The following is a 55,719-nucleotide window of genomic DNA, read 5'->3' as shown; positions in this document are numbered from 1 at the left end:
ATCGACGTGCTGGCCATGGACAAGGGACCGGGCATCGCCGACCTGGGCTACAGCCTGATCGACGGCGTCTCGACCGCCGGCACCGCAGGCACCGGCCTGGGGGCGCTGCGCCGCCTCTCCGACGAATTCGACGTCTACTCGGAACATGGCAAGGGCGCGGTTTTCTTCATGCGCCTGTGGCGCGACGTGCCGCCGCCGGAACACTGCGGGCTCGATGTCGGCGCGCTGTGGGTGCCGATGGCGGGCGAGGAGGACTGCGGCGACGGCTGGGCGGTCAGCTGCGGACGCCATGGCGCCAGCTTGCTGGCGGCGGACGGACTGGGGCATGGTCCGGAAGCAGCCAAGGCCGCCAACGCCGCGATCGGCGCGCTGGAAGCGCGTCCCGGCATCGAGGCGGGTGAGCTGATGCACGCCGCCAACGACGCCTTGCGCATCACGCGCGGGGCGGCGCTCGCCACCGCGCGCATCGATTACCGGAGCGACGAGCTGCGCTTCGCCGGCGTGGGCAACATCGCCGGCATCGTGACGGACGGCGTGCGCCGCGCCCTGGTCTCGCACAACGGCATCGTCGGCCACAACATGCGCAAGGTGCAGGAATTCACCCTGCCGTTCCCGGTCGGGGCCCTGTGCATCCTGCATTCGGACGGCATCCAGACCCAGTGGGACCTGGGCCGCTATCCGGGACTGGAAGGGCGCAGCCCGGCCCTGATCGCGGCGGTCCTGATGCGCGACTACATCCGCCGCCGCGACGACGCACTGGTGCTGGTCGTCAGGCGCCATGGCGCGCACCGCGGGATGGACCGATGAACGTCCAGCGCATCCTCAGCGTCGGCCTGGACAGCGACCAGGATGTGGTCCTGGTGCGCCAGCGCGCGCGCCAGATCTCGGCGCTGCTGGGCTTTTCGCAGCAGGACCAGGTGCGCGTCGCCACCGCCGTGTCGGAAGTGGCGCGCGGCGCCTGCCACCACGGCTCGGGCGGGCGCGCCCAGTTCCAGCTGCGCGACATGGCCGGCCGCCAGCACCTCGAAGTGCTGGTCAGCGCCGGCAACGGGCCGCCGGCCGCCGTCCTGCCGCCCGATGCCGAGGCCAATCCGCAGTCGCTGCACGAACTCGCCATCATCACCGCGCACCGCCTGATGGATGCCTGCGAGGTCGACCCCGGCGTGAAGGGCGCCACCACCGTCACGGTGCGCAAGGTGCTGCCGCCGCAAGAGCGCGTCACGCCCGCGCGCCTGGCCGAGATCGGCGCGCGCCTGGCCGACAGCCCGGTGTCCAACACTCTGCACGAACTGCAGCTGCAGAACCAGGAACTGCTGTCCACCCTGTCCGAGCTGCGCGAGCGCCAGGAAGACCTGCTCTCGCTCACGCGCGAGCTGGAAGACACCAACCGCGGCATCGTGGCGCTGTACGCCGAGATCGAGGACAAGGCCGAGCGCCTGCGCCGCGCCGACGAAATGAAGTCGCGCTTCCTGTCCAACACCAGCCACGAGCTGCGCACGCCGCTTTCCTCGATCCGCGCGCTGGCCCAGCTGCTGCTGGACCGCATGGATGGGGACCTCACCGTGGAACAGGAGCGCCAGGTGAAGTTCATCGCGAAGGCCGCCGGCGACCTGTCGGAATTGGTCAACGACCTGCTCGACCTGGCCAAGATCGAGGCCGGGCGGGTGCAGCTGGCGATCGAGCCGGTGGTGGTCGAGAACCTGTTCCGCACGCTGAAGGGCATGATGCGCCCGCTGGTGGACGAGGGCCGCGTGGAACTGATCTTCGAACCCTCCGGCATCGAAGAGCCTTTCTTCTCGGACGAAGGCAAGATCCAGCAGATCCTGCGCAACTTCATCTCGAACGCGCTCAAGTTCACCGAGCACGGCTCGGTGCTGGTGTTCGCGAGCTTCGACCAGGAAGCGGATAGCATTTCCTTCGGGGTGGCCGACACCGGCATCGGCATCAGCCCGGACAATTTGCAGTTGATTTTTGAAGAGTTCAGCCAGATCGAGCACCCGCTGCAGCGGCGCAGCAAGGGGACCGGGCTTGGACTGCCGTTGTGCCGCAAGCTCGCCGAGCTGCTCGGCGGCAGGGTCGACGTCGCCAGTACACCGGGCGTCGGCTCGACATTCACGCTCACCTTGCCGCGCCGGCCGCCGCAGCCGCCGGCGGAGAACGACGGAAACGAACCATGAACGCCAATTCGACCCTGATCCTCAACGTCGACGACAACGACGGCGCCCGCTACGCCAAGACCCGCATCCTGCAAAGCGCGGGGTTCGAGGTCACCGAGGCGGCCAACGGCACCGACGCGCTCGACATCGTCAAGCGCCGCGCGCCCGCCCTGGTGCTGCTCGACGTCAAGCTCCCCGATATCAACGGCATCGAAGTGTGCCGCCGCATCAAGGCCGATTCCGATACCAGCAAGGTGCTGGTGCTGCAGACTTCGGCTGCGCTGACCGGGCGCGCCGACAAGATCCGCGGCCTGGAAGGCGGCGCCGACAACTACCTGGCGGCGCCGATCGAAGCGGACGAACTGATCGCCAACGTCAACGCGCTGCTGCGCATGCGCCAGGCCCAGGTCGACCTGCGCGACAGCGAAGAGCGCTTCCGCCAGCTGACCGACAACATCGACGACGTGTTCTGGATGTTCTCCGTGCCCGGCCGCGAGCTGGTGTACGTGAGCCCGGCCTATGCCGACATCTGGGGCCGCAGCGCCGAGACCCTGGGCGAACAGCCGGGCGGCTGGCTGGACGCCGTCCACCCGGACGACCGCGCCGCCGCCGCGCGCCGCTGGGAAGCGCTGGCCACCGAGCACCACTATGACGAGGAATTCCGCATCACCGTGCCCGACGGCCAGACGCGCTGGGTGCGCGACCGCATGTTCCCGGTGCGGAATGCGCGCGGCCAGGTCTACCGCGTGGCGCGCGTGACCAGCGACATCACGGCGCGCAAGGAAATGGAAGCGCTGCTGCGCGCGGCCGACAGCAACAAGAACCAGTTCCTGGCCACCCTGGCGCACGAGCTTCGCAACCCGCTGAGCCCGATCCGCAACGCGGCCGCGCTGCTGGGCGCGACGGGCGAGATCGCGGGCGAGCGCCAGGCGCGCGCGCGCGAAGTGATCACCCGCCAGGTCGACCACCTGGCGCACCTGGTGGACGACCTGCTTGACGTGGCCCGCATCTCGGAAGGCAAGATCGTGCTGCGCACCGAGGAGGTGGACCTGGGCGGCGTGATCGGCCAGGCGATCGAGACCGCAGCCCCCCTGATTACCGCGCGCGGCCACCACCTGGAGGTCGTCCAGCCGGTCGAACAGGTGTGGGTGTCGGGCGATCCGGTGCGCCTGGCGCAGTCGATCGGCAACCTGCTGCACAACGCCGCCAAGTTCACTCCGCAGGGCGGCGAGATCACGCTCAGCGTGACGCTGGCGGGGGAGTGGGTGCGCATCGCCGTGCGCGACAACGGCATCGGCATCGCCGAGGACAACCTGCCGCGCATCTTCGGCATGTTCGCCCAGGTGGAAGTGCCGCCGGACCGCGCGCCGGAAGGCCTGGGCATCGGCCTGTCGCTGGTTTCGCACCTGATCGAACTGCACGGCGGCCGCCTGTCGGCCGATAGCCCGGGCATTGGCCTGGGCAGCACCTTCACCGTCGAACTCCCGGTGCTGCGCGTGACCCAGTCCGCGCAGCCGGACGGGAATGTCCAATGCACGCACAAGGAGGGCGCGGGTATGCGCGTACTGCTGGTCGACGACAACGTCGACGCCATGGAAATGATGGGCTTCCTGCTCGGCGAAATGGGCTACGAAACCTGCACCACCGCCGACGCCGGCCAGATCGAGGCGCTGGCGCTGCACCACAAGCCGGATGTGATCGTGCTCGATATCGGCCTGCCGGGCGTGGATGGCTACGAGGTGGCGCGCCGCATCAAGCGCAATCCGGCGCTGGCCAACATCCGCCTGGTGGCGCATACGGGTTACGGTTCGCCGGAAGACCGCCGCCGCGCGCAGGAGGCGGGCTTCGATGCCCACTTGGTCAAGCCGGCGGAGCTGGACGACCTCGAGAAGGCGCTGCGCGGCGACTAGGACGGGCTGCCGTATCGCCGGCCAGGCACCAGCAGGTGAGTGCAGGAAGGACGCGATGACGCCAAGCGCGCCGTCCTGGGCGCATCCGCGGGTTTTTTTTTGACAAGGTCCCCCTTCAACGATTCCGAGACAGTCGATGGCGACGCAAGGCGAATACGACTACTTCAAGAATATCGGCGCCGCCGGCATGCGGCACGCCAAGCACAAGCCGTGGTCGGACGAGCAGTGCGGCCTGTACCTGATGGAGCTGGGCGCGATGATGGGGCTGATGCCGCAAGGCGGCCGCCTGCTCGATATGGGCTGCGGCACCGGCTGGACCAGCGTGCTGTTCGCCAAGCGCGGCTACGACGTGGTGGGCGCCGAGCTGGTCCCGGAGGCGGTCGAGGCCGGCCGCCGCCTGCAGCAGGAGAACGGCCTGCGCAACCTGGATTTCGTCGTCGGCGATTACGAGTCGCTCGGGTTCAATGAAGAATTCGATGTCGTCGTGTTCTTCGACTGCCTGCACCACGCCGTCGACGAAGTGGCGGCGCTGCGCAGCGCCTACCGCGCATTGAAGCCGGACGGGATCTGCATCACGTCCGAGCCGGGTCGCGGCCACGAGCGCCGTTCGCGCGCCGTCGTGGAGGAGTACGGCGTGACCGAGCGCGACATGCATCCGGCCAAGATCATCCGGGCCGGCAGGCGGGTGGGATTTCGCGGCTTCAGCGTGCACCCGCACGCCTCGTATCTGTATATCGCCTTGTATCGCAAGGATTTGCGGGGCGCGGTCGGCAAGCTGCTGCGCTTTCCCGGCATGCGCCTTCTGGTCGGCATCGCCACGCTGCTGTTCTCGAAACACCAGGCCGGGATTACGGTGCTGCGCAAGTGAACGGCATTACCGTCACCGCAGGCGGTTTTAGTAAAAAGGTCTAAACTGCGCCGCTGTTCGCCATTTGACGCAACATGGGCTGCGGAATGTGCTTAACTCGCTCCTGAGCGCGCAGGCGTATTTTCAGAGCCACCACCATGAAGACCATCTTATCTCCCCTGGCGACTATGTTCGCATACGCCATGCTGCTTGCCGTGGCATGGACGCCGGCCGCATCGGCGGCGGGCAACCCAGCGGCGCCAATCAACGTGGCCACCTACAACCTGCGCTATGACAATCCCGATGATGGCCCGAACGCCTGGTCCGCCCGCAAGGACATGGTGAAGGCGCTGATCCGCTATCACGAATTCGACATCGTCGGCACGCAGGAAGGACTCGCCGACCAGATCGCCGACCTGGCCCAGATGGACGAATTCGACCATGTTGGCGTCGGCCGCGACGATGGCAAGCGTGCGGGAGAGCATTCGGCGATCTTCTTCCGCAAGAGTCGTTTTGCGCTGCTGGCCAAGGGCGATTTCTGGCTCAGCGAAACGCCCGACCGTCCCTCGTTCGGCTGGGACGCCACATGCTGCCGCCGCCTCGCGTCCTGGGCGCGCCTGCGCGACCGCGTTACCGGCCGCGCGCTGTTCGTGTTCTCGGTCCATTTCGACCATGAGGGCGAAGTGGCCCGCCGCGCCTCCGCCGACCTGGTGTTACGCAAGATCGCCGAGATCGCCCGCGGCGAACCCGCCATTTGCGTGGGCGACTTCAATTCGACGCCAGGAACGGTGCAGATGCAGACCATGGCAAAGGCGATGCGCGATGCGGCCAAGGTCAGCAAGGCGCCGCCGTATGGGCCGGAGGGCACGTTCAACGCCTTCCGCCTGGATGCGGCCATGCTTGACCGGATCGACTATATCTTCGTCGACCGGCATTTCGACGTGCTCAAATATGCGGTGCTGAGCGACTCGCGCGACCGGCGTTATCCATCCGATCATCATCCGGTCGTCGCGCGGGTGATCCTGAAGTAGATGACGGACCGGCGGGGGCAAAGGCGCAGGTATCGCCAATTGCCCCTCGATGGACCAGGCGACGGTACCTCATCCGTTTTACGTGCTTCCACGCGCCTGTGAGGGTAATATCTGCCGCGAATCGACCTTCCCGCCCACCAGGGAGGGCGTTTCGCTTGCCGACCAACTCACGTTTATCCTCATGAATTCATCGTTCCGGCCTTTCGCCCAGCCATCCGGGCGGATTTTTCCAGCCCGCCTCCCTGCATGCCGCTTTGCGCTGGCCGCCGCGCTGCTGTTCGCCGCGGGCCCAGCCCCCGCGTCCATCGTGCCGGAGCTGCCGGACGTCCCGGACATCAAGGCCATCACCGACTACCAGCCCAAGATTCCGCTGCGGGTCTACTCGGCCGACAAGGTCCTGATCGGCGAATTCGGCGTCGAGCGCCGCGAGTTCGTGCCGATCGCGAAGATCCCGCCGCTGATGAAGGCGGCCGTGCTGGCCATCGAGGATGCGCGCTTCTACGACCATGGCGGCATCGACTGGATCCGCGTGCTGGGCGCGGCCAAGGCCAATCTCAGCGGTGGATCCCTGCAGGGCGGGTCGACGATCACGATGCAGGTGGCGCGCAACTTCTTCCTCACGCGCGACAAGACCCTGCCGCGCAAGCTGACCGAGGCGGCGCTGGCCTACAAGATCGAACGCGCGCTGAGCAAGGACCAGATCCTCGAGGTCTACATGAACCAGATCTACCTCGGCCAGCGTTCCTACGGGTTTTCCAGCGCCGCGCGCACCTATTTCGGCAAGCCGCTCGAGCAGCTGTCGCTGGCCGAATTCGCCATGCTGGCCGGCCTGCCGCAGAATCCCTCGCGCCACAATCCGGTCGCCAATCCCGAGCGCGCGCAGCAGCGCCAGCGCCTGGTCCTCAAGCGCATGTTCGAGCTGAAGAACATCACCGAGGCGCAGTACCGCCGCGCGCTGGCCGAGCCGCTGCACGTCAGGCGCGATGGTGCGGGACCGAGCGCCAAGGCGGAATACGTCGCCGAACTGGCGCGCCAGGCGGCCTACGCCCGCTTCGGCCAGGCGGCCTATGAGCGCGGCGTCACGGTCACCACCACCATCGTCGCGGCGGAGCAGGAGGCGGCCTACGACGCCGTGCGCCGCAACGTGCTGGCCTATGACCGGCGCCACGGCTACCGCGGCCCGGAAGCGCGCGTCAAGCTGCCCAAGGACGCCGAGGCGCGCGAGGAAGCGATCGCCGAGGCGCTGCAGAAGCGCCCGGCCATCGACGACCTGCTGCCGGCCGTCGTGACGTCGGCCTCGCCCAAGCGGGTGCGCGCCGTCGCCCAGGGCGGCGAGGACATCGAGATCGCCGGCGCCGGCCTGGGCTTCGCCGCCCCGGCCCTGGCTTCCAGCGCCAAGGCCGCCTTGCGGCTGACACCGGGCGCCGTCATCCGCGTCAGCAAGTCGGGCCAGGGCGGCTGGGCGATCACCCAGGTGCCCGAAGTCGCCTCCGCCTTCGTCGCCCTCGACGCCAACACCGGCGCCTACCGCGCGCTGGTCGGCGGCTTCGACTACCAGCTGCAGAAGTTCAACCACGTGACCCAGGCCTGGCGCCAGCCCGGGTCGAGCATCAAGCCCTTCGTCTACTCGGCGGCGCTGGAGCGCGGCTTCTTCCCCGGCACCCAGATCCTGGACGAGCCGCTCGAGGTGGCGAACGAGGGAGACTGGTCGCCGCGCAACGACGACGGCGTCTTCGAAGGCCCGATTACGGTGCGGCGCGCGCTCACGCATTCGCGCAACGTGCCCACCGTGCGCATGCTGCGCACCCTTGACGTCGACTACACGCGCGACTTCCTGCAGCGCTTCGGCTTCGACCCCGCGCGCCATCCGCGCAACCTGACCATGGCCCTGGGCACCGGTGCGGTGACGCCGCTGCAGATGGCAGGCGCCTATGCCGTCATCGCCAACGGCGGCTACCGCGTCGAGCCCTGGCTGATCGCGAAGATCCAGGACAAGGACGGCAGCGTGGTCGTGGACAATGCCCGCACCCGGGCGGGGCAGGAGCGGGTGCGCGTGCTCGATGCGCGCAACGCCTTCATCACCGACAGCATGCTGCGCGACGTGGCGCGCTTCGGCACCGGCGCCCAGTCCTCGGTGCAGCTCAAGCGCCTTGATCTCGCCGGCAAGACCGGCACCACCAGCAATGCCTTCGACGGCTGGTTCGCCGGCTACAGCGGCAGCGTGGTGGGCGTGGCGTGGATGGGCTACGACGAGCCGCGCTCGCTCGGCGGACGCGAGTTCGGCGCCACGCTGGCGCTGCCGATCTGGGTCGACTACATGCGGGTCGCGCTGGCCAAGACGCCGCCGCGCGCGCCCGTGGTGCCGGAAGGCGTGGTGCGCGCGGGCGAGGACTGGGTCTACGCGGAGTTCGCCGAGCCGCAACCGGCGCCGGAAGGGGCGGCGACGGAGCCAGTGCTGTCCAACTGAACCCGCGGCGCGCTCAGGGCTGGACGGCGCTGTCCAGCCGGGAGCCCACGGCCGCCGCGGCCAGGATGCGGTCCAGCGCCTCGATGTCGATCGGCTTGACGAAATGGTGGTCGAAACCGGCCGCGTAGGCCTTGTGGATGTCCTGGGCCTGGCCATAGCCCGTGAGCGCGACCAGCACCACCCGGCCGCCGGCGGCGCTGCGCAGGCGGCGCGCCAGCTCGTAGCCGTCCATGCCCGGCAAGCCGATATCCAGGATATACACGGCGAAGGCTTCCGCGCCGCCGTGGCCGAGCGCGGCCTGGGCGTCGCCGGCGATGGCCACGCTGTGGCCCTTGGCTTCGAGCAGGTTGGCCAGCGCGCGCGCCGCATCCAGGTTGTCGTCGACGATCATCAGGCGTACCGGCGCCGGCGGCGCCGTGGCCGCTACGGCGGCATTGCCGGCCTGGCCGGGCCCTTGCGCGAGCAAGGGCAGGAACAGCGTGAAACGGGCCCCTTGCCCCAGACCTTCGCTATGGGCCTCCACGCGGCCTCCGTGCAGGGCCATGATGCTGCGCACCAGCGCCAGTCCCAAGCCCAGGCCGCCCTGCGAGCGTTCGGAGCTGCGCGAGGCCTGCCTGAACAGGTCGAACACATGGGGAAGCAGCTCGGCGTCGATGCCCATGCCGTTGTCCGCGACCTCGATCACCGCCTCGGATCCCAGCGTATCCACAGTGAGCGTGATGGCGCCGCCGGAAGGCGTGTATTTCGCGGCATTGTTCAGCAGGTTGCTCAATACCTGGATGAGGCGCACGCGGTCGCCGCGCACCCGCGCCTGCGGGCAGCGCACCTGTACCTCGAGCCGGTGGCCGCGGGCCTGGATCAGGGGCTGCGCCTGTTCGACGGCGCTGCCGGCGATGGCGCCGATCTTGACCTCGTCCTGCTCGATGGACACCAGTCCCCGGGTGACGCGCGAGACGTCGAGCAGGTCGTTGATCAGGGACTTCAGGTGGTCCACCTGGCGCACGATGACGTCGCCGGCGCGCCGCACGGCACGCTCGTTGTTGATCTGCAGCCCCAGGGTCTGCGCGGCGGCGGAGATGGGCGCGAGCGGATTGCGCAGTTCGTGCGCCAGCATCGCCAGGAATTCGTCCTTGGCGTGGTTCTGGTTCTCCGCCTCGCGCCGCGCATCGCGTTCGCTGGCGAGCAGGGTTTCGCGCTCGCGCTCGAGGGCTTGCCGCGCTTCGTTCTCGCGCGCCAGCTTGACGCCGGCGTCGTGCAGGGCGGTCTGCAGCAGGTCGGCTTCCAGCACGCCTGAGCGCACCGGCGCGGGGATGCCGCCGACTTCGAGGGTCTTCGCCGCCGCCAGGGTCAGCTGGTAGGAACCGGTGATGCGGCGGGCGAACACGACGATGCCGGCGCCGGCGCAGCCGAGGGCGATCAGGAGGACCACGGCCGCGAACCAGGTCGCGTTACGCGCCGGGCTGTTGATCTCGTCGCGCGGCGCCGCGATCGCGACCGTCCACGCGGCGCGCGAGGTGTGCGTGAAGCTGTTGTAGGCCATGAAGCCGTCGCGCGTGCGGTTGATGATCCGTCCGCTGAACTGGCGCTGCGCCGCCTGGAACAGCTCCGGCCGGACAGGAGTGCCGACGAACTGGTGCTCGCGCACGTTGCGGGCGATGGAAATGCCGTCCGCGCCGAACACGCCGATCACCCAGGTGTCGGGCAGGTCCTTGTGCCGCAGCAGGGCGGTGATGTGCGTGTTGTTAAAGGTATAGGCGAGCAAATAGGTGCGGCCGCTCGGGGTTTTCACCGGAAGCTGGACCGATACCACCTTCGATTTCCCGGCGCGCCCAGGGCGCAGATTCGAAACGCTCGGTTCGCCACGAGCGATGGCCTCCAGCACCCAGGGATTCGGCCCCTGGTCGATAGGCTTACCGTAAGAAAGGTGAGTGTGGAGCAGCATGCGGCCCGCGTCGTCGAACAGGACGCCCCACGAATTCTCGGAGGTGATGGTCTTGCGCATCAGCGCGTGGAGCGATGCGTAGTCTTCGCTGGCCATCGCGTCGGTCTGGGCGATCACGCGCAAGGCGCCTTCCGCCTTGGCGAACTCCTTGTCGATCGACAGCGCGACCGAGTTCGCTTTCTCCGCGACGGCCTGCAGGCGCGCTTCCTTCTCGTCTTGCAACAGGAGCGACAAGCCCCACGCGGACAAGGCGAGAAGAGGGAGGAGGACGATCAGGATGATCGCAGTGAGGTAGCTACGCGTCTTCATCGGGGAATCGGGTTGTCTGCCGGCGAGTGAACCCTACACAGAATCTTGCAATTTTAACAGGGACGGCGTGAGAGGCTCACGCCAGCAGCGCGACCGCCTTCACCTGGGCCCAGACATGGGTTCCGGGGACGATGCCGAGCTCGCGCCGCGAGCGTTCGCTGATGCGCGCGAGCAGCGCGATCTCGCCGGTCTGCAGCCGCACCATCACCTGGCCCGCCGGGCCCGCGGGAGCCAGCTCGCGCACTTCGGCCGGCAGGATGTTGGCGATGCTGGTGGCGCGTGGACGCTCGAGCGCCAGGCTGACGTCGCGCGCCTGGATGCGGCAGCGCACCCGGCTGCCGGGCATGGCCTCGCGGCGGGCGGCGTAGAGCATCCCGCCGGGGAAGGACAGGCGCGCCATGCCGTCCTCGTCGTGGCCGGTGAGCACCGCGTCGACCACCACGCCCGCGTCCTCGTCGAAGGCGCCGGCCAGGTCGATGCGGGCCAGCAGTTCGCCCAGCGGGCCGCTGGCGCTCACCCGGCCGGCATCGAGCAGCACCAGGTGGTCGGCCAGGCGCGCCACCTCGTCCGCCGCGTGGCTGACGTAGACGATCGGCAGGGACAGCTCGTCGTGCAGGCGTTCCAGGTAGGGCAGGATTTCCAGCTTGCGCTTGAGGTCGAGCGCGGCCAGGGGTTCGTCCATCAGCAGCAGGCGCGGCGCGGCCAGCAGGGTGCGGGCGATGGCCACGCGCTGGCGCTCGCCGCCGGACAGGCGCGCCGGGTCCTGGCCGAGCAGGGGCAGGATGCCCAGCAGTTCGGCGACGGCGCCCAGCGAAGGCTGGCCTTCCTTGCGCCTGGCGCGCTTCTGTCCGAATTCGAGGTTGCCGCGCACGCTCAGGTGGGGGAACAGACTGGCCTCCTGGAACACATAGCCGACCGCGCGCTGCCAGGTGGGAACGAAGATTCCGCGCGCCTCGTCCTGCCAGATCTCGCCGCCCAGCGCCATATAGCCGCCCGGCGCGCGTTCAAGTCCGGCGATGGCCCGCAGCAGGGTGGTCTTGCCGGAGCCGGAATGGCCGAACAGGGCGCTCACGCCTTGCGCGGGCAGGTCCAGGTCGACGTCGAGCGCAAAGCCGCCGCGGTCGATATGAAAGCGCGCACGGATGCTCATCGGCGTACCCCGCGCATCGACTGCGGATAGAAGGTGTACAGCGCCAGCAGCACGATGAAGCTGAAGGCCAGCATGCCGCCGGCCAGCCAGTGGGCCTGGGCGTATTCCATCGCCTCGACGTGGTCGTAGATCTGGACCGAGACCACGCGCGTCTTGTCGGGGATGTTCCCGCCGATCATGAGCACCACGCCGAATTCGCCGATGGTGTGCGCGAAGCCGAGGATGGCGCCGGTCACGAAGCCGGGGCGGGCCAGCGGCAGGACCACCGACCAGAAGGTGTCCCAGGGCCCGGCGCGCAGGGTGGCCGCCACTTCCAGCGGACGCTCGCCGATGGCCTCGAAGGCGTTCTGCAGCGGCTGCACCACGAAAGGCATCGAATACAGCAGCGAGGCGATCACCAGGCCGGGGAAGGTGAAGGCCAGGGTGCCAAGGCCGAGCAGGGCGCTCAGGCGTCCCAGCGGTCCCTCCGGGCCCATGGCCAGCAGCAGGTAGAAGCCCAGCACGGTGGGCGGCAGCACCAGCGGCAGGGCGACGATCGCGACCACCGCGTTCTTCAGGCGCGAGCGGGTGCGCGCCAGCCACCAGGCCAGCGGGGTGCCGAGCGCCAGCAGCAGGACGGTGACCAGGGAGGCGAGCTTGAGGGTCAGCCAGACGGCGGAAAAGTCAGCGGCGTCCGGCATCAGATCTCGTAGCCGAAAGAGCGGATCAGGGCTTGCGCCTTGTTGGAACGCAGGTAGTCGAGCAGGGCCTTCGCGGCCGGGTTGGCGCCTCCCTTGGCCAGCAGCACGGCGTCCTGGCGGATCGGTGCGTGCAGGTGGGCGGGCACGATCCATCCGGAGCCGGACGTGAATTGGCCGTCGCGCCAGACCTGGGACAGGGCGACGAAGCCGAGTTCCGCATTGCCGGTGCTGGCGAACTGGTAGGCCTGGGCGATGCTCTCGCCCTGCACGATGCGCGGCTGAACTGCCGCGCGCAGTCCCAGCTTGTCGAGCACCGTCATCGCGGCCGCGCCGTAGGGGGCGGTCTTGGGATTGGCGATGGCCAGGTGGCGGTAGTCCGCGCTCTTGAGGATGTCGCCGCTGCTCACCAGGCCCGCCTGCGCAGACCACAGCACCAGGCGGCCGACCGCATAGGTGTAACGGGTGCCTGCCACGGCCTGTCCCTCGGCTTCCAGCCGGGCCGGGGTCTCGTCGTCGGCGGCCAGCAGCACCTCGAAGGGCGCGCCGTTGCGGACCTGGGCGTAGAACTTGCCAGTGGCGCCGAAGGCGAGCAAGGCCTTGTGGCCGGTGTCCTTCTGGAACTGGGCGGCGATGGCCTGCATCGGCGCGGTGAAGTTCGCGGCCACCGCGACCTGGACTTCGCCGGCATGGGCGGAGAGGGCGCAAACGAGACCGGCAAGCAGGCTGGCAAGACGTTTCATGGCAAGGTGAGGGTGACGATCCAGGCGTGAGTGTATAACGGATGGGCGATTCGTGAAGGGGCAAAAAAAAGCCCCGCACATCGTGCGGGGCCGTTCGGTCAGACCAGCTTACTTGTCGGTGACGGTGAACTCGCCGAAGGCCTTGAGCTGTTCGCCCACCGCCTTGGCGTCGCCCACCACGACGATCGACTGGTTCTCCGGCGCGAAGTACTTCTTCGACACCGCATTCACCTGTTCCGGCGTGACCTTCTGGATCAGCGGCACGTACTGGCCCAGGAACTCGGCCGGCAGGCCCACCAGCCAGTTGTTGGCCAGGGTGGTCGCCACGCCGCGCTGCAGCTGGTTGGTCAGCAGGTAGCCGCCCGCCAGGTAGCGCTTGTTCATCTCCATTTCCCTGGCCGGCACTGGCTCGGCGCCGATGCGCTTGTACTCGCTGAAGTACTCGTTCAGCGCCGCCGCGGTCACGTCGTTGCGCACTTCGGCGCCGCCCACGATCGCGCCGCCGGCGCGGTTCATGCGCGCACCGGCCGAGGCGCCATAGGTGTAGCCCTTCTCCTCGCGCAGGTTCATGTTGACGCGGCTCGAGAAGCCTCCGCCCAGGATGGTGCTGGCCAGGCGCAGCGGGATCTGGTCGTCGGCGCTGGCGGCGATGCCCGGGCTGCCCAGGCGCAGCGCCGACTGCACGCTGCCGTCGCGCTGCACCAGGATGCGGGCCGGCTTGGCGGCCACCGGCGCGCTGGCGGTTTCAGGGAGGGCTTCGCCGGAAGCCTTCCAGTCGCCGAAGGCCTTCTGCGCCAGTTTCATCGCTTCGGCTTCGCCGATGCGGCCGGTGATCACCAGCAGCGCGCGGTCCGGACGGAAGCGCTTGGCGTGCTCGGCGCGCAGCATCTCCTGGGTCACGGCGTTGATCGATTCCACGGTCGGGGTGGTGCGGCCGTAGGGATGGTCGCCGTAGACCGCGCGGTTGATGGCGCGCTCGGCGCGGAAGGCCGGCTGGGTCTCGGACACGCGCAGCGCCTGCAGCGCGTTGGCCTTGGCCAGCTGGATCTCGCTTTCCGGGAAGGACGGGGTACGCGCCACTTCGGCCAGCAGCTGCATCATGGCGCCGGCATGCGAGGTGAGGGCGTTAGCCTGGATCACGATGCCGTCCGAGGTCGGGTTGGCGCCGACTTCGCCGCCCATGCCCTGGGCCGCTTCGGCGATGGCGCGCGAGTCGCGCTTGGCGGTGCCTTCGTTGAGCATGCCGGACAGCATGGAGGCGAAGGCCGGGCGGGCCGGATTATCGGCCGCGTAGCCCGCGCCGCGGATGGCCAGCACGTAGTCCACGCGCGGCAGACCCTTGCGCGGCACCACCCAGACGGTCAGGCCGTTGGACAGGGTTTTCTTGGTGATCTTCGGCACCGGGACCGGCTTGTCGGCGCCGTAGGCGGGCATGTCGGCCGGCGCGGTCGCCGGCGCTGCGAATGCGGCCGGGGCGAAGGCGAGCGAAACGGCAAATGCGAGCATCAGTTTCTTCATGATGCGCTCCTTATTTCGAAGCGCCGGCAGGCGCAGGGGTGGTCGGGGCGGCCGGCTGGCCGGCGGCGGCCATCATGGCGGCCGGCTTGCGGTCGATGACGGTGCGGTTGGCCGGCACCAGGTAGGTGCGCACCGCGCGCTGGATGTCGGCGGAGGTCACGCCTTCGATCCAGCCCGGGATCTTGTTGACCACGTTGGCGTCGCCCCACAGGGTCTGCAGCTTGGCCAGGGTGTCGGCGCGGTTGATGAAGCTTTCCAGCTTGTTGTTCCAGTCGGCGATCATGCGGGTCTTGACGCGCTTGAGGGTGGCGTCGTCCACGCCTTTCTCGGCGACCTTGGCGATTTCTTCGTCCATGGCCTTGAGCAGGGCGTCGGCGCTGCTGTTCGGCTTGTACAGCGCGAACACGGTCAGCAGGGTGGGGCCGTCGTATTCCCATGGGCTGGTGAGGCCGAACAGGGTGTCGACGTTGAGCGCGATTTCGCGGCCCTTGACCAGGCCCTGGTAGAACAGCGAGGCGTCGCCGCCGGCCAGCAGTTCGGCCAGCACGGCGATCGCGGCCTGGTCCTTGCTGCCGCGCTCAGGGACTTTCCATGCTGCGGCGATCGCCGGCACCTGGGCCAGGGCGTCGCTCTGCACCACGCGCTTCTCGACGGTGTTCAGCGGCTCGCTAAAGTCGCCCGGCTTCGGAGTGGGACGGGCCGGGATCTTGCCGAAGTATTTCTGCGCCAGCTCGAAGCCCTGCTGCGGGGTGATGTCGCCGGCGATCGCCAGCACCGCGTTGTTCGGGCCGTAGTAGTCGCGGTGGAAGGCGCGCACGTCGTCCAGGTTGGCGTTCTCGAGATCCTGGAAGCTGCCGTAGCCGTCGTGGTTGTTCTCCCACTTCTGGAACGCCTGCTGGCTGATGTCGATCCACATGAAGCCGCCGTAAGGCTGGTTCTTCACGTTGACGCGGATCTCTTCCTTGACCACGTCCTGCTGGTTCTTCAGGGTCTTCTCGTTGAAGTCCAGGGTCTTCATCCGGTCGGCTTCCAGCCACAGGATCGGCTCCAGCGCCGACACCGGCGCGGTTTCGATGTAGTTGGTGAAGTCCGGACGGGTCGAGCCATTGTTGCGGCCGCCGCCTGCGGTGATGGTGGTGTCGAACACGCCCTTCGGCGCATTCGGGGTGCCCTGGAACATCAGGTGTTCGAACAGGTGGGCGAAGCCGGTGCGGTTCTTCGGCTCCAGGCGCATGCCCACGTGGTAGACCACGGAGACGCCGACGGTCGGCGAAGTGCGGTCTTCCGAGACGATGACGGTCAGGCCGTTATCGAGTTTCTTGACGTTGACCGGAAGGGTCCACTGGTCTTTCGGTGCGGCGGCTGCCGACAGCGAAAGGGTGAGCCCGGCCAGCAAAACAGGTAATTGGCGCATGCGCATTGGTGACCTCGAATAGGAACTCTGGGAAGTGAGCTGTTGACGGCCGTTTTGCGGACCATCAGGCTCCGCATCTTAGCGCAATGTCATGTCAACAAGTAATGTTTTTATAGCATATGCATGTGAGATTATTCCGTTCATCCATAGTGCATCGGTCTCCGCCATGCGCGCCCTGTTCCGCGTTTTATGCAGTTCGTCGCAAGCCGCTGCGCAGCGGCCTGGTCCCGCGATATAGTTGCAACATGCTAAGGTATGATGCCGGGCAGGCCACGAGCGGCCCAGGCAAGAACGAGACGAGAAAGGACGCTGGATGAATCACCTGATCAAGCTGGGCGTGGCGCTGGCCAGCCTGTGCGCCACATTCGGGATCGCGCATGCCGCGCCGGAGGTGGTCACGGAAATGCGCCCGGTCGATGCGCGCGTGGTGCGCGTCAAGCTCGACGGCGTGGTCGACATGAAGATCCGCCAGGGCAGCAACGCCACCCTGGTGCTCACCGGCGATCCGCGCCTGCTGGGCAAGACCACCACCTTGCAGAGCGGCGATACGCTCAACATCGACACCGAGACCCGTGGCGTCGGCCTGAACATCGGACGCGGTTCCGGCCTGCGCGCGGAGCTGGTGCTGCCGAGCCTGCGCGAAGTGTCGTCCGAAAGCGTCGGCTCCACCGAGGTGAGCGGGTTCTCCGGCGACGAACTCGAGCTGACGCTCGATGGGGCCGGCTCGATGAATGTATCATCGAACTACCGCGTGGTGACGGCCAACCTGGGCGGTGTCGGCAGCATGCGCGTGCACGGCATCAACAGCGAGAGCATCGACCTGAACCTGCACGGCGCCGGCTTCGTGACCCTGTCGGGCCGCAGCAAGAGCCTCAAGGCCGAGCTCGGTGGACTGGGCGGCCTCGATGCCCAGCAGTGTACGGCCGAGAACGTCACGCTGGACCTGTCCGGCCTGGGCAATGCGACCGTGACCGCCAACCACAACGCCAAGCTGACCCTGTCGGGGATGGGCTCGGTGACGGTGTACGGCAAGCCGCAGAACCGCAAGGTCGAGGTCGAAGGGCTGGGCAAGGTCAGCTGGAAGTAGTAAAAAACAAGAACAAGAAAACAAGAACAAAACAACGGGAGTCCTGAACAAGGACCAAGGATACGCAGAGATCCCGATTCCATGCACGAGACATGAAAAAACACATCGTAGCGTTCGCAGTCGCGTTCGGCCTGCACCTCAGTGCCCAGGCCGGCTTCGCGGAAGGCGCGAGCGCCTATAACGCCCGCAACTACGCGCTGGCGCTGAAGGAGATCAGTCCGCTTGCCAGGGCCGGCAACGCGGACGCCCAGCATTTGCTGGGCCTGATGTATTACATGGGCCGCGGCGTCACGCGCGATTACAAGCAAGCCTTTTCCTGGCATCACAAAGCAGCGCTGCAGGGCAAGGCCGACGCGCAGTACGTGGTGGGGGCGATGTACTACACCGGCAACTCGGTGCCGCAGGACCAGAAGCATGCCGTCACTTGGTTCCGCAGAGCGGCGGAGCAGGGACATGCCGAGGCCCAGCACGCGCTGGGGCTCATGTACCGCTATCACCAGGCCGGGATGCCGCAGGACATGGTGCTGGCCTACATGCTGTGGAACCTGGCGGCGGCCGGCGGCAACCGCAATGCGGTCGACCAGCGCGCGGCGATCTCGCGCCAGATGACCCAGGAACAGATCGAGGAAGCCCAGGCGCTGTCGCGTACCTGGCGGCCGGGGACGCCGCTGCCGACGGCCTCGCGGACGGGAGTCGGGTCCTGAGAATCGCAGCCGGCGGTTCCGGCCGGCATCCTAGCGCCGGTCGGCTTTCGCCCGCTCCAGGTAGGCGCGAAGCTCGTCGAAGGTGACGGCGCCGCGGCGCCTGGTGTCGATGGCGTCGAAATGGCTGGCGACGAAACCGAAGCTTTTCGCCTCTTCGGCAGTCAGGCTGCCATTGCCGTCATGGTCGGCCGCCTTGAACTGCGCCTTCAGCTTGGCCAGCGCCTGCGCGCGCAGCTCGGCGCCCGCCGCCGCCGGTTCGGCCGGCCGGACCCGCAGTGCCGGCGGGACCTGGGCGTCGTTGCCCAGCGGCGCCTGCGCGGCAGCCGCGCCCGCCGCACTCGCAAGCAGGATAAACAGGTGCATGGTCTTCATGGTGCCACCGATACGCTGTTGTAGAAGGCGCGCAAATCGGCCTTCTGGAGGCGGCGCACGCTGTCGTCGAGATAGCTCATGTGCCCGCTGTTGTAGTTGCGAATCTGAATGCTTGCGCCGGCGCCCAGCCGCGCCAGGTCCAGCTCGGTCTGGTAAAACGGCGTCGCAAGATCATGATAGCCGCTCATGGCGATCACTTTCAATGCGGGATTGAGGGTCATGGCCGCGGCCAGGTCCGGTATCGTGTCCGGCAGCGGCTTGCCGTCGTGCGTGAAGCTCCACAGGTTGAGGACATTGTTGGAGCTGAGGTAGGGCGTCGTCGCGGTATAGCGCAGTTCGTCCTTCAGATAGGTGCCGATCGTGCTGACGAAAGCGTTGCCCACCAGGTTGATCGAGGGATCGCCGTTTCCCAGTGCGCTGCCGCCGGGCGCCTTCACCCGGGCGTCGTAGCGTCCGATCACCTGGCCCGGCAGCAGGCGCGCGCGGTAGGCGCCCGGCACCATCGACAGATCCTGGCGCCAGCTTAGCGTCGGCACCCCGGTATAGGCGGCCAGCTGGGTCACGGTGGCGTCGCTCGGCGGCGTGCCGCTGGCGAGGAAGGCGCCGACCTCGCTGCGGTAGGCGCCTGCGGCGAAGTCGCGCACCTGCTGCAGCAACGACGAAAAGTCGGTCGGCAGGCTGCCGTTCTGGTGGTAGGCGGACACCGCCGCATAGCTCGGGAGATAGCCTTCGCAGCTGAGCTGGCCCGGGTCGAAGACGCCGCAGTTGGAGTTGTAGTTCATGGCGGCCGACTGCAGCATCACGCCGGCCACGCGCACGCCGGCGCTTTCGAGCAGGTTGGACAGCACCGCCGTGCGCGGCGCGCCGTAGGATTCGCCGAACAGGTAGACCGGCGACGCTTGCCGGTTGTTGGCGGCGAGGTAGCGGCGCACGAAGTCGCGGAAGGCCGCCGCGTCCTGGTCCACGCCCCAGAACTGGGCGTTGGTGCGCGGCGAGATCGCCTGCGAGTAGCCGGTGCCGATGGCGTCGACGAAGACCAGGTCGGAATGGTCCAGCAGGGTTTCCTGGTTGTCGACAAGCTGAGGTGTAGCAGGGGGAGGCTCGGTGGACGGGAAGCCGGTCGCCAGCCTGCGCGGCCCGAAGGCGCCGAGGTGCAGCCAGATCGAGGCCGAACCCGGGCCGCCGTTGTAGAAGAAGGTGAGCGGGCGCTGCGCCGCCGGCTGGGCGCCGGCGGTGTAGGCGACATAAAAGAAGGATGCTGCCGGCTGTCCGGTGGCGAGGTCGGTGGCTGTCAGGTGCCCGGTGGTGGCGGTGTAGTCGAGCGGGCGGCCGTCGAGAGTGATGCGGGCCGCGACCGTGGCGGCGCGCTCTTCCGCAGCTGTCAGCGACGCCGTTGCCGCGCCAGAGTAGACCACCGGATCGGCGTAGCTGCCGGGCAGCGTCGCGACCGGTGGCGGCTGAGGCGCCGGGGCAGCCGCCGGGGCGCTGTCGCCACCCCCGCCGCACGCGGCCAGGGTGGCCGCGAGCAGGGCGCTGGCCAGGCTAGATAGGGAGCCGGCGCGGCGCGGCGCTTGCGCGGAAGGGGGAGTGGCCATGATCGTCCTCGAGGGAAACTGGCGGGCATGATGTCAATTATGCACCTGATGAGAAAGAACTCAACAGTAATTACAACGATGCAGGTTCGTGTCCGGGTCGATGTTCAAGATGGGCATCCGATCACGTGGAGAAGCTGGCTGCGGCAGTGTATGGATGAAAAGGCAAACATGAAGGTGTTTCTGGACGACGAGCGCGTAACCCCGGAAGGCTGGGTCCGTACCTACTGGCCCGACGAGGTCATTGCCCTGCTCAAGACCGGACAAGTGACCGAGCTGTCGCTCGACCACGATCTGGGTGACGACGAGCGCGGTACGGGCTATACGGTGCTGTTATGGCTGGAGGAGCAGGTAGTCACTGTCGGCATGGCGCCGCCGGCAATCAGCGTGCACTCAGCGAATGCGTCGGCAAGATTGAAAATGGAAGCAGCGATCGCGTCGATCAAGCGGCATGCGAGAGAGTGAAGTGCTCGCGGCGCGGGTCATGTGTCGAGCTGGTGTCAAAACTCAAGCCGACGCATGGCAAGAACCTGTTTGCCGCTTGTCAAGGGGTTGAGCAGCCGCTTCTCCCCGGATGACGTGAAGTGCACCATTAGTGTTGCTGTTAAGGCAAGCCAAGCGGGTTCCCGGCGACGCCCACGCCCCGCGTACCGTACAATTGCGCTTTTTTCAATACGGAGCCGTCCATGCGCGCCATCGAAATCACGCAGCCCGGCAAGCCGGAGGTCCTCCAACTGTGCGAGCGTCCGCTGCCGCAGCTGAAGGAAGGCGAAGTCCTGATCAAAGTGCATGCGGCCGGCATCAACCGGCCCGACGTGCTGCAGCGCCTCGGCCACTATCCGGTGCCGCCCGGCGCCTCCGATCTGCCGGGCCTGGAAGTGGCGGGCGAGATCGTCGACGGCGAACTCGGCGCCAGCGGCTTCAGGAAAGGCGACATGGTCTGTGCCCTGGTGCAGGGCGGCGGCTATGCCGAATTCTGCGCCGCGCCGCTGGAACAGTGCCTGCCGCTGCCGCCCGCCCTCACGCCGCTGGAGGCCGCCACGCTGCCGGAAACATTCTTTACCGTCTGGAGCAATGTGTTCGACCGCGCCCGCCTGGCCGAGGGCGAGACCCTGCTGGTGCAGGGCGGCAGCTCGGGCATCGGCGTGACCGCGATCCAGCTGGCCAGGGCCCTCGGCCACCGCGTGTTCGCCACCGCGGGTTCCGACGACAAGTGCCGCGCCTGCGAGGAGCTCGGCGCCGAACGCGCCATCAATTACAAGACCGAAGATTTCACGGCCGTTGTCAAGGAACTCACGGCTGGGCGCGGTGTCGATGTGATACTGGACATGGTGGCCGGCGACTACGTGGCCCGTGAAATCAATTGCCTGGCCGACGATGGCCGCCTGGTCGTGATCGCGCTGCTGGGCGGCGCCAAGGCCAGCCTGGACATGGGCCAGGTGCTGCGCCGCCGCCTGACCATCACCGGCTCGACCCTGCGTCCGCGCCCGGTGGCCTTCAAGGCCGCCATCGCGCGCCAGCTGCGCGAGCGGGTCTGGCCGCTGTTCGGCGAAGGCAAGCTGAAGCCGGTGATCTACCGCAGCTTCCCGCTGGAGCAGGCTGCCGAAGCGCACGCGCTGATGGAGTCGGGCGCCCACGTCGGCAAGATCGTATTGCAAGTGTTGTAAGCCAACACTTGTATGGGAAGGCGGTGCAGGGCAGGGCAATCAGCTCAGCCATTGTTTGACCGCCACATTTTCGACCGCTAAAATAGCGGGTTATTTGACCGTGGGGTACTATGCGTCCCAAACTCGTTGTAGGCAACTGGAAGATGAACGGCAGCCGCGAAGCCAACACCGCGCTGCTTACCGGTATTCTCGAAGGCCTTGATGGCAAGGCCGCCGCGTGCGCGGTCTGTGTTCCCTCGCCCTATCTGTTCCAGTGCGAACAACTGCTCCAGGGTAGCAAGCTGGCCTGGGGCGCCCAGGATGTCTCGGCCCAGCCGTCCGGCGCCTTCACGGGCGAAGTGGCGGCCTCGATGCTGCTCGATTTCCATTGCCGTTACGTGATCGTCGGCCACTCGGAGCGCCGCGCCTACCACGGCGAGTCGAACGGGCTGGTGGCGCGCAAGGCCCAGGCGGCCCTGGCTGCCGGCCTGACCCCGATCGTCTGCGTCGGCGAAACCCTGGCCGAGCGCGAAGCAGGGCAGACCGCCTCCGTGGTCGGCGCCCAGCTCGACGCCGTGCTGGAACTGCTGGGCAAGGATGCGGTCGCCAGGATCGTCGTCGCCTACGAGCCGGTCTGGGCGATCGGCACCGGCAAGACCGCCACGCCGGAGATGGCGCAGGAAGTGCATGCGCAATTGCGCGCCCAGCTGCGTGCCTGCAACGCCGGCGCGGCCGATAGCGTCGCCATCCTTTACGGCGGCAGCATGAAGCCGGACAATGCAGCCGACCTGATGGCGCAGCCGGACATCGACGGCGGCCTGATCGGCGGCGCGGCCCTGAAGGCGGCGGACTTCCTGGCGATCATCCGCGCAGCCAGCTGAAGAATTTATACACGTAGTTAAACTTTGCCTTGAAATGGAATTGCAATGAACACCTTGTTCAATCTGATTATTGTCGTGCAGGTCATCTCGGCCCTGGCCATCATCGGCCTGGTGCTCGTCCAGCACGGTAAGGGCGCCGACATGGGCGCGGCCTTCGGCTCGGGCGCCTCGGGCAGCCTGTTCGGCGCATCGGGCTCGTCGAACTTCCTGTCGAAGTCGACCGCGGTGGCCGCTGCGGTCTTTTTCGCCTCGACCCTGGCGCTGGCCTATGCCGGCAACAACCGCACCAGCACCGAAGACGAAGGCGTGATGGGCCGCGTGACCGTGCCGTCGACCCAGGCCCCGGCCACCGGCGTGCCGGCCAACGCGGGCGCCAATGTGCCGGCCACCGCTCCGGCTCCGGCTGCTCCGGCTCCGGCCGCGGACGTGCCGACCCTGCCGGCCGCTCCGGCAAACCAGGCTGCCCCGGCGGCTCCGGCTCCGGCAGGCAAGTAATACCCCAAGGGTTGGCGGTGTTGCCGTCAGCCCTGTTGGCAAGACAGCATCGCGCCTTCGTCGTGACCCGGCATTGGCCTGATGAATGAAGAGGTGCCGTGCGCACCTGTTCGCAAATAGCTGTAGAATGCGGCCTCGCAGGCGACCCTGCCCGCGGCGAGCTTCGCGACAATGATGGCCGGTACCGGCCCTCGACAGTGATGGACCCTGGTGCTCCTCCTCCAGAACCTCCTCCTAAAGTTGAGAAATTGCGAAATATCCTTGTAGTAGCGCAATTTGTGCATTGAAAAAAAGTAGTAAGGCAGGGTAAAATACTGGTCTCCAGCCGACGTGGTGAAATTGGTAGACACGCTATCTTGAGGGGGTAGTGGCGCAAGCTGTGCGAGTTCGAGTCTCGCCGTCGGCACCAAGATAAAGAAGAGCCAGCTAGGGCGATGAGCAACCGCTCTCCTGCCTGAGCTGGCTTTTTTGCGAGGATCAGTCGTACGGTCCTGGTGGCAACCCTCATGCCAGGTTCGCGCGACTCGGCGCTGCATCCCCCGCAGTGTGTCTTTAACCGATCGTTCAAATAGGCTTCATCGTGAACCTCGAAAATTATTTCCCCGTTCTTCTCTTTATTCTGATTGGCGTCGGCGTCGGTGTCGCCCCGCAGGTGCTCGGCCGCCTGCTCGGTCCGCACCGCCCGGATGCCGCCAAGCTGTCCCCGTATGAATGCGGCTTCGAAGCCTTCGAAGACGCGCGCATGAAGTTCGACGTCCGGTACTACCTGGTCGCGATCCTGTTTATTTTGTTTGATCTGGAAACGGCATTCTTCTTCCCATGGGGCGTCTCGATGCGCGAACTGGGCTGGACTGGCTTCGTCACGATGATGGTGTTCATCGCCGAATTCGTCGTCGGTTTCTGGTACATCTGGAAGAAAGGTGCCCTTGATTGGGAATAAGCCATGGCAATTGAAGGCGTATTAAACGAAGGTTTCATTACCACCACAGCCGATAAGCTGATCAACTGGGCGCGCACGGGATCGATGTTCCCGATGACGTTCGGTCTGGCATGCTGCGCGGTCGAGATGATGCATGTGGGCGCCGCCCGCTACGATCTCGACCGTTTTGGCATTGTGTTCCGCCCATCGCCGCGCCAGTCGGACGTCATGATCGTCGCCGGCACGCTGTGCAACAAGATGGCTCCCGCACTGCGCAAGGTCTACGACCAGATGGCCGAGCCGCGCTGGGTCATTTCGATGGGCTCCTGCGCCAACGGCGGCGGCTACTACCACTATTCGTACTCGGTGGTGCGCGGCTGCGACCGCATCGTTCCCGTCGACGTCTACGTGCCGGGCTGCCCGCCGACCGCGGAAGCGCTCCTGTACGGCATCATGCAGCTGCAGAACAAGATCAAGCGCACCAATACCATCGCGCGCTAAAAACAGCGATTTACCATGACGACTAAACTCGAAACCCTTGAACTCGCCCTGAAAAATGCACTGGGCGAGGGCGCAGCAATCAGCTCGGCGCTGGGTGAAGTGACCGTGGTGGTCAAGGCCGCCGACTACCTGCAAGCCATGCAGACGCTGCGCGACGACCCGAGCCTGCGCTTCGAAGAACTGATCGACCTGTGCGGCGTCGACTACTCGCAATATGGCGAGGGCACCTGGGACGGCCTGCGCTTCGCGGTCGTGACCCACCTGCTCTCGATCGAGCACAACTGGCGCGTGCGCGTGCGCGTGTTCTGCCCGGACGACGACATGCCGCTGGTCGAATCGGTGACCGGCATCTGGCGTGCGGCGAACTGGTACGAGCGCGAAGCGTTCGACCTGTACGGCATCCTGTTCGACGGCCACGGCGACCTGCGCCGCATCCTGACCGACTATGGCTTCATCGGCCACCCGTTCCGCAAGGACTTCCCGATCTCGGGCTATGTCGAGATGCGCTACGACCCTGAACAGAAACGCGTGATCTACCAACCCGTGACGATCGAGCCGCGCGAGAACATCCCGCGCGTGATCCGCGAAGAAACCTACGGGACGAAATAATGGCTGAGCTTAAGAATTACACCCTGAACTTTGGTCCGCAGCACCCGGCAGCGCACGGCGTGCTGCGCCTGGTGCTGGAACTCGACGGCGAAGTGATCCAGCGCGCCGACCCGCACATCGGCCTGCTGCACCGCGCGACCGAGAAGCTGGCCGAGACCCGCACCTACCTGCAGTCGGTCCCGTACATGGACCGCCTGGACTACGTCTCGATGATGTGCAACGAGCACGGCTACGTGCTGGCAGTGGAAAAGCTGCTGGGCATCGAAGCGCCGGTGCGCGCGCAGTACATCCGCGTGATGTTCGACGAAATCACCCGTATCCTGAACCACCTGATGTGGCTGGGCGCGCACGCGCTGGACATCGGCGCCATGGGTCCCTTCCTGTACGCCTTCCGCGACCGCGAAGACCTGTTCGACGTCTATGAAGCCGTGTCGGGCGCGCGCATGCACGCGGCCTACTACCGCCCGGGCGGCGTCTACCGCGACCTGCCGGACGCCATGCCGCGGCACCGCGAATCGCCGATCCGCTCGAAGAAGGCCATCGACGACCTGAACCGCGACCGCCAGGGCTCGGTGCTGGACTTCATCGACGCGTTCACGAAACGTTTTGATGGCTATGTCGACGAATACGAGACCCTGCTGACCGATAACCGTATCTGGAAGCAGCGTACCGTGGGCATCGGCGTGGTCTCGCCGGAAGACGCGAAAGCCATGGGCTTCACCGGCGCCATGCTGCGCGGCTCGGGCATCGCCTGGGACCTGCGCAAGCAGCAGCCGTACGCGGTCTACGACAAGATGGACTTCGACATCCCGGTCGGCACCAACGGCGACTCCTACGACCGCTACCTGGTGCGTATCGAAGAGATGCGCCAGTCGAACCGCATCATCAAGCAGTGCGTGAAGTGGCTGGCCGTGAATCCGGGCCCGGTCATGATCGACAACAACAAGATCGCGCCGCCGAACCGCATGGACATGAAGTCCAACATGGAATCGCTGATCCACCACTTCAAGCTGTTCACCGAAGGCTTCCACGTGCCGGAAGGCGAGGCCTATGCGGCGGTCGAGCACCCGAAGGGCGAGTTCGGCATCTACATCGTGTCCGACGGCGCCAACAAGCCTTACCGCCTGAAGATCCGTACCCCGGACTATGCCCACCTGCAGAGCCTGGACGAAATGGCGCGCGGCCACATGATCGCGGACGCCGTCACCATCATCGGCACGCAGGACATCGTGTTCGGCAGTATCGACCGATAAGAAGGACGCTAGATTATGTTATCGCAGGAAACCTACAAGAAGATCGATCGCGAGCTGGCCAAGTACCCAGCCGATCAACGCCAGTCGGCCGTGATGGCCTCGCTGGCCCACGCCCAGGTCGAACTGGGCTGGCTGTCGCCGGAAACCATGCAGGAAATCGCCGACTACATCGGCATGCCGGCGATCGCCGTGCAGGAAGTGGCGACCTTCTACAACATGTACAACATCAAGCCGGTCGGCAAGCACAAGATCACCGTGTGCACCAACCTGCCTTGCGCATTGTCGGGCGGCGAACGCGCCGGCCAGCGCCTGAAGGACAAGCTCGGGATCGATTATCGCGACACCACTCTAGATGGCCAGTTCACCCTGATCGAAGGCGAGTGCATGGGCGCGTGCGGCGACGCACCGGTCATGCTGGTGAATAACCATCGCATGTGCTCGTTCATGAGCGACGAGAAGATCGACGCCCTGGTAGAGGAACTCAAGAAATGACCAGCCTGCACGACCGTCACATCAATCCCCTGATCCTGAAGGATCTGAACGGCGACAACTGGCGCCTGGCCGACTACGTCAAGCGCGGCGGCTATTCGGCCCTGCGCCGCATCATCGAAGAGAAGATCGCGCCTGAAGCCATCATCGCCGACCTGAAGACCTCCGGCCTGCGCGGCCGCGGCGGTGCGGGCTTCCCGACCGGCCTGAAGTGGAGCTTCATGCCGCGCCAGTTCCCGGGCCAGAAATACCTCGTCTGCAACACCGACGAAGGCGAACCGGGCACGTTCAAGGACCGCGACATCATCCGCTACAACCCGCACGCGCTGATCGAAGGCATGGCCATCGGCGCCTACGCGATGGGCATCACCGTGGGCTACAACTACATCCACGGCGAGATCTTCCAGGAATACCTGCGCTTCGAGGAAGCGCTGGAAGAGGCGCGCGCCGCCGGCTTCCTGGGCGACAAGATCATGGGTTCGGAATTCTCGTTCCAGCTGCACGCCCACCACGGCTACGGCGCCTACATCTGCGGCGAAGAGACCGCGCTGCTCGAGTCGCTGGAAGGCAAGAAGGGCCAGCCGCGCTTCAAGCCGCCGTTCCCGGCCTCGTTCGGCCTGTACGGCAAGCCGACCACCATCAACAACACCGAGACCTTCGCGGCCGTCCCCTTCATCCTGAACATGGGCGCCGAGAACTACATGGGCCTCGGCAAGCCGAACAACGGCGGCACCAAGATCTTCTCGATCTCGGGCGACGTCGAACGTCCGGGCAACTATGAAGTCCCGCTGGGCACTCCGTTCGCCAAGCTGATGGAGCTGGCCGGCGGCATGCGCGGCGGTAAGAAGATCAAGGCCGTCATCCCGGGCGGTTCCTCGGCTCCCGTGATCCGCGGCGAAGTCATGATGGACACCGACCTCGACTACGATTCGATCGCCAAGGCCGGCTCGATGCTGGGCTCGGGCGCCGTGATCGTCATGGACGAGACCCGCTGCATGGTCAAGTCGCTGCTGCGCCTGTCGTACTTCTACTACGAAGAATCCTGCGGCCAGTGCACCCCGTGCCGTGAAGGCACCGGCTGGATGTACCGCATGGTCCACCGCATCGAGCACGGCAAGGGCCGTCCTGAAGACATGGACCTGCTGAACAACATCGCTTTCAACATCAAGGGCCGCACCATCTGCGCCCTGGGCGATGCAGCAGCGATGCCGGTCGAAGCGATGATCAAGAACTTCCGCGAGGAATTCGAATATCACATCGAGCACAAGCACTGCCTCGTGCCCGCATACCTTTAAACCAGGTCAGGTAACGATCAAATGGTTGAAATTGAATTAGACGGCAAGAAAGTCGAAGTCGCACCAGGTTCCATGGTGATGGACGCCGCAAACAAACTCGGGACCTATATCCCGCACTTCTGCTATCACAAGAAATTGTCGATCGCAGCGAACTGCCGCATGTGCCTGGTCGAAGTGGAGAAGGCGCCGAAGCCGATGCCTGCCTGCGCGACCCCGGTCTCGCCGGGCATGATCGTGCGCACCCACAGCGACAAGGCCGTGCAGGCCCAGAAGTCGGTGATGGAGTTCCTCCTCATTAACCACCCGCTGGATTGCCCGATCTGCGACCAGGGCGGCGAATGCCAGCTGCAGGACCTGGCCGTCGGCTACGGCAAGAGCGGCTCGCGCTACGAAGAAGAGAAGCGCGTGGTGGCCCCGAAAGAGGCCGGCCCGCTGATCTCGATGGAAGAGATGTCGCGCTGCATCCAGTGCACCCGTTGCGTGCGCTTCGGCCAGGAAGTGGCCGGCGTGATGGAATTCGGCATGGTCGGCCGCGGCGAGCACTCGGAGATCACCACCTTCCTCGGCAAGACCGTCGACTCGGAAGTGTCGGGCAACATGATCGACCTGTGCCCGGTCGGCGCGCTGACCAGCAAGCCGTTCCGCTACACCGCGCGTCCGTGGGAACTGCAGCGCCGCCGTTCGGTGTCGCCGCACGATTCGCTGGGCACCAACCTGATCGTCCAGGTCAAGGGCGGCAAGGTCATGCGCGTGCTGCCGCTGGAAAACGAAGCCATCAACGAATGCTGGATCTCGGACAAGGACCGCTTCTCGTACGAGGCGCTGGACAATGCCGACCGCCTGGTCAACCCGATGATCAAGCAGGGCGGCGTGTGGCAGGAAACCGACTGGCAGACCGCGCTGGAATACGTGGCCCACGGCCTGCGTAACATCCGTCACGAGCATGGCGCCGACAGCATCGCCGCCGTCGCCACCGCCAGCTCGACCCTGGAAGAACTTTACCTGCTGAACAAGACCGTGCGCGGCATCGGTTCGGACAACATCGACTTCCGCCTGCGCCAGAGCGACTTCGGCCTCACCGGCCAGGTCACCCCGTGGCTGGGCATGCCGATCGCCGCACTGAGCAAGCTCAAGCGCGCGCTGGTCATCGGTTCGAACCTGCGCAAGGACCACCCGCTGGTCGCCACCCGCCTGCGCGCCGCCACCAAGGCCGGCGCCAAGCTGTCGCTGGTGGGCGCGTCGAACGACGACCTGCTCATGCCGATCGCGAACAAGCTGATCGCCGCGCCGACCGACTGGCTGGCAGCGCTGTCCGAAGTGGTCGTGGCTGTCGCCGCCGCCAAGGGCGTCGCTGCGCCGGCTGGCTTCGACGGCATCGAAGCCGGCAACGCCGCCAAGGGCATCGCCGCTTCGCTGGTCGTCGCTGGCGACGTGGAACTGCCGGGCGCCATCCTGCTGGGCAATGCCGCAGGCAACCACCCGCAAGCTTCCAAGATCCACGCCGCCGCGCAGTGGATCGCCGAAGCAACGGGATGCACCTTCGGCTACCTGGTCGAAGGCGCCAACACCGTGGGCGGCTACCTGGTAGGCGCCACCTCGGGCAAGAACGAAGCCGTGTTCGCTTCGCCGAAGAAGGCCTATGTGCTGCTGAACGCCGAGCCGGAACTGGATGCGGCCAACCCGCAGCAGGCCCTGGCCGCGCTGCAGGGCGCCGAGATGGTCGTGGCGATGTCGCCGTTCAAGCACGGCATGGACTACGCCGACGTGCTGCTGCCGGTCTCGCCGTTCACCGAGACCGCCGGTACTTTTGTGAACTGCGAAGGCCGCGCGCAGAGCTTCAACGGCACCGTGCGTCCGCTGGGCGAAACCCGTCCGGCCTGGAAAGTGCTGCGCGTGCTGGGCAACCTGCTGGGCCTGTCGGGCTTCGACTACGAGACTTCGGAATCGATCCGCGACGAAGCGCTGGGCAAGGGCAACACCGACCTGTCCGCCAAGCTGAGCAACGCCGCCAAGCTGGCGCCGGAAGCAGGCATGTACGCTAGCGCCGGCCAGCTCGAGCGCGTCACCGACGTGCCGGTCTACTTCACCGACGCGCTGGCGCGCCGTTCGGAGCCGCTGCAGCGCACCGTAGCCTCGAACGCGCCGCTGGTCTCGCTGTCGAAAGCCGTCGCCGAACAGCTCGGCGTGAAGGCGGGCGACACCGTCAAGGTGACCCAGGGTTCCGGCAGCGCCGTCCTGGTGGCCGACGTGGATGCGGGCCTGCCGTCGAACGCCGTGCGCGTCGCCGCCGGCCATCGCGCGGTCGCGACCCTCGGCGCCATGTTTGGCGAAATCAAAGTTGAAAAAGCAGGGGAGGGCAAGTAATGGCAACGCCCGGTTATATCGATAGTTTCTATGAATTCGGCGCCGCCAGCCCGATCGCGCCGGTCTGGCCGCTGATCTGGACCGTCCTGAAAATCGTGGTGGTCCTGCTGCCGCTGATGGGCCTGGTCGCCTACCTGACCCTGTGGGAGCGCAAGCTGATCGGCTGGATCCAGATCCGCGTGGGCCCGAACCGCGTGGGTCCGGGCGGCCTGCTGCAGCCGATCGCCGACGCGCTCAAGCTGCTGCTCAAGGAAATCGTCATCCCGACGAAAGCCACCCGCAGCCTGTTCGTGATCGGCCCGATCATGACCATCATGCCGGCCCTGGCCGCCTGGTCGGTCGTGCCTTTCGGCCCGCAAGCGGCGCTGGCGAACGTCAACGCCGGCCTGCTCCTGCTGCTGGCGATTACTTCGATGGAAGTCTACGGCATCATCATCGCCGGCTGGGCCTCGAACTCGAAGTACTCGTTCATGGGCGCGATGCGCGCCTCGGCCCAGATGATCTCCTACGAAATCCCGATGGGCTTCGTGATGGTCGTGGTGCTGATGGTCTCGGGCAGCCTGAACTTCTCGGACATCGTGGCAGGGCAGGGCGTCGGTACCTTCGCGTCCATGGGCCTGACCTTCCTGTCGTGGAACTGGCTGCCGCTGCTGCCGCTGTTCATCATCTACTTCGTCTCCGGCCTGGCCGAGTGCAACCGCCACCCGTTCGACGTGGTGGAAGGCGAATCGGAGATCGTCGCCGGCCACATGGTGGAATATTCGGGCATGTCCTACGCGATGTTCATGCTGGCGGAATACGCCAACATGATTCTGATCGCGACCCTGGCATCGATCATGTTCCTGGGCGGCTGGCAAGCACCGTTCGGCTTCCTGGAATTCGGCCCGGTCGGCGGCTTCTTCTGGCTGTTCGCGAAGATGTTCCTGCTGGTCTCGATGATGATCTGGGTCCGCGGCACCTTCCCGCGTTACCGCTATGACCAGATCATGCGCCTGGGCTGGAAAGTCTTCATTCCGCTGACCCTGATCTGGCTCGTCCTGGTGGCTGCCGTGATGCAGTCCCCGTGGAACATTTGGAAGTAAGGAAGCAGAAATCAAATGAATCGAGTTAAAGAAATCCTCGGCAGCCTGATGCTGTCCGAACTCTTCAAGGGCCTGGCCCTGACCGGCAAGTATGCGCTGTCGCGCAAGATCACGGTCCAGTACCCGGAAGAGAAGACCCCGATGTCGAACCGCTTCCGCGGCCTGCACGCGCTGCGCCGCTATCCCAACGGGGAAGAGCGCTGCATCGCCTGCAAACTGTGCGAGGCGGTCTGCCCGGCCATGGCCATCACGATCGAGTCGGCGCAGCGCGAAGACGGCACCCGCCGCACCACGCGCTACGACATCGACCTGACCAAGTGCATCTTCTGCGGCTTCTGCGAAGAGTCCTGCCCGGTCGATTCGATCGTCGAGACCCACGTGCTGGAGTACCACGGCGAAAAGCGCGGCGATCTCTACTACACCAAAGAGATGCTGCTGGCCGTCGGCGACCGCTACGAAGCCGACATCGCCGCCGCCCGCCAGGCGGACGCGAAATACCGATAAGAAGAGGCTGTCAAAGTCATGGAATTTACAACTGCTTTGTTCTACGTGTTCGCGGCCGTGATGGTGGTGGCCAGCGTGCGCGTCATCACCGCCAAGAACCCGGTCCACGCCGCGCTGTTCCTGGTGCTCGCCTTCTTCAACGCGGCCGGCATCTGGCTGCTGCTGAAGGCCGAGTTCCTCGCCATCGTGCTGGTGCTGGTCTATGTCGGCGCCGTCATGGTGCTGTTCCTGTTCGTCGTCATGATGCTCGACATTAATATCGACCGCATGCGCGAAGGCATCTGGGGCCACCTGCCGCTGGCGGCCAGCATCGGCGCACTGATCGTGCTCGAAATGGGCGCCGTCCTGTACCGTTCGTTCAGCCAGTTCGAGCAGTCCGCTGCCGCTGCCGGCGCCAACATCGGCGGCACCAAGGAGCTGGGCCTCTTGATCTACACCAAGTACATCTACGGCTTCGAAATCGCCGCCGTGGTGCTGCTGGTGGCGATCATCGCCGCCGTCGCCCTGACCCTGCGCAAGCGCAAGGACACCAAAGCAATCGACCCGGGCCTCGCGGTTCGCGTCAAGCGTAACGACCGCCTGCGCATCGTCAAGGTGGAAGCGGTCAACCAGCGCGCCATCGATGCTGCCAATGCTGAAAAAGCAGCCGCAGCCGCTGCCGCCGCCGCACCGAAGGAGGCACAATGACTTTGTCGCTCGCACACTACCTGGTCCTGGGCGCGATCCTGTTCGCGATCTCGGTGATCGGCATCTTCCTGAACCGGAAGAACATCATCATCCTGCTGATGGCCATCGAACTGATGCTGCTGGCGGTGAACCTGAACTTCGTCGCGTTCTCGCACTACCTGGGCGACGCGGCGGGGCAGATCTTCGTGTTCTTCATCCTGACCGTCGCGGCCGCCGAATCGGCAATCGGCCTGGCGATCCTGGTGGTCCTGTTCCGTAACCTGGACACGATCAACGTGGAAGACCTCGACAGCCTGAAGGGCTGATGTCGGCTTGGTAAACAATAACGAATAAGGTTCAACATGGCGGGGCAAATTCTCAACCCTAATCTTTTACTGGCGGTGCCCCTGGCGCCGCTCGCAGGCTCGGCGATCGCCGGCCTGCTCGGCACCAAGTTCTTTGGCAATGTCGTCGGCCGCAAGGTGTCGCATACCGCGACCATCCTGGGCGTGCTGATCGCGCTGATCATCTCGGTCCAGACCCTGATGGCGGTGCTCGACGGCGCCAGCTTCAACGGCGACATCTACACCTGGATGACGGTCGGCACCCTCAAGATGGCGGTCGGCTTCCAGATCGATACGCTGTCGGCGATGATGATGTGCGTGGTGACCTCGGTGTCGCTGATGGTCCACATCTACACGATCGGCTACATGGCCGAGGACGAAGGCTACAACCGCTTCTTCTCGTACATCTCGCTGTTCACCTTCTCGATGCTGATGCTGGTCATGTCCAACAACTTCCTGCAGCTGTTCTTCGGCTGGGAAGCGGTGGGCCTGGTCTCGTACCTCCTGATCGGCTTCTGGTATACCCGCCCGACCGCGATCTTCGCGAACATGAAGGCCTTCCTGGTCAACCGCGTGGGTGACTTCGGCTTCATCCTGGGCATCGGCCTGCTGCTGGCAGCCTCGGGCACCATGCAGTACAACGAAGTGTTCGCGCAAGCCGACAAGCTGGCCGGCATGACCGTGCCCGGCCTGGGCTGGCCGCTGCTGACCGCCGCCTGCATCTGCCTGTTCATCGGCGCGATGGGTAAATCCGCGCAGTTCCCGCTGCACGTCTGGCTGCCGGACTCGATGGAAGGCCCGACCCCGATCTCGGCGCTGATCCACGCCGCGACCATGGTTACCGCCGGCATCTTCATGGTCTCGCGCATGTCGCCGCTGTTCGAGCTGTCGGATACCGCACTGTCCTTCGTGATCGTGATCGGCGCCATCACCGCGCTGTTCATGGGCTTCCTGGGCATCATTCAAAATGACATCAAGCGCGTCGTCGCTTACTCGACCCTGTCGCAGCTGGGCTACATGACCGTCGCGCTGGGCGCCTCGGCCTACTCGGTGGCCGTGTTCCACCTGATGACCCACGCCTTCTTCAAGGCGCTGCTGTTCCTCGGCGCGGGTTCGGTCATCATCGGCATGCACCACGACCAGGACATGCGCAACATGGGCGGCCTGCGCAAGTACATGCCGATCACCTGGATCACCTCGCTGCTCGGCTCGCTGGCCCTGATTGGCACCCCGTTCTTCGCCGGTTTCTACTCGAAGGACTCGATCATCGAAGCAGTGCACGCTTCCAATATCCCCGGCGCAGGCTTTGCGTACTTCGCGGTGCTGGCCGGCGTGTTCGTGACCGCCTTCTACTCCTTCCGCATGTACTTCATGGTGTTCCATGGCGAATCGCGCTGGAACAACCCGCAGCCGCATAGCGAAGGCCACGATTCGGACGCGCACCACGAAGAAGACGAACACGGTGACGACCACCACCACCACGGCCTGCAGCCGGGCGACAAGCCGCACGAGTCGCCTTGGGTCGTGACCCTGCCGCTGGTCCTGCTGGCGATCCCGTCGGTCATCATCGGCTACATCGCGATCGGCCCGATGCTGCACGGCGACTTCTTCAACAATGTGATCTTCGTCGGCGAGAACCACGGCGCGATGGAAGCCCTGCGCGAAGAATTCCACGGCGCCGCCGCCATGGCGATCCACGGCCTGCAGACCGCACCGTTCTGGCTCGCCCTGGCCGGCGTGGCACTGGCTTACTACTGCTACATGGTCAACCCGCGCGTGCCGGCCTGGTTCTACGCCAAGTTCAAGCCGCTGCACACCCTGCTGGACAACAAGTACTACATGGACAAGTTCAACCAGTTCGTGTTCGCCGGCGGCGCGCGCGCCGTGGGCGGCGGCCTGTGGAAAGTGGGCGACCGCGGCCTGATCGACGGCCTGATGGTCAACGGCAGCGCCAAGCTGGTGGGCTGGTTCTCGGGCATCACCCGTGTGGCCCAGACCGGCTACCTCTACCACTACGCGTTCGTGATGATCGCCGGCGTGCTGGGGGCCCTGCTGTACTTCTTCCCGTTCTGGCGCGGTTAATCAGAGGCAGAGAAAACAAAAATGATGCAGTCAACGATTTCTACATTTCCACCTTACCTGAGCCTCGCGATCTGGCTTCCGGTGCTGTTCGGCCTGATCGTGCTGGCCGTCGGCCGCGACAAGAATGCCGGCCTGACCCGCATGCTGTCGCTGGTCGGCGCCGTGGTCAGCTTCCTGCCGACCCTGCCGCTGATCGCGAACTTCGACAATGCCGCCCACGGCATGCAGTTCTATGAGTCCGCATCCTGGATCGAACGCTTCAACGTGTTCTACAAGCTGGGCGTGGACGGCCTGTCGCTGTGGTTCGTGCCGCTGACCGCCTTCATCACCATCATCGTGGTGCTGGCGGCGTGGCAGGTGATCGAGGAGCGCGTGGCCCAGTACATGGGTTCCTTCCTGGTCCTGTCGGGCCTGATGATCGGCGTGTTCTGCGCCATGGACGGCCTGCTGTTCTACTTCTTCTTCGAAGCCACCCTGATCCCGATGTACATCATCATCGGCGTGTTCGGCGGCCCGAACCGTGTGTATGCGGCATTCAAGTTCTTCCTGTACACCTTCTTCGGCTCGCTGCTGACCCTGGTCGCGATCGTCTACCTGTACAACATGTCGGGTTCCTTCGACATCCTGGAATGGCACCGCCTGCCGCTGACGATGAAGGAGCAGGTCCTGATCTTCATCGCCTTCTTCATGGCCTTCGCCGTGAAGGTCCCGATGTGGCCGGTGCACACCTGGCTGCCGGACGCCCACGTGGAAGCGCCGACCGGCGGTTCCGTGGTGCTGGCCGCGATCATGCTGAAGCTGGGCGCCTACGGTTTCCTGCGCTTCTCGTTGCCGATCACCCCGGACGCCTCGCACTACCTGGCCCCGGTCGTCATCGTGCTGTCCCTGATCGCCGTGATCTACATCGGCCTGGTGGCCCTGGTCCAGAAGGACATGAAGAAACTGGTCGCTTACTCGTCGATCGCCCACATGGGCTTCGTCACCCTGGGCTTCTTCATGTTCAACGACCTGGGCGTGCAGGGCGGCCTGATGCAGTCGATCTCGCACGGCTTCGTGTCGGGCGCGATGTTCCTCTGCATCGGCGTGCTCTACGACCGCGTCCACTCGCGTGAAATCGCCGACTACGGCGGCGTGGTCAACACCATGCCGAAGTTCGCGGCCTTCGCCGTGCTGTTCTCGATGGCCAACGCCGGCCTGCCTGCCACCTCGGGCTTCATCGGCGAATTCATGGTCATCCTGGGCGCCGTCGAATTCAACTTCTGGACCGGCCTGCTGGCTGGCACCGCCCTGATCCTGGGCGCCGCCTACTCGCTGTGGATGGTCAAGCGCGTCGTGTTCGGTGCCATCGTGCACAAGCACGTGGCCGAGCTGACCGACCTGAACGGCCGCGAGTTCGCCATCCTGGGCGTCCTGGCCATCGCCACCCTGTGGATGGGCCTGTACCCGGCGCCGATCGCCGAAACCCTGCAGACTTCGGTCGCGGACCTGCTGCAGCACGTTGCAGTCAGCAAGCTGCCCTAATTAAGCCATGAACGAAATGACTACGACTATGCAAGCGGCGACCGACGTCAACCTGGCGCCGGTCTATGCTGAAATCTTCCTGCTGATCGCGGCTTCCGCGATCCTGCTGATCGACATGTTCCTGAAGGAGGGCAAGCGCACCCTGACCTACGCGCTGACCCTCCTGACCATCGCCGGCTGCGGCGTGCTGACCATGGCCGACTTCAACACCGGCGCGACCGTGTACACCTTCAATGGCATGTACGTGGCCGACCCGATGTCGAACCTGCTCAAGCTGTTCACCTACCTGGCCACCGCCATGACCCTGGTGTATTCGCGCCAGTACGCGGGCGACCGCAGCATGATGTCGGGTAACCTGGGCGGCGAGTTCTATGTGCTCGCGCTGTTCTCGATGCTGGGCCAGATGATCATGATCTCGGGTAACAGCATGCTGTCGCTCTACCTGGGCCTGGAACTGATGTCGCTGTCGCTGTACGCCCTCGTGGCCCTGCGCCGCGACCACGCCGTCTCGACCGAAGCCGCGATGAAGTACTTCATCCTGGGCGCGCTGGCCTCGGGCTTCCTGCTGTACGGCATCTCGATGATCTATGGCGCCACCGGTTCGCTGGACATCACCACCATCGGCCAGGTGACTGCCGACGCCGAAGCGGGCAACCGCACCATCCTGGTGTTCGGCCTGGTGTTCCTGGTGGCCGGCCTGGCCTTCAAGCTGGGCGTGGTGCCTTTCCACATGTGGGTGCCGGACGTCTACCAGGGCTCGCCGACCGCCGTGACCCTGCTGCTGGGCGGCGCACCGAAGCTGGCGACCTTCGCCATGGTGATCCGCGTGCTGGTGGAAGCACTGCCGTCGGTCGCCTTCGACTGGCAGCAGATGCTGATGGTCCTGGCCGTGCTGTCGCTGGCCTTCGGTAACATCACCGCGATCGCGCAGACCAACATCAAGCGCATGCTGGCTTACTCGACCATCGCGCAGATGGGCTTCGTCCTGCTCGCCATGGTGGTGGGCGTGGTCGACGGCAATACCGAGAACGCCGCCGGCGCCTACAGCGCCGCGATGTACTACGCCATCACCTACGTGCTGACCACGGTCGGCAGCTTCGGCCTGATCATGATGCTGGCGCGCGCCGGCCACGAAGCCGAGCACATCGTCGACTTCAAGGGCCTGGGCAAGCGCAGCCCGTGGTTCGCGATCGTCATGACCATCATGATGTTCTCGCTGGCAGGCGTGCCGCCGATGGTGGGCTTCATGGCCAAGTGGGCCGTGCTGCAAGCCGTCGCCAACGCCGGTATGGTGTGGCTGGCCGTCGTGGCGGTGATGTTCTCGCTGATCGGCGCCTACTACTACCTGCGCATCGTCAAGACCATCTGGTTCGACGACGCGGTGGACACCAACGCGATCCACACCCCGGCCGACATGCGCGCCGTGATGTCGCTCAACGGCATCGCCGTCGTGGTGCTGGGTATCGTTCCGGGCTGGCTGCTGGCGGTGTGCTACACCACCATGCAGGCGACCCTCGCAAAATAAGCTGGTGGACGTTTCACTGGCAGTCTGGCTGGTGGTCGCCCTGTCCGTGGCGGCCGCCAACCTGCCTTTCCTCACCGAGCGCGTGTTCGGTTTCATTCCCCTGCCTCCCGGCGAGGGACCCACGCCCGGTGGCGAAGCGCGTGTCAAGCGCTTCCATGTGCGCCTCCTCGAGTTAATTGTTTTATACTTCCTTGTCGGCGCGGTAGCCCGGCTGCTGGAATCCCGGATCGGCGGCGCGTTCGCCCAGAACTGGGAGTTCTATGCGGTCACCGCCTGCCTGTTCCTCGTGCTGGCGTTTCCCGGTTTCGTGATTCGGTACCTGCGCAAGCGGCGTTCCTGATTTCCCGTTGGGGGATGCGCGGCCGAAGGTCCCTGTTCCCCCAACTGGAGTCTGCATGTCCGTGGAATTGAAAGAAACCCGCCTCGACGGCGGCGTCGTCTACGATGGTCCCTTCCTCAAGGTCGAACGCGACCGCATCCGTCTCCCCGACGGCTCGACCAGCCACCGCGAATTCATCCGCCACCCCGGCGCCGTGGTGATCCTGCCGCTGCTGCCCGACGGCCGCGTGCTGCTGGAGCGCCAGTTCCGCTATCCGAACGCCCAGGTCTTCATCGAGTTCCCGGCCGGGAAGATCGACCCGGGCGAAGACCACCTGGACTGCGCCAAGCGCGAGCTGGAAGAAGAGACCGGCTATACCGCGGCCAAATGGCGTTTCGTATGCACCATCCACAACGCCATCGCCTATTCGGACGAGCACCTGGAGCTGTTCCTGGCGGAAGAACTCACCGCCGGCGAGCAGAAGCTGGACGACGGCGAATTCCTCGAGACCTTCGCGGTCACCGTTCCCGAACTGCTGGGCATGGTCCAGCGCGGCGAGATCACCGACGTCAAGACCATCATCGGCGCCTTCTGGCTGGAAAAGATCCTCTCGGGCAGCTGGACGCCCGCCTGATGCGATGAGGCTGCTGCCTGCGCTCTTGCTGTCGTGCTGGATACCGCACGCAGCGGCGCAGGCGCGCACCGAGTTGCAGGCGCGCTGCGAAGACACGCTGGGCAGCACGGTGTCGGTCCTGGCCAGCCGCCAGCAGGGCTACCGGCTCGACCATTCCCGTTCCTACCACGACCTGACGCGCATGAAGGGCAGCGCGCGCAGGAACGCCTATGTCCTCGGCCTGACCCACACCGAGTCGCGGGTCAGCATCAAGGTCGAGGGCAAGATGCTGAGCGACCCGGCCACCGGCTACGAATGCATCGCTCCGCGCGTCGAGGTGCTGCTGTCCTACCTGCCCATCGTCGTCTACGTGGGCCGCGAGTTTCCGGCGGGCTCCTGCGCCTACCAGGAGGTGCTGGCCCACGAGATGCGTCATCTCAACACCTACCTCGACTACCTGCCCAAGGCCGAGGCCAGGGTGCGTGCGGCGCTGGCGCAACGCTTCCAATCCAAGCCCCTGTACGCGCGGCTCGGCCAGGCGCAGACTCTGCTCCAGCGTGAGCTCGATACCGGCTGGATGTCCTATATTAAAAGCGAGATGGCGCGCGTCGAGACCCTGCAGGCGGCCATCGATTCGCCGCAGGAATACGCCCGCCTCGGCAAGGTTTGCGCAGGTGAGGTACAGTCTCTGATTAAAGAGGCAAGACGAAGCAAGACGTAATGACAAACACAGCAATTCCGAAATACGTGGCATTGATTCCGGCGGCCGGAGTCGGCGCGCGCATGGCCGCGGGCTGCCCCAAGCAATACCTGCCGATCAACGGCAAGCCCATGCTGCGCCACACGATCGAGGCCTTCCTGTCCAGCCCCCTGGTCGCCCACACCTATGTGGTGGTCAGCCCCGGCGACGCCTACATCGACGCCATCCTGCCGGAGCAGGGCGTTACCGTATTGCGCTGCGGCGGCGCCACCCGCATGGAATCGATCCGCAACGGCCTGCACCAGCTGAGCACGACGCTGACCGAACACGACTGGGTGCTGGTGCACGACGCCGCGCGGCCAGGGCTGAACGCCGAACTGATCGCGCGTCTGATCGGGGAGACCGGCGCGCATCCGGTCGGCGGCCTGCTGGCCTTGCCGGTGGTCGACACCGTCAAGCGCAGCGTGGCGGACGAGGTGACGACCGTGCCGCGCGACAGCCTGTGGCTGGCCCAGACCCCGCAGATGTTCCGCCACCGCCTGCTGCTGCGCGCGCTCGAGGCGGCCACCGACCCGAATGCGATTACCGATGACGCCAGTGCGGTTGAAGCGCTCGGACTGGCCCCCAAGTTGGTGGAAGGGCATCCGTGCAACCTGAAGGTGACGCTGCCGGCCGATATCCGGATCGCCGAGATGTACCTGGCCGCGTCCCAACCGATTGAGAAGAACTGACAACGATATGACACTCGCATCCTACAATCCCACTCCGCCGTTCCGCATCGGAACGGGTTACGACTGCCACGCACTGGTCGAGGGGCGCAAGCTCATCGTCGGCGGCGTGACGATTCCCCACCGCCTGGGCCTGCTCGGCCATTCGGACGCCGACGTGCTGCTGCACGCCATCATCGACGCGATGCTGGGCGCGGCCGCGCTGGGCGACATCGGCAAGCACTTCCCGGACACCGATCCGATGTTCGCGGGCGCCGATTCGCGCACCCTGCTGCGCGAGGTGGCGCACCGCGTGCTGAACGCCGGCTACACCATCGGCAACATCGACGCGACCATCATCGCCCAGGCGCCCAAGATGGCGCCGCATATTCCGCAGATGGTGTCGCGCATCGCCGAGGACGTTGGCGTGTCGCCGCAGCAGGTCAACATCAAGGCCAAGACCAACGAAAAGCTGGGCTTCCTCGGCCGCGAAGAGGGCATGGCGGCGGAAGCGGTCGCACTCCTGATCCGGGCGGAATAATGCTCGCCAGACAATTGGGTGTAACTGCACTATAATTGTCTTCCCCCACGCGTCGGTGGGCGCGCCAGACCGGGCGGACAGCCCGGGTGGCGAACGCCCGCCCCGCGTTCCGCGCCAAGGAGACAAGCATGAGCACCCCCACCCAAGCCGAGATGACCCCACGCGCCGCCTGGGCGCTGATCCTGGCCGCCAGCGCCATCCTCATGATCACCATGGGCGCGCGCCTGACCACCGGGCTGTTCCTGTCTCCGATCAATAGCGCCACCGGCCTGGGCATCGCCAGCATCAGCTTCGCGATGGCCGTCGCCCAGCTGCTGTGGGGCGCCTCGCAGCCCATCTTCGGCGCGGTGGCCGACAAGTACGGACCGGGCCGGGTCCTCGTGCTCGGCGGCCTGATGCTGGCCGCCGGCACCGCCGCCACGCCCTTCATGAGCAGCGAGTGGGGCCTGATCTTCTCGATGGGCGTGCTCTCGGCGGCGGGAGCGGGCGCAGGCAGCTTCTCGATCCTGATCGGCGCCACCGCCCAGCGCCTGCCGGCCTCGCGCCGCGCCTTCGCCTCCGGCTTCATCAATGCCGGCGGTTCCTTCGGCCAGTTCGTGTTCGCGCCGCTGATGCAGGCCATCATCGCGGGCGCCGGCTGGGTCTGGGCCATGTTCACCATGGCCGCCGCTACCTTGCTGACCATTCCGCTGTCCTGGCCGCTGCGCCGCAAGCCGGCCGCAGCCGCTGCTCCCGTGAGCGGCAGCGCGATCCCTTTGCCGGCAGCGATCACCCTGACCGAACAGCTGCGCCAGGCCATGCGCGACCGCAGCTACCTGTGCCTGCACGCCGGCTTCTTCACCTGCGGCTTCCACATCGCCTTCTTGGTCACCCACCTGCCGGGCGAGGTGGCCCTGTGCGGCCTGCCGGCCGGCGTCTCGGCCACCGCGCTGGCCCTGATCGGCCTGTTCAACATCCTCGGCAGCCTGCTGGCCGGCGCGCTGTCGGCGCGCTACCGCATGAAGAACCTGCTGGCCCTGATCTACGGCGGCCGCGCGCTGATCATCATCGCTTACCTGCTGGCGCCGAAGACCGCCTGGACCTTCTACATCATGGCCGCGGCGCTGGGCTTCACCTGGCTCGCCACCGTGCCGCCGACCGCCGGGCTGGTGGGCAAGCTGTTCGGCATGCGCTACCTGGCCACCCTGTTCGGCCTGACCCTGCTGTCGCACCAGATCGGCGGCTTCTTCGGCGCCTGGCTGGGCGGCCTGTCCTTCGTGCACAGCGGCGACTACACCTGGATGTGGTACGCCGACATCCTGCTGGCCCTGGCCGCCGCCCTGGTCAACCTGCCGATCCGCGAGGCGGCGCCCCAGCCGGCGGCCGGCCTGGCTCCGGATGGCCGTATCCCGGCGAAAGGCTGAGCATGGCGCGCGAGGCCTGGGCCTACCGCGACGTGGCGGTCGAGTCGGTGTTTGACGCGCATAGCGGCCGCCTGCGCATCCGCCCCATGCCCGGCCAGGCCTACGCGACCAGCCTGCGCGTGCAGTGCTCGCGCGCGCTCTGCGATCCCGAGCGGTATCCGGCCGGCACGCGCTTCCTGGTCTCGGCCAAGCTGACCGACCGCCAGGGCGGCGAGCCTTTCCTGTATGCCTGGCACGGCGATCCGGTGCGGGTGCTGGGCAAGCGCCAGGCCGCCGTCTTCCTCGAGCAATACCGCCGCCTGCGCCTCTAGGCAAAAATGGTTACCATCTGGACTCCATCACCGCACTCAACCGGAAAGGAGCATCATGGCAACTCGGAACATCGCCGTCGTCGTCGGCAGCCTGCGCAAGGAATCGTTCACCCGCAAGGTGGCCCAGACCCTGATCGAACTGGCCCCGCCATCCCTGCGGATGGAGATCGTCGAGATCCGCGATCTGCCGCTGTATAACGAGGACGACGACACCGCCACGCCGCCGGCCGCGTTCACCGCCTTCCGCGAGCGCATCCGCCAGGCCGACGGCGTCCTGTTCTGCACCCCCGAGTACAACCGCTCCATTCCCGGCGCGCTGAAGAACGCCATCGACGTCGGCTCGCGTCCCTACGGCAAGGCCGCCTGGACCGGCAAGCCCTGCGCCATCGTGAGCGTGTCGCCGGGCGCGATCGGCGGCTTCGGCGCCAACCACCACCTGCGCCAGACCCTGCCTTTCCTGCAGATGCCGACCATGCCGGCGGAAGCCTACCTGGGCAGCATCGCGGGCAAGTTCGACGGCGCGCGCCTGAGCGACGACTCGACCCGCGCTTTCCTGCAGACCTATATCGACAACTTCGCCGCCTGGGTGGACCGCCATGCATCCTGACGCGCCTCATGCCATTCCGGTTCGCGGGCTCGACCACCTGGTGCTGCGGGTGACCGACCTGGAGCGCATGGTCGGCTTCTACGGCCAGGTGCTGGGCTGTCCGGTCGAGCGCCGCCAGGATGAAATCGGCCTGGTCCAGCTGCGCGCCGGCAGTGCCCTGATCGACCTGGTGCCGGTCGACGGCAAGCTGGGCCGCGCGGGCGGGGCCGCGCCCGGCCGCGAGGGCCGCAACCTGGACCACCTGTGCCTGCGCGTCGAGCCTTTCGACGAAGCGGCGATCCGCGCCCACCTGGCGGCCCACGACGTGGCCGCGGGGCCGGTGGAGTCGCGCTACGGCGCCGAAGGCGAGGGCCCCTCGATCTACCTCCAGGATCCGGAGGGCAACACGGTCGAGCTCAAGGGGCCGCCAAGCCGATGAGCCCGCTGGCGACGCCCACGCCGCAAGAACTGCCCGATGTGCTGGGCCGCCCTGCGGGCGGCTGGCGCCGGACCATGTTCGACGTCATCTTCGGGATCGACACGCCGGCGGGGCGCCGCTTCGACATCATCCTGGTGTTCGCCATCCTGCTCAGCATCCTGGTCGTGGTGCTCGACAGCGTGCCCTCGATCGGCGGACGCTATCCGGGGCCGATGGCGGCGCTGGAATGGGCCTTCACCTTGCTGTTCACGCTGGAATACGTGGCGCGCCTGGCCTGTGTCGAGCGCCCCTTGCGCTACGCCACCAGCTTCTACGGCGCGATCGACCTGGTGTCGGTCCTGCCGACCTATTTCTCGCTGCTGGTGCCGGGCAGCGAACTCCTGATCGACATCCGCATCCTGCGCCTGCTGCGCGTGTTCCGCATCTTCAAGCTCACCCTCTACATCGAGGAATACACGCGCCTGGGCGAGGCCCTGGCCGCGAGCCGGCGCAAGATCCTGGTGTTCCTGTCGGTGGTGCTGATGCTGATCCTGATCCTCGGCACCGTGATGTACGTGGTCGAGGGGCCGGAGAACGGTTTCACCAGCATCCCGCTGGCAATGTACTGGGCCACGGTCACCATGACGACCGTCGGCTATGGCGACATCGCCCCCCAGACCACACTGGGACGCGGCATCGCTTCGTTCATGATGCTGCTGGGCTGGGGCATCCTGGCGGTGCCGACCGGCATCGTGACGGCCGAGATGACGGCGCGCCGCAACGACCGCCGCGGCGGGGCCGAGCGCCCGCGTCCGCGTCCGCGCCGCAGCTGCGGCGCCTGCGGCAGCGTCGGGCACGAAGCCACCGCCAGGTTCTGCAAGGACTGCGGCGCGCCGCTGCCCCCTGCGGCGCCGGACGCGCCGCGCTGAGCGGGCCGTAGCGGGACCTTGGACACGTTTGGCGCACATCAAGCGCCGCGCGGGTCGCGGCGCTAGCCTACTAGGCTCGTGCCGCAGCGTGGGCCCATGGACGCGCCACGGCACGCCGTCCAATCATCCATTCAGTGAGGAACCGCATGTACCCATTTCCCCAATCCGTGACGCCGGCTGTGCGCAGCCACATGGACGCGCAGGCTGCGTTCGTAAACGAGATGTCGAAGTCCCTGTTCCGTTCCTTCCAGCACATGTGCAACCTGAACATCCAGCTGGCCCAGACCCTGCTGGAAGAAACCACCCTGGCCAGCCAGCAGGTGCTGAGCGCCGACCGCCAGACCGAGATGATCAGCGCCGCCGCGTCGCGCGCCCAGCCGACCTCGGAGAAACTGCGCGCCTACCAGCAGCACATCGCGCGCCTGGCGGCGGAGGCCCAGGTCGAGCTGGCGCGCGTGACCGAGCAGCATGTGCAGAACACCACGCGCACCGCGCGCACCCTGGTCGACGAAGTGGCGCGCAGCACCGCCGAGGAAACCGAGCGCGGCATACGCTCGCAGCAGGAAGCGCTGCGCGGCATGGCCGATCCTTTTGTCCGTCCCAATGGCGAGGCCCAGCGCATGGCGGAGGGCAGGGGCGGGGCCCCGGCTACCCAGCAAGCCGCCCAGGCGCAGGCCGGCAAGGAAGGGCGTCCGACCGGCAGCACGGCCCATTAGGCCGCCTTTGCTTCTGCTTCGGCCTGTTTGCTGCGCCCGCCCGCTTGCACTGGCAGCGGCGCCAGGCCGAAGAACGGGCGCAGCAGGCGCACGCGCCGCACGGCCTCGAACAGGACGAAGCAGCCGGCGATGGTGAGCACGGCCAGCAGCAGCGCTTCCAGCCCCGGCGGCAGGCGCAGCGGCTTGAAAGCGTGCGCCATGACCACGATCAGGGTCTGGTGGGCGATGTAGACCGGGAACACCGCTTCGGTGAGGTAGCGCCGCGCCGGGCCGTCGGCGTCGAGGTGGCGGCGCGCGAAGCCGCAGGCCGCCACGATCGCGCACCAGGCGCACAAGGTGTAGACGCAGCGGATGAGCGGCACGCACTGCATCAGGAAGGCGGCGCCGGGTGCGTCGTCCGGCGTGGTGTTCCACAGTACGACGCTGGCCCAGCCGGCGAGGGCCAGCAGCAGCGCCGGCCAGCGCTGTGCCGTCATCTGCTCCCAGAAGCGCGGGCTGCGCGCCATCAGGGCGCCGAGCAGGAAGGGCAGGAAATAGGCGGCATGGTTGTACCAGTCGTCGACCAGGCCATGGGTCGAGGGAAAACGCTGTACCAGCAGGTTGCGCACCAGACCCAGCACGGCGGCGGGCAGCAGCAGCAATTTCCAGCCGGTGAGCAGGCGCCCGATGCGGGCGGACAGGGCCTCGATGGCCGTGCCGGGAAGCAGCGCGGCAAGCAGGCCCAGCAGCATCGTGTAGACCCAGAGGTAGGCGACGAACCACAGGTGGTTCCAGGTAGGCAGATCGAGACAGTCTTCGCGGCAGAAGCCGCCATAGGCGCTGTAGTAGAGCCGCATGAAGGCGCCGAAGCCGTCGCCGTAGCCGAGCTTTTCGACGACTTCGAAATAGGGCTGGGGCGGCACGATCACGGCCATGCCGAACAGCAGCGGCACCAGCAGGCGCAGGCTGCGCTGGCGCAGGAAGGAGGGCGTGCCGAGTCGTTCGGCCAGGAAGCGGGAAGCGGCGCCGGCCACGAAGAACAGCAGGGTCAGGCGCCAGGGGGAGGACAGCATCATGAAGGGTTCGGGCGCGTCGGAAGCGTAGGGGCTTTTCACGTGCCAGTCCCAGGTCACGTAGTACATGCCGATGTGGTAGGCGATCAGGACGAAGAAGGCGAGGATGCGCACCCAGTCGAGGAAGTAGAGGCGCGCTGCCGGATGGCGAGGGTGAGTTTGCATGGTCCGCTCTCGAAATGTCGATGGCGCCAGCTTGCCGCCGCGGGTGCGCATGGGCCAGCAGAATGGGGCGAAGCGGGAGTGGGCCGGGGCGAGACGGAAGCCGGCGGGATGCGGCGCCGGCAAGCCTAGGGCTGCAGCCTTCCCACCAGGCCGGCGCGATACTGACGGCTGCACGGCACTGTTGCACCGCTGCGCAGCACGATCTCGCAATCTCCCTTGTCGAGCGCCACGATCCTGTCGATGCAGGCCAGGCGCACCGCCGCACGCCGGTGGCAGCGTACGAAGCCCGGCCCCAGGCGTTCGAGCAGGCCGGCCAGGGTCTGGCGCAGGAGCGGCGCCCCGTTGGCCGTATGTAGCGCCACGTAATTGTCGGCCGTTTCCAGCCATTCGATGTCGGCCACCGCCACCACGCGCGTGCCGCCACGCTCGCTCACCAGCAGCTGGCGCGGCGGCGCCGACGGCAGCGTCGAACCGCCCCCGGCCGCCAGACGCGCACGCAGGCGATCGAGCGCCCGGTGCAGGCGCGCCTGGTCGAAGGGCTTGAGCAGGTAGTCGACCGCTTCCGCATCGAAGGCGCGCAGCGCATACTCGTCGTAGGCGGTCACGAACACCACCAGCGGCGCCGGCGCCGGCAGCGAGGCGGCCAGGTCGATCCCCGACAGCTCGGGCATCTCGATATCGAGCAGCAGCGCGTCCGGCGCGAATTCGCCGATCCGCTGCAAGGCCTCGATCCCGTCGGCCGCTTCCTCCACGGCCTCGATCCCCGCTTCCAGCGCCAGCATGCGGCGCAGCCGCTCGCGCGCCGGGCGCTCGTCGTCGACGATCAGGATGCGCATGGCACCCGCACTTCCGCCCGCACCCCGGCGGGCTCCAGCTGCGACAGCTCCAGCGCCGCCCGGTTCCCGTGCAGGACCTCCAGGCGCGCGCGCAGGTTGGCCAGCCCGATACCCGGCCTGCCCTGGGCATCCAGCTGCCCGCCGTCATCCTCGACGCGCAGCACCAGCAGGCCATCGCGGCAGGCCGCGCTGACGGCGATCCGCGTCAGGCCGCGGCGCCGTTCGACCGTGTGCTTGAACACGTTCTCCAGCAGCGGCTGCACACTCACGGCGGGCAAGGCGGCGCCGAGCGCCTCGTCGGCAATGTCCCAGTCCAGCGTCACACGCCCCTCGAAGCGTTCGGCCATCACGGCCGCGTAACCGCGCGCCAGGCGCAGCTCGTCGGCCAGGCTGGCCTGGGGCCGCGCGCCGAGCGCCAGAGTGGCGCGCAGCACCTCGGCCAGCTGCACCAGGGTGGCGTCGGCGCGCGCCACGTCCTGGTGCATCAGCGAGGAAATCGTGTTGAGGGCGTTGAACAGGAAGTGCGGCTGCATCTGGCGCGCCAGGCGCTCCAGCTGGGCCTCGCGCAGCAGGGCCTGCGCCTGCTGCGCGCGCACCCGCTCGCCGAGCAGCTGGCGGTAGGACAGCAGGCCGAAGCCGATCGCCGTGAACAGGCACACGAAGACCGTGATCTTGAGCGCCTCGTAGACGAACACCTCGCCCCAGGGTTCGTGATCGTAGGAGGCGCCCGCCAGCGCGTACACGGCATGGCGGATACCGAATACCAGGGGCACGAAGGCGATCCAGTACAGCGGCAGCCAACGCGCCTGCACCAGGGCCCAGCGCCAGGGCGTGGCGATCAGCGCGTCGTGGCGCCGGGTGAAGCGCCGCTGCACCAGCAGGAGGGAAGTCGCTACCAGGGCCGAGGAAGTCTCCCACAGTACCGGCTGCCAGATGGCCTGGCCGCCGTCGCGCCGGAAGTCCTCGACAGCGACCAGCACCATCAGGAGCCAGAAGAGAAGCCAGGCGAGCAGGGCGGCGATGGTGCTGCGGTTCGGAAGCATGGCGGCGGCGTGGATGAGCGATGGCCGATCATCGGCGATCGGCCGCCGCTTGTAAAGCCGGGCCGGGCTTATTCGGGCTGGAAGCTGAAGCGGCTGACCTGGCCGTCCTTGCCGATCATCAGCTTGGACAGCATCGTTTCGCCCTCGTAGTGGAAGCGGTAGCGGTAGGCCCGGCCCTGTTCCTCGTCTTCCCGCGCCAGCAGTTCGACCGAGCGCAGCGCGCCAATCTCCTGCATGAAGGCGGCGATGCGGGACAGCGTCTGCGGCGTGAACTTGGCCGTGACCTCGGGGCCCAGCCCGGCCGGCATCTCGCCGGCGCCCAGGCGTGCGGCGATCTCGCGCACGCGGGCGGTCACGGCCGGTTCGCGATCGGCGATCGGCCTGGCCGGCGGCTCGATCAGCGTCGGCGCGTAGTGGCTGGTCACCATGCTGGCGAACTTGGACGGCCGGGCGGAGTCGGAATTCGCCAGGATCACGACCGTCAGCTTGTCGTCGACGTAGCGGCACAGGTAGCTACGGAAGCCTTGCCAGGCGCCACCGTGATGGATGTGGCGGCGGCCCTTGACGGTGTCGACGTACCAGCCCAGCCCGTAGGGCGCCTCGCTGCCGTCGTTCAGCCTGGCCGGCGTGAAGCTGGCCTGGCGCAGCCTGGCGTTCAAGACCTTGTCGCCGTACAGCGCCTGGTCCCAGGCCGCCAGGTCGCGCGCGGTCAGGTAGAGGCTGCCGTCCGCCGTCGTGTTCAGGCGCGGGGCCACCCAGGACTGGTTCTTCAGGACGCCATGCTTCCACTCGTAGCCGGCGGCGCGATGGGGAACGATGTCGGCCTCGGTGATGACGCGCGTGCCCATGCCCAGCGGCGCCCAGATGCGTTCGCGCAGCTGGTCGCCGTAGAACTTGCCGCCGGCGCGGTTGGCGATGAAGCCCAGCAGGTGGTAGCCCATATTGCTGTACGCCCACTTCTCGCCGGGCGCGAAACGCATCGGGATGGACGCTTCCAGGGCGATCAGCTCCTCGTCGCTGTAGTCCTTGCGGAAGTCGAGGTTTTCGTAGGGATCGCCCAGGCCCGAGGTGTGGGTGAGCAGGTGGCGCACCGTGATCTTTTCCCAGGCCGGCGGCGTGTTCGCCAGGTGGCGCGAAATCGGATCGTCCAGGCTCAGCTTGCCGTCCTGCTCGAGCAGCAGGATCAGGGCCGCGGTAAAGGTCTTGCCGACCGAGCCGGACTGGAACACGGTGCGCGGCGTCACTGGCACCTGGTGTTCGACGTTTGCCAGGCCGTAGCCTTTTTCCTTGATGACCTTGCCGTCCTTGAGCACCAGCACGCTCAGGCCCGGCACGTGGCGCCGCTTCATTTCGGCAAGCAGCGCGTCGTCGAGGCTGTCGGCGCGGGCGCCGCCGATCAGGATGGTGGTGGAGAACAGGGCAAGGCAGGCGGCGCGCATCGGGTCTCCATGGATGAGGTCATATCAGCCAGGCATCATAGCGCCCCATGGCCTCTGCAGGACGCCTTGTCCGCATTTCATGCGCCCTGAATTTTCCGCCGGTCCGGCCCGGGCGCTCGAACGCTTCCAGGAGCCGGGCGCGCGGCCGCCAGGGGCCAGCCGCCGGCGTGCAAGAGGCCTTGCCGCCAAGGACGGGAGAAAGGTGCTGCTCAGTGATTGCCGCGCCTGCACAAGGGCATGATGGCCTCCGAGACGCATTGCTCGGGGCTCAGCTTGCGGCGCTGTCCAGGTTGGGTGAGCGTGCGCTCGATGACCGACTCGGGCACGTGCTTGTGCTCCATGTAGCGCCGTGCCACCTCCGCGTCGCGCACGGAAAGAATATTGAGTCCACGTGCAACGGCATTCGCCGTCGCCTGGTCATGGCGTCGCTGGCGTGGTGCAGACATGTCTCCCATCCCCTTGAGTACGTAATTTTTTCAAGGACAGCACTATACGCGCTCAAGCGGGCTCGCGCCACGCATGCAATGAGGCAACTCAGTTCGGGGGAGGCAGCAAACGCTAATGAAGCCGGCTGCGCTTGTTGGCATACATTTGCTGGTCCGCAAGGACAACGTAGTTGAGCAGGCTTTGGTGTTCGTCTGGTTCGCAGGACACGATGCCGGCGCTGAGCGACAAGCGGTACGGGCGTTCCTGCATCAGGTTGAACGCGTTCAAGTTGTCCTGCAGCCTCGCAAGGATGGTCTGCGGCTGGGCGTCTTCCAGCGTGTAGGCCACGAACTCGTCGCCCCCAAGGCGCCCGACCACATCGGCACTCCGAAAGGAAGCGCGGAACACCTCGGCCGCATCGCGGATCAGATGGTCGCCAGCGTCGTGACCGAGCTGGTCGTTGACCAGTTTGAGATGGTCGACATCCGCGAACAGCACGGCGCTGGGTGCGTGCCGGCGGCGCGCCACCTTGAACACCTGTTCCGCATGGACAAAAAAACCGCGCCGGTTGTGCAGTCCGGTGAGCATGTCGGTCAGCGACAGCACCCGCATTTCGCTTTCGAGGACGTCGCGCCGCGCCAGTTCGGCGGCATGCGCCTGTGACTCTCCCAGCAGCTGGGCGCGCTGCCTGCCGACCAGGCTGGCCAGCTGGGCGTATTCATGGATACGGCCAAGGGCGGCCACGGCCAGCTCGAGCACGATGGCGAGCGTGTACCGGCGGCCGGCGATGACACCTTCGTCCGGCTCGTCGGCCCACTGGACCACCAGTGCGGCCGCGGGCGCCGGATCCGGCAAGCCGATGCCGAGCAGGCGCGCCTCGACGGCTGGCGTGGACCGGGAACCGTCCAGGATGGCCGCCGCGAACGGATACCAGTCGTGGCCCGTGTCCACGGCGCGCGGTGTGCCTTCGCGATCGAACTCGACGCCGCCGCCGCCATTGCCGCGCACAACCAGCAGCCCCGCATCCACGCGTGCGAGCTCGACCAGGGCTTGTCCGGCAAGCGTGAGGGCGGTATCGGCATCGTCCGTCTGCAGGAGACGGCGCGCCAGCGTGAGCAGGGGGCGCAAGGGGCCCGGCGGCGTGGCGGAGGCGATAGGTGATGGCATCTGGCTGGCTCCTTTCGCTGGTGGGCGCATGGCCGTCAGCTATTGTCCTGTGCGCTCGAAGGGGTGATGGCTTCCGTGACGGCCTGCCCGGCGCTGGGACGGCGCCGCAGGCCGGGCTCGGCGAGCGTGCGCGCAATGACGGTGCCCGCAACCCGTTTATATTCCATGTAGTGCCGCGCCAGCCCGGCGCCGCGAACGGACAGGATGTTCATTGCCCGCGCGACGGCGTCGGCGGTCGCCTTGTCGGCACGGCGCTGGCGCTCGGTCATGTGCGGCTCCCCTGTAGTACGGCCCGACAGGCGTCGGCCGGAAAAACCACTATACGCCTGCGGGATCGGCCGCGCCACCGCTTTGTGTGCATCCGGCTCAGCCTTCGTCCCCCGGCTTGCGCCTGCGCTCGGCATCGATCTCCGCGCGCATCGCACCGACCTGGCCGATGAACTCGGCCACCGGCGCATCGGGGCTGGCCCTTAGTTCGGGCGGCAACAAGACCGACATGTAGAGCTCGTCTGCCACGCGCCCGTGGCGTTGCTCGTTGCCCACTAGCACCAGCCCGGAAGCGAGGATGGCCATGCCGGCGCAGATCGCGCGCAGGCGTGTCCGGAGCTGGGGTTTTACGGTGGCCAGATGGAAATAGATGACCCCGGCCACCGTGAGCACCGCCGCGTGCGAGCCGTAGCGGGTGAGCCATTCCCAGGAATAGGCATAGGCCAGCAGGCTGGCCAGCAAGCGGAAGGCGAGCAGGGTCGCCAGGCCGCAGCCGAAGATGAACAAATGCCGTCCCAGGCGCGCGTGACGGCTGAAGACCCGGTTGTTGAAGGCCCACAGGCCGCTCCACAGCAGGCCGATGCCGATCCCGGCCGCGAGCGCCTGCACGTAGCGTTCCAGCTCGTAGCTGCCGCGGTCGGTCAGCCATGCAGCCAGCAGCGCCACCAGGCCGGTGAGCAGGGCGCCGGCCGCGCCCGGCAGCAGGCCTTCCCAGCCGTGCATGGTGCGGTCGCGCAGTTCCGGGCCGACGGGATAGTCGGCGCCGCGCACGCGCAGGGTGGTGTGGCCCATGCGCACCACGGTGTCGCCGTCCAGTGCGAGTTCGGTGACCCGGCGGCCCTTGTGCACGATGCCGTTGCGGCTGCCCAGGTCGCGCAGCAGCAGCTTGCCGTCCGGGCTCTCCTGGATCACCACGTGGTGCGGCGCGGCGTAGTCGTCGTCGACGATGAAGTCGTTGTCATAGGCGCGGCCCACCCGGATCGGCAGCGCGGCCACGCGATAGCGGTGCAGCACCTCGCCGTTGCGGGCCAGCATTTCAATGGTCCAGGGCCCGTTCATCGGCGTCCGCTGCGCCCGAAGGCGCCCAGGAAGGCTTGCGTCACGCGCAAGCCGTTTTCGTAGGAGACGCCGGACACGTCGACCCGGCTTTGCAGGCTGGCCTGGGCGGAGTCGGTGCTGGCGGTCAGCAGGGTGAAGTTGTACAGGCCCTCGAACTTGCGGTAGCCGCGCACGCAGGTCACGGCGCGCAGCGGCAGCGAGCGGGTGTGCACGAAGCGCTCGGTGCAGAAAGGCTTGGTCAGGCGCGGGTCGCCGATGCTGCCGAAGCCCTCGACCCCGAACAGGTCGCTGGCCAGCGCCGCGAAGCGCAGCGGTTCCATGCTGCCGGAGCGGATGTAGCGGTGGCTCAGGCCCACGGCACCAGTCTGCTGGGAATTCGACACGAACACGGCCGACTGCATCACGCAATTGATGGCGTCGACGCTGTAGGCCGCTTCCGACTTCACCGTCGAGCGGCCCCAGCAGCGCACCTGGCCGGATTCGCGCACCGGCACCAGGTAGGGGCCCATGCCCTTGAGGGTGAGCGGCTCGTCGAGCAGGCGGTCGACCATGCCGCCCTGGTGGACCAGCAGCTGCTGGGCGATCAGGGGATTGAAGTCTTTCGGCGGCGCCGGCTGGGCCGCCACCGTGCGCAGCAGTTCCTGCGCATACTTGACCGGCACCAGGAAGCTGACCGACTCACCGTCCAGGCGGCGCGCCACGTTGATCCCGGCCACTGTGCCGCTGGCCGTGATGCTGGGGCCGCCGCTCATGCCGGAATTGATCGGGCCGCTGAAGATCAGGCGGTCGTAGAAGCTGCGCTGCAGGACGCCATTGTACGAGCCTTCCGAAATGGCGAAGCCGAGGTCGAGCGGGTTGCCGAGCGAGTACAGGTACTGGCCCTGGCGCAGGGTGACTTTCCGTTCCGGCACCTTGAAGAAGCCGCTGCCGTTGCGGTTGACGCGCACCACGGCCAGGTCGTGCAGAACGTCGACCGCCATCAGTTCGACCGGGCCGGTGTTGCCGTCGGTGTCGATGTACTCGGCGGTGTAGACGTCCGGGTCGAGCGCCATCTGCGACACCACATGGTAATTGGTCAGCGCCAGGTTGGTGTCGCCGACCAGGAAGCCCGAGCCCACGGTCGACTGGGTACGGCCGTTCTTGAGCAGCATACGGATCTGCAGCAGGTCGGCGCGCGCGGACGCATACAGGTCCTGTGCGGCGGAGGACGGCGGCGGCAGCGGTTCCTGGGCCTCGACTTCGCCGGGACCGGGCGCGGGCGGCGTGGCGGCGGGCGGCAGTTCCTGCGCGGCCGGTCCGGCGGCGGCGGAGGGCCCCTGGTTGGCGACCTGGCTGGCGGGACGGGAGGCGGCGGGCGGCGCATTCGGCGCGGTCGCCGCGCTCAGGCCCAGGCAGGACAGGAGAAGAGCAATGACTACCCGTTTCATTCAATCTCTGGATGGCAAGACGTAGGCCTCTATCTTGCCACCAGATCAACGGGCTGCGCGCGCGTTAGGCGCCTCCGGGTCTTACGCGGCGTCGGAAGCCTGCGCCGCTGCGGGCGTCATCATGTGGCCCAGCTTGGCCTGCTTGGTGTTCAGGTAGCTGTTGTTGAAGGCGTTGCGGTTGACCAGCAGGGGCACGCGCTCGGCCACCTGGATGCCCAGGCGGGTCAGGGCATCGATCTTGCGCGGGTTGTTGGTCATCAGGCGCACCGACTGGATGCCGAAATGCTCCAGCATCGGGCGGCACAGCTCGTAGTTGCGGGCGTCGGCGTGGAAGCCCAGCTGCAGGTTGGCCTCGACCGTGTCGGCGCCGGCTTCCTGCAGGCGGTAGGCGCGGATCTTGTTGACCAGGCCGATCCCGCGGCCTTCCTGGCGCAGGTAAAGCAGGATGCCGCGGCCTTCCTCGGCGATGCGCTGCAGCGCGCCTTCGAGCTGGGCGCCGCAGTCGCAGCGTTGCGAGAACATCACGTCGCCGGTCAGGCATTCCGAGTGCACGCGCGCCAGCACCGGCTCGCCGGTGGACAGGTCGCCCAGGGCCATCGCCAGGTGCTCCTTGCCGGTGGCCGGCTCGACCCAGGCGTGCAGCGTGAACTGGGCCCAGGGCGTGGGCAGGGTGCACGAAGTGGCGTAGTCGAGGAGGGCGGCGGTGGCGGTGGCTTGCATGACGGTGTTTCCCAATCGGTGGCGTGATTCCATGTAACACACAAGTTTAGCGGAAATCGGCTGTGGCCGTGCGGAACGGCAGGCTTTCTAGAGGGCGGATTCGGGCGGCCCTATCCGTAGCGGGTAGCCCCGTTCGCTACTATCCGCTGGGCATCGACCTGGTGTGTTACGCTGTGGATTCAGTATTTTTAAGTGCATTATGGCAATTTTTAGCGCAATTCCTGAAGGTCTGAAGCCACGCGGCCTGGGGGCCTGGCTGGCGCTGGCGTTTTCCACCCTGACCGTCGTGTTGACCCTATTGCTGGTCGAGGTGGTGGAAAGCGCCTCCACCGAGCAGGTCAAGAGCAGCATCGGCCATGGCCTGGGGGAGCTGGCGATGCAGACCGCCGACAAGCTCGACCGCGGCATGTACGAGCGCTACCGCGAAGTCAGCCTGATGGCGCGCCGGCCCGACCTGGTCGACCCGGCCACGGGCCAGGAGCGGCGCCGCAAGGTGCTGGCCGACATGCAGGAAACCTACTGGTACTACGAGTGGATCGGCATGGCCGGCCTGGACGGCAAGGTGCTCGTGGAAGCGCGCGGCCTGCTGGAAGGCGCCAACGTGGCGCAGCGGCCCTGGTTCCGCGACGCGCTCAAGGGCGTCTACGTGGGCGACGTGCACGAAGCCGTGCTGCTGGCCAAGCTGCTGCCGGCGCCGGAAGGCGAGCCGCGCCGCTTCGTCGACGTGGCCTTCCCCTACATGGACGCGCAGGGCAAGCCGGCCGGCGTGCTGGGCGTACA

56 protein-coding genes and 1 tRNA gene (2 of these 57 cut by a window edge) are annotated in these 55,719 nt (G+C 66.7%); 39 read left to right on the top strand and 18 right to left on the bottom strand.

Features of this window, described 5'->3' with window-relative positions; translation table 11 throughout:
* The 6 genes from J8847_RS03545 to J8847_RS03520 form a co-directional block, all read left to right on the top strand.
* A protein-coding gene (locus J8847_RS03545; RefSeq protein ID WP_211523294.1) for an ATP-binding protein crosses the window boundary here: on the top strand, positions 1-807 show its 3' portion. 234 nt of this gene lie to the left of the window's left edge; only the last 807 of its 1,041 coding nucleotides appear in the window; its start codon lies beyond the left edge, outside the window; the stop codon is at positions 805-807.
* Positions 804-2,177, top strand: coding sequence for a sensor histidine kinase (locus tag J8847_RS03540; protein ID WP_211523293.1), 1,374 nt, complete (start codon positions 804-806; stop codon positions 2,175-2,177). The genes J8847_RS03545 and J8847_RS03540 overlap by 4 nt, the downstream gene beginning before the upstream one ends.
* Positions 2,174-4,066, top strand: a complete 1,893-nt coding sequence (locus J8847_RS03535) for a response regulator (protein WP_211523292.1) — start codon at positions 2,174-2,176, stop codon at positions 4,064-4,066. The genes J8847_RS03540 and J8847_RS03535 overlap by 4 nt, the downstream gene beginning before the upstream one ends.
* A 136-nt stretch (positions 4,067-4,202) precedes the next feature.
* Positions 4,203-4,934, top strand: coding sequence for a class I SAM-dependent methyltransferase (locus tag J8847_RS03530; protein WP_211523291.1), 732 nt, complete (start codon positions 4,203-4,205; stop codon positions 4,932-4,934).
* A 137-nt stretch (positions 4,935-5,071) separates the two neighbouring features.
* A complete protein-coding gene (locus J8847_RS03525) occupies positions 5,072-5,944 on the top strand; it encodes an endonuclease/exonuclease/phosphatase family protein (RefSeq protein WP_211523290.1) in 873 nt (290 codons plus the stop codon).
* A gap of 181 nt (positions 5,945-6,125) precedes the next feature.
* Entirely contained in the window at positions 6,126-8,411 is a 2,286-nt protein-coding gene (locus J8847_RS03520) for a penicillin-binding protein 1A (RefSeq protein WP_211523289.1), read from the top strand.
* Between the two features lie 13 nt (positions 8,412-8,424).
* On the opposite strand, the gene J8847_RS03515 is transcribed toward J8847_RS03520, so the two are convergent.
* From J8847_RS03515 to J8847_RS03490, 6 genes are all read right to left on the bottom strand, one after another.
* Positions 8,425-10,662 carry an ATP-binding protein gene (locus J8847_RS03515; protein WP_211523288.1) on the bottom strand — a complete coding sequence of 746 codons (2,238 nt, stop codon included), beginning with the start codon at positions 10,660-10,662 and terminating at the stop codon, positions 8,425-8,427.
* Between the two features lie 76 nt (positions 10,663-10,738).
* A complete protein-coding gene (gene modC / locus J8847_RS03510; RefSeq protein ID WP_211523287.1) occupies positions 10,739-11,812 on the bottom strand; it encodes a molybdenum ABC transporter ATP-binding protein in 1,074 nt (357 codons plus the stop codon).
* The gene (gene modB, locus J8847_RS03505; RefSeq protein WP_211523286.1) at positions 11,809-12,492 is read right to left on the bottom strand and encodes a molybdate ABC transporter permease subunit; all 684 of its coding nucleotides are present in this window, start codon (positions 12,490-12,492) and stop codon (positions 11,809-11,811) included. The genes modC and modB overlap by 4 nt, the downstream gene beginning before the upstream one ends.
* Complete coding sequence (gene modA, locus J8847_RS03500) at positions 12,492-13,232, bottom strand: molybdate ABC transporter substrate-binding protein (RefSeq protein WP_211523285.1); 741 nt, start codon at positions 13,230-13,232, stop codon at positions 12,492-12,494. The genes modB and modA overlap by 1 nt, the downstream gene beginning before the upstream one ends.
* Before the next feature lie 108 nt (positions 13,233-13,340).
* A complete protein-coding gene (locus tag J8847_RS03495; RefSeq protein WP_211523284.1) occupies positions 13,341-14,750 on the bottom strand; it encodes a pitrilysin family protein in 1,410 nt (469 codons plus the stop codon).
* Positions 14,751-14,760: 10 nt separating this feature from the next.
* Positions 14,761-16,164: a pitrilysin family protein gene (locus J8847_RS03490; RefSeq protein ID WP_229429563.1), complete on the bottom strand. Its 1,404-nt coding sequence runs from the start codon at positions 16,162-16,164 to the stop codon at positions 14,761-14,763.
* A gap of 313 nt (positions 16,165-16,477) precedes the next feature.
* Here J8847_RS03490 and J8847_RS03485 point away from each other — a divergent pair, with 313 nt between their 5' ends.
* Positions 16,478-17,251 (top strand): GIN domain-containing protein, encoded by a 774-nt coding sequence (locus J8847_RS03485; RefSeq protein WP_211523282.1) that lies wholly within the window; start codon positions 16,478-16,480, stop codon positions 17,249-17,251.
* Positions 17,252-17,343: 92 nt separating this feature from the next.
* Complete coding sequence (locus J8847_RS03480; protein ID WP_211523281.1) at positions 17,344-17,955, top strand: tetratricopeptide repeat protein; 612 nt, start codon at positions 17,344-17,346, stop codon at positions 17,953-17,955.
* A 30-nt stretch (positions 17,956-17,985) separates the two neighbouring features.
* On the opposite strand, the gene J8847_RS03475 is transcribed toward J8847_RS03480, so the two are convergent.
* Together J8847_RS03475 and J8847_RS03470 are read right to left on the bottom strand one after the other, a co-directional pair.
* Positions 17,986-18,327: an EF-hand domain-containing protein gene (locus tag J8847_RS03475; protein ID WP_211523280.1), complete on the bottom strand. Its 342-nt coding sequence runs from the start codon at positions 18,325-18,327 to the stop codon at positions 17,986-17,988.
* Entirely contained in the window at positions 18,324-19,922 is a 1,599-nt protein-coding gene (locus J8847_RS03470) for a S10 family peptidase (protein ID WP_211523279.1), read from the bottom strand. The genes J8847_RS03475 and J8847_RS03470 overlap by 4 nt, the downstream gene beginning before the upstream one ends.
* Positions 19,923-19,949: 27 nt before the next feature.
* Here J8847_RS03470 and J8847_RS03465 point away from each other — a divergent pair, with 27 nt between their 5' ends.
* From J8847_RS03465 to J8847_RS03320, 30 genes are all read left to right on the top strand, one after another.
* Positions 19,950-20,384, top strand: a complete 435-nt coding sequence (locus J8847_RS03465) for a cyclic-phosphate processing receiver domain-containing protein (protein WP_307727492.1) — start codon at positions 19,950-19,952, stop codon at positions 20,382-20,384.
* Positions 20,385-20,605: 221 nt separating this feature from the next.
* Positions 20,606-21,586, top strand: coding sequence for an NAD(P)H-quinone oxidoreductase (locus J8847_RS03460; protein WP_211523278.1), 981 nt, complete (start codon positions 20,606-20,608; stop codon positions 21,584-21,586).
* Between the two features lie 110 nt (positions 21,587-21,696).
* Positions 21,697-22,446, top strand: a complete 750-nt coding sequence (gene tpiA, locus J8847_RS03455; RefSeq protein WP_211523277.1) for a triose-phosphate isomerase — start codon at positions 21,697-21,699, stop codon at positions 22,444-22,446.
* 45 nt (positions 22,447-22,491) lie between these two features.
* Complete coding sequence (gene secG / locus J8847_RS03450) at positions 22,492-22,941, top strand: preprotein translocase subunit SecG (protein WP_211523276.1); 450 nt, start codon at positions 22,492-22,494, stop codon at positions 22,939-22,941.
* 324 nt (positions 22,942-23,265) lie between these two features.
* Positions 23,266-23,350 (top strand) — tRNA-Leu (locus J8847_RS03445).
* A 171-nt stretch (positions 23,351-23,521) separates the two neighbouring features.
* Positions 23,522-23,881, top strand: coding sequence for an NADH-quinone oxidoreductase subunit A (locus J8847_RS03440; RefSeq protein ID WP_026354735.1), 360 nt, complete (start codon positions 23,522-23,524; stop codon positions 23,879-23,881).
* Positions 23,882-23,884: 3 nt separating this feature from the next.
* The gene (locus J8847_RS03435; RefSeq protein WP_020654624.1) at positions 23,885-24,361 is read left to right on the top strand and encodes an NADH-quinone oxidoreductase subunit B family protein; all 477 of its coding nucleotides are present in this window, start codon (positions 23,885-23,887) and stop codon (positions 24,359-24,361) included.
* 15 nt (positions 24,362-24,376) lie between these two features.
* Positions 24,377-24,970 (top strand): NADH-quinone oxidoreductase subunit C, encoded by a 594-nt coding sequence (locus J8847_RS03430; protein ID WP_211523275.1) that lies wholly within the window; start codon positions 24,377-24,379, stop codon positions 24,968-24,970.
* Positions 24,970-26,223: an NADH-quinone oxidoreductase subunit D gene (locus J8847_RS03425; protein WP_211523274.1), complete on the top strand. Its 1,254-nt coding sequence runs from the start codon at positions 24,970-24,972 to the stop codon at positions 26,221-26,223. Before J8847_RS03430 ends, J8847_RS03425 begins: the two co-directional genes overlap by 1 nt.
* A 15-nt stretch (positions 26,224-26,238) precedes the next feature.
* The gene (gene nuoE, locus J8847_RS03420) at positions 26,239-26,715 is read left to right on the top strand and encodes an NADH-quinone oxidoreductase subunit NuoE (protein ID WP_211523273.1); all 477 of its coding nucleotides are present in this window, start codon (positions 26,239-26,241) and stop codon (positions 26,713-26,715) included.
* A complete protein-coding gene (gene nuoF, locus J8847_RS03415; RefSeq protein ID WP_211520220.1) occupies positions 26,712-28,007 on the top strand; it encodes an NADH-quinone oxidoreductase subunit NuoF in 1,296 nt (431 codons plus the stop codon). The genes nuoE and nuoF overlap by 4 nt, the downstream gene beginning before the upstream one ends.
* 21 nt (positions 28,008-28,028) lie before the next feature.
* Positions 28,029-30,371, top strand: coding sequence for an NADH-quinone oxidoreductase subunit NuoG (gene nuoG / locus J8847_RS03410; RefSeq protein ID WP_211523272.1), 2,343 nt, complete (start codon positions 28,029-28,031; stop codon positions 30,369-30,371).
* Complete coding sequence (gene nuoH, locus J8847_RS03405) at positions 30,371-31,453, top strand: NADH-quinone oxidoreductase subunit NuoH (RefSeq protein WP_211523271.1); 1,083 nt, start codon at positions 30,371-30,373, stop codon at positions 31,451-31,453. The genes nuoG and nuoH overlap by 1 nt, the downstream gene beginning before the upstream one ends.
* A 15-nt stretch (positions 31,454-31,468) precedes the next feature.
* On the top strand, positions 31,469-31,957 hold the full coding sequence (gene nuoI / locus J8847_RS03400) for an NADH-quinone oxidoreductase subunit NuoI (protein WP_211523270.1): 489 nt from the start codon (positions 31,469-31,471) through the stop codon (positions 31,955-31,957).
* A gap of 18 nt (positions 31,958-31,975) precedes the next feature.
* Positions 31,976-32,644 (top strand): NADH-quinone oxidoreductase subunit J, encoded by a 669-nt coding sequence (locus J8847_RS03395; protein WP_211523269.1) that lies wholly within the window; start codon positions 31,976-31,978, stop codon positions 32,642-32,644.
* Positions 32,641-32,949 (top strand): NADH-quinone oxidoreductase subunit NuoK, encoded by a 309-nt coding sequence (gene nuoK / locus J8847_RS03390; RefSeq protein ID WP_211520215.1) that lies wholly within the window; start codon positions 32,641-32,643, stop codon positions 32,947-32,949. The genes J8847_RS03395 and nuoK overlap by 4 nt, the downstream gene beginning before the upstream one ends.
* A gap of 36 nt (positions 32,950-32,985) precedes the next feature.
* Positions 32,986-35,049, top strand: coding sequence for an NADH-quinone oxidoreductase subunit L (nuoL, locus tag J8847_RS03385; RefSeq protein ID WP_211523268.1), 2,064 nt, complete (start codon positions 32,986-32,988; stop codon positions 35,047-35,049).
* Between the two features lie 21 nt (positions 35,050-35,070).
* On the top strand, positions 35,071-36,570 hold the full coding sequence (locus J8847_RS03380; protein ID WP_211523267.1) for an NADH-quinone oxidoreductase subunit M: 1,500 nt from the start codon (positions 35,071-35,073) through the stop codon (positions 36,568-36,570).
* Between the two features lie 16 nt (positions 36,571-36,586).
* Positions 36,587-38,095: an NADH-quinone oxidoreductase subunit NuoN gene (nuoN, locus tag J8847_RS03375; RefSeq protein WP_211523266.1), complete on the top strand. Its 1,509-nt coding sequence runs from the start codon at positions 36,587-36,589 to the stop codon at positions 38,093-38,095.
* 4 nt (positions 38,096-38,099) lie between these two features.
* Positions 38,100-38,435, top strand: a complete 336-nt coding sequence (locus tag J8847_RS03370; RefSeq protein ID WP_211523265.1) for a DUF2818 family protein — start codon at positions 38,100-38,102, stop codon at positions 38,433-38,435.
* Between the two features lie 55 nt (positions 38,436-38,490).
* Positions 38,491-39,048 (top strand): NUDIX domain-containing protein, encoded by a 558-nt coding sequence (locus J8847_RS03365; RefSeq protein WP_211523264.1) that lies wholly within the window; start codon positions 38,491-38,493, stop codon positions 39,046-39,048.
* A gap of 4 nt (positions 39,049-39,052) precedes the next feature.
* Entirely contained in the window at positions 39,053-39,748 is a 696-nt protein-coding gene (locus tag J8847_RS03360) for a hypothetical protein (RefSeq protein WP_211523263.1), read from the top strand.
* The gene (gene ispD / locus J8847_RS03355; RefSeq protein WP_211523262.1) at positions 39,748-40,458 is read left to right on the top strand and encodes a 2-C-methyl-D-erythritol 4-phosphate cytidylyltransferase; all 711 of its coding nucleotides are present in this window, start codon (positions 39,748-39,750) and stop codon (positions 40,456-40,458) included. Before J8847_RS03360 ends, ispD begins: the two co-directional genes overlap by 1 nt.
* Positions 40,459-40,465: 7 nt before the next feature.
* Complete coding sequence (ispF, locus tag J8847_RS03350; RefSeq protein ID WP_211523261.1) at positions 40,466-40,975, top strand: 2-C-methyl-D-erythritol 2,4-cyclodiphosphate synthase; 510 nt, start codon at positions 40,466-40,468, stop codon at positions 40,973-40,975.
* A gap of 128 nt (positions 40,976-41,103) precedes the next feature.
* Positions 41,104-42,378: an MFS transporter gene (locus J8847_RS03345; protein ID WP_211523260.1), complete on the top strand. Its 1,275-nt coding sequence runs from the start codon at positions 41,104-41,106 to the stop codon at positions 42,376-42,378.
* 2 nt (positions 42,379-42,380) lie between these two features.
* Positions 42,381-42,689 (top strand): hypothetical protein, encoded by a 309-nt coding sequence (locus J8847_RS03340; RefSeq protein WP_211523259.1) that lies wholly within the window; start codon positions 42,381-42,383, stop codon positions 42,687-42,689.
* A gap of 52 nt (positions 42,690-42,741) precedes the next feature.
* Complete coding sequence (locus tag J8847_RS03335) at positions 42,742-43,296, top strand: NADPH-dependent FMN reductase (protein ID WP_373999821.1); 555 nt, start codon at positions 42,742-42,744, stop codon at positions 43,294-43,296.
* Positions 43,286-43,714 (top strand): VOC family protein, encoded by a 429-nt coding sequence (locus J8847_RS03330; RefSeq protein WP_211523257.1) that lies wholly within the window; start codon positions 43,286-43,288, stop codon positions 43,712-43,714. The genes J8847_RS03335 and J8847_RS03330 overlap by 11 nt, the downstream gene beginning before the upstream one ends.
* On the top strand, positions 43,711-44,622 hold the full coding sequence (locus tag J8847_RS03325) for an ion transporter (protein WP_211523256.1): 912 nt from the start codon (positions 43,711-43,713) through the stop codon (positions 44,620-44,622). Before J8847_RS03330 ends, J8847_RS03325 begins: the two co-directional genes overlap by 4 nt.
* A 146-nt stretch (positions 44,623-44,768) precedes the next feature.
* Complete coding sequence (locus tag J8847_RS03320) at positions 44,769-45,338, top strand: phasin family protein (protein WP_211523255.1); 570 nt, start codon at positions 44,769-44,771, stop codon at positions 45,336-45,338.
* Here J8847_RS03320 and J8847_RS03315 read toward each other — a convergent pair.
* From J8847_RS03315 to ribA, 10 genes are all read right to left on the bottom strand, one after another.
* Positions 45,335-46,555: an acyltransferase family protein gene (locus J8847_RS03315; protein ID WP_211523254.1), complete on the bottom strand. Its 1,221-nt coding sequence runs from the start codon at positions 46,553-46,555 to the stop codon at positions 45,335-45,337. The genes J8847_RS03320 and J8847_RS03315 overlap by 4 nt on opposite strands.
* A 125-nt stretch (positions 46,556-46,680) precedes the next feature.
* The gene (locus J8847_RS03310) at positions 46,681-47,391 is read right to left on the bottom strand and encodes a LytTR family DNA-binding domain-containing protein (RefSeq protein WP_211523253.1); all 711 of its coding nucleotides are present in this window, start codon (positions 47,389-47,391) and stop codon (positions 46,681-46,683) included.
* Positions 47,379-48,434 carry a sensor histidine kinase gene (locus tag J8847_RS03305; RefSeq protein WP_211523252.1) on the bottom strand — a complete coding sequence of 352 codons (1,056 nt, stop codon included), beginning with the start codon at positions 48,432-48,434 and terminating at the stop codon, positions 47,379-47,381. Before J8847_RS03305 ends, J8847_RS03310 begins: the two co-directional genes overlap by 13 nt.
* Before the next feature lie 68 nt (positions 48,435-48,502).
* Positions 48,503-49,873, bottom strand: a complete 1,371-nt coding sequence (locus J8847_RS03300) for a serine hydrolase (protein ID WP_211523251.1) — start codon at positions 49,871-49,873, stop codon at positions 48,503-48,505.
* 209 nt (positions 49,874-50,082) lie between these two features.
* Positions 50,083-50,319, bottom strand: coding sequence for a hypothetical protein (locus tag J8847_RS03295; protein ID WP_211523250.1), 237 nt, complete (start codon positions 50,317-50,319; stop codon positions 50,083-50,085).
* Between the two features lie 112 nt (positions 50,320-50,431).
* Positions 50,432-51,466 carry a diguanylate cyclase gene (locus tag J8847_RS03290; RefSeq protein ID WP_211523249.1) on the bottom strand — a complete coding sequence of 345 codons (1,035 nt, stop codon included), beginning with the start codon at positions 51,464-51,466 and terminating at the stop codon, positions 50,432-50,434.
* Positions 51,467-51,501: 35 nt separating this feature from the next.
* Positions 51,502-51,735: a hypothetical protein gene (locus J8847_RS03285; RefSeq protein ID WP_211523248.1), complete on the bottom strand. Its 234-nt coding sequence runs from the start codon at positions 51,733-51,735 to the stop codon at positions 51,502-51,504.
* Between the two features lie 97 nt (positions 51,736-51,832).
* Positions 51,833-52,792, bottom strand: coding sequence for an FHA domain-containing protein (locus J8847_RS03280; RefSeq protein WP_211523247.1), 960 nt, complete (start codon positions 52,790-52,792; stop codon positions 51,833-51,835).
* Positions 52,789-54,219 (bottom strand): serine protease, encoded by a 1,431-nt coding sequence (locus tag J8847_RS03275; protein ID WP_211523246.1) that lies wholly within the window; start codon positions 54,217-54,219, stop codon positions 52,789-52,791. Before J8847_RS03275 ends, J8847_RS03280 begins: the two co-directional genes overlap by 4 nt.
* A gap of 81 nt (positions 54,220-54,300) precedes the next feature.
* Positions 54,301-54,939: a GTP cyclohydrolase II gene (ribA, locus tag J8847_RS03270; protein ID WP_211523245.1), complete on the bottom strand. Its 639-nt coding sequence runs from the start codon at positions 54,937-54,939 to the stop codon at positions 54,301-54,303.
* Positions 54,940-55,138: 199 nt separating this feature from the next.
* On the opposite strand from ribA, the gene J8847_RS03265 reads away from it, so the two are divergent.
* A protein-coding gene (locus tag J8847_RS03265; RefSeq protein WP_211523244.1) for an ATP-binding protein crosses the window boundary here: on the top strand, positions 55,139-55,719 show its beginning. It continues 1,705 nt past the right edge of the window; 581 of the gene's 2,286 nt are visible here — the first part of the coding sequence; the start codon lies at positions 55,139-55,141; the stop codon falls past the right edge of the window.

The organism is Massilia sp. AB1, assembly GCF_018119385.1.
Lineage (GTDB): Bacteria > Pseudomonadota > Gammaproteobacteria > Burkholderiales > Burkholderiaceae_D > Telluria.
Note: the sequence above shows the minus strand (reverse complement) of the source record. Positions and strands in the feature narration are given on the sequence as shown.

Bases quoted from the DNA above. Each gene is read 5' to 3' on its own strand.
- J8847_RS03395 (WP_211523269.1), top strand. From the start codon at position 31,976: ATGGAATTTACAACTGCTTTGTTCTACGTGTTCGCGGCCGTGATGGTG.
- J8847_RS03280 (WP_211523247.1), bottom strand. From the start codon at position 52,792: ATGAACGGGCCCTGGACCATTGAAATGCTGGCCCGCAACGGCGAGGTG.
- J8847_RS03380 (WP_211523267.1), top strand. From the start codon at position 35,071: ATGATGCAGTCAACGATTTCTACATTTCCACCTTACCTGAGCCTCGCG.
- J8847_RS03460 (WP_211523278.1), top strand. From the start codon at position 20,606: ATGCGCGCCATCGAAATCACGCAGCCCGGCAAGCCGGAGGTCCTCCAA.
- nuoF (WP_211520220.1), top strand. From the start codon at position 26,712: ATGACCAGCCTGCACGACCGTCACATCAATCCCCTGATCCTGAAGGAT.
- J8847_RS03480 (WP_211523281.1), top strand. From the start codon at position 17,344: ATGAAAAAACACATCGTAGCGTTCGCAGTCGCGTTCGGCCTGCACCTC.
- J8847_RS03295 (WP_211523250.1), bottom strand. From the start codon at position 50,319: ATGTCTGCACCACGCCAGCGACGCCATGACCAGGCGACGGCGAATGCC.
- J8847_RS03435 (WP_020654624.1), top strand. From the start codon at position 23,885: ATGGCAATTGAAGGCGTATTAAACGAAGGTTTCATTACCACCACAGCC.
- J8847_RS03540 (WP_211523293.1), top strand. From the start codon at position 804: ATGAACGTCCAGCGCATCCTCAGCGTCGGCCTGGACAGCGACCAGGAT.
- ispF (WP_211523261.1), top strand. From the start codon at position 40,466: ATGACACTCGCATCCTACAATCCCACTCCGCCGTTCCGCATCGGAACG.
- J8847_RS03310 (WP_211523253.1), bottom strand. From the start codon at position 47,391: ATGCGCATCCTGATCGTCGACGACGAGCGCCCGGCGCGCGAGCGGCTG.
- modC (WP_211523287.1), bottom strand. From the start codon at position 11,812: ATGAGCATCCGTGCGCGCTTTCATATCGACCGCGGCGGCTTTGCGCTC.
- J8847_RS03470 (WP_211523279.1), bottom strand. From the start codon at position 19,922: ATGGCCACTCCCCCTTCCGCGCAAGCGCCGCGCCGCGCCGGCTCCCTA.
- nuoL (WP_211523268.1), top strand. From the start codon at position 32,986: ATGGCGGGGCAAATTCTCAACCCTAATCTTTTACTGGCGGTGCCCCTG.
- J8847_RS03485 (WP_211523282.1), top strand. From the start codon at position 16,478: ATGAATCACCTGATCAAGCTGGGCGTGGCGCTGGCCAGCCTGTGCGCC.
- J8847_RS03320 (WP_211523255.1), top strand. From the start codon at position 44,769: ATGTACCCATTTCCCCAATCCGTGACGCCGGCTGTGCGCAGCCACATG.
- J8847_RS03330 (WP_211523257.1), top strand. From the start codon at position 43,286: ATGCATCCTGACGCGCCTCATGCCATTCCGGTTCGCGGGCTCGACCAC.
- nuoK (WP_211520215.1), top strand. From the start codon at position 32,641: ATGACTTTGTCGCTCGCACACTACCTGGTCCTGGGCGCGATCCTGTTC.
- modB (WP_211523286.1), bottom strand. From the start codon at position 12,492: ATGCCGGACGCCGCTGACTTTTCCGCCGTCTGGCTGACCCTCAAGCTC.
- J8847_RS03465 (WP_307727492.1), top strand. From the start codon at position 19,950: ATGATGTCAATTATGCACCTGATGAGAAAGAACTCAACAGTAATTACA.
- nuoI (WP_211523270.1), top strand. From the start codon at position 31,469: ATGAATCGAGTTAAAGAAATCCTCGGCAGCCTGATGCTGTCCGAACTC.
- J8847_RS03340 (WP_211523259.1), top strand. From the start codon at position 42,381: ATGGCGCGCGAGGCCTGGGCCTACCGCGACGTGGCGGTCGAGTCGGTG.
- ribA (WP_211523245.1), bottom strand. From the start codon at position 54,939: ATGCAAGCCACCGCCACCGCCGCCCTCCTCGACTACGCCACTTCGTGC.
- J8847_RS03285 (WP_211523248.1), bottom strand. From the start codon at position 51,735: ATGACCGAGCGCCAGCGCCGTGCCGACAAGGCGACCGCCGACGCCGTC.
- modA (WP_211523285.1), bottom strand. From the start codon at position 13,232: ATGAAACGTCTTGCCAGCCTGCTTGCCGGTCTCGTTTGCGCCCTCTCC.
- J8847_RS03515 (WP_211523288.1), bottom strand. From the start codon at position 10,662: ATGAAGACGCGTAGCTACCTCACTGCGATCATCCTGATCGTCCTCCTC.
- J8847_RS03520 (WP_211523289.1), top strand. From the start codon at position 6,126: ATGAATTCATCGTTCCGGCCTTTCGCCCAGCCATCCGGGCGGATTTTT.
- nuoN (WP_211523266.1), top strand. From the start codon at position 36,587: ATGACTACGACTATGCAAGCGGCGACCGACGTCAACCTGGCGCCGGTC.
- J8847_RS03490 (WP_229429563.1), bottom strand. From the start codon at position 16,164: ATGCGCCAATTACCTGTTTTGCTGGCCGGGCTCACCCTTTCGCTGTCG.
- J8847_RS03275 (WP_211523246.1), bottom strand. From the start codon at position 54,219: ATGAAACGGGTAGTCATTGCTCTTCTCCTGTCCTGCCTGGGCCTGAGC.
- J8847_RS03525 (WP_211523290.1), top strand. From the start codon at position 5,072: ATGAAGACCATCTTATCTCCCCTGGCGACTATGTTCGCATACGCCATG.
- J8847_RS03495 (WP_211523284.1), bottom strand. From the start codon at position 14,750: ATGAAGAAACTGATGCTCGCATTTGCCGTTTCGCTCGCCTTCGCCCCG.
- nuoH (WP_211523271.1), top strand. From the start codon at position 30,371: ATGGCAACGCCCGGTTATATCGATAGTTTCTATGAATTCGGCGCCGCC.
- J8847_RS03430 (WP_211523275.1), top strand. From the start codon at position 24,377: ATGACGACTAAACTCGAAACCCTTGAACTCGCCCTGAAAAATGCACTG.
- ispD (WP_211523262.1), top strand. From the start codon at position 39,748: ATGACAAACACAGCAATTCCGAAATACGTGGCATTGATTCCGGCGGCC.
- tpiA (WP_211523277.1), top strand. From the start codon at position 21,697: ATGCGTCCCAAACTCGTTGTAGGCAACTGGAAGATGAACGGCAGCCGC.
- J8847_RS03365 (WP_211523264.1), top strand. From the start codon at position 38,491: ATGTCCGTGGAATTGAAAGAAACCCGCCTCGACGGCGGCGTCGTCTAC.
- J8847_RS03535 (WP_211523292.1), top strand. From the start codon at position 2,174: ATGAACGCCAATTCGACCCTGATCCTCAACGTCGACGACAACGACGGC.
- J8847_RS03425 (WP_211523274.1), top strand. From the start codon at position 24,970: ATGGCTGAGCTTAAGAATTACACCCTGAACTTTGGTCCGCAGCACCCG.
- J8847_RS03345 (WP_211523260.1), top strand. From the start codon at position 41,104: ATGAGCACCCCCACCCAAGCCGAGATGACCCCACGCGCCGCCTGGGCG.
- J8847_RS03305 (WP_211523252.1), bottom strand. From the start codon at position 48,434: ATGCTTCCGAACCGCAGCACCATCGCCGCCCTGCTCGCCTGGCTTCTC.
- J8847_RS03360 (WP_211523263.1), top strand. From the start codon at position 39,053: ATGAGGCTGCTGCCTGCGCTCTTGCTGTCGTGCTGGATACCGCACGCA.
- nuoE (WP_211523273.1), top strand. From the start codon at position 26,239: ATGTTATCGCAGGAAACCTACAAGAAGATCGATCGCGAGCTGGCCAAG.
- J8847_RS03325 (WP_211523256.1), top strand. From the start codon at position 43,711: ATGAGCCCGCTGGCGACGCCCACGCCGCAAGAACTGCCCGATGTGCTG.
- secG (WP_211523276.1), top strand. From the start codon at position 22,492: ATGAACACCTTGTTCAATCTGATTATTGTCGTGCAGGTCATCTCGGCC.
- J8847_RS03315 (WP_211523254.1), bottom strand. From the start codon at position 46,555: ATGCAAACTCACCCTCGCCATCCGGCAGCGCGCCTCTACTTCCTCGAC.
- J8847_RS03300 (WP_211523251.1), bottom strand. From the start codon at position 49,873: ATGCGCGCCGCCTGCCTTGCCCTGTTCTCCACCACCATCCTGATCGGC.
- J8847_RS03530 (WP_211523291.1), top strand. From the start codon at position 4,203: ATGGCGACGCAAGGCGAATACGACTACTTCAAGAATATCGGCGCCGCC.
- nuoG (WP_211523272.1), top strand. From the start codon at position 28,029: ATGGTTGAAATTGAATTAGACGGCAAGAAAGTCGAAGTCGCACCAGGT.
- J8847_RS03475 (WP_211523280.1), bottom strand. From the start codon at position 18,327: ATGAAGACCATGCACCTGTTTATCCTGCTTGCGAGTGCGGCGGGCGCG.
- J8847_RS03290 (WP_211523249.1), bottom strand. From the start codon at position 51,466: ATGCCATCACCTATCGCCTCCGCCACGCCGCCGGGCCCCTTGCGCCCC.